The organism is Amycolatopsis orientalis DSM 40040 = KCTC 9412 (assembly GCF_000478275.1).
Taxonomy (GTDB): Bacteria; Actinomycetota; Actinomycetes; order Mycobacteriales; family Pseudonocardiaceae; genus Amycolatopsis; species Amycolatopsis orientalis.
The window spans coordinates 1-55,148 of record NZ_ASJB01000085.1; the positions used below are offsets into that span (position 1 = coordinate 1).

The 55,148-nt window shown below is 66.6% G+C and carries 62 protein-coding genes and 1 tRNA gene (1 of these 63 running past the window's edge); 22 read left to right on the forward strand and 41 right to left on the reverse strand.

Translation table 11 applies throughout. From position 1 onward, the window contains the following. Positions 1 to 105 precede the first annotated feature (105 nt). Positions 106 to 954 (reverse strand): SAM-dependent methyltransferase, encoded by an 849-nt coding sequence (locus L324_RS34830; protein ID WP_173426437.1) that lies wholly within the window; start codon positions 952 to 954, stop codon positions 106 to 108. Positions 955 to 981: 27 nt separating this feature from the next. Next, complete coding sequence (locus L324_RS34835) at positions 982 to 1,449, reverse strand: MarR family winged helix-turn-helix transcriptional regulator (RefSeq protein WP_037319029.1); 468 nt, start codon at positions 1,447 to 1,449, stop codon at positions 982 to 984. Between the two features lie 143 nt (positions 1,450 to 1,592). Between L324_RS34835 and L324_RS34840 the strand changes: the two genes are divergently transcribed. Beyond that, positions 1,593 to 2,540 (forward strand): alpha/beta hydrolase, encoded by a 948-nt coding sequence (locus tag L324_RS34840; protein WP_037319031.1) that lies wholly within the window; start codon positions 1,593 to 1,595, stop codon positions 2,538 to 2,540. Between the two features lie 137 nt (positions 2,541 to 2,677). Continuing rightward, positions 2,678 to 3,895, forward strand: coding sequence for an alpha/beta hydrolase (locus L324_RS34845; RefSeq protein WP_037319034.1), 1,218 nt, complete (start codon positions 2,678 to 2,680; stop codon positions 3,893 to 3,895). Here the strand turns inward: L324_RS34845 and L324_RS34850 are convergent, their stop codons facing one another. Together L324_RS34850 and L324_RS34855 are read right to left on the reverse strand one after the other, a co-directional pair. Next, on the reverse strand, positions 3,896 to 4,735 hold the full coding sequence (locus tag L324_RS34850; RefSeq protein ID WP_037319036.1) for an oxygenase MpaB family protein: 840 nt from the start codon (positions 4,733 to 4,735) through the stop codon (positions 3,896 to 3,898). It abuts the gene before it with no gap. Between the two features lie 67 nt (positions 4,736 to 4,802). Next, entirely contained in the window at positions 4,803 to 5,729 is a 927-nt protein-coding gene (locus L324_RS34855; protein ID WP_037319039.1) for a serine hydrolase, read from the reverse strand. Positions 5,730 to 5,873: 144 nt separating this feature from the next. On the opposite strand from L324_RS34855, the gene L324_RS34860 reads away from it, so the two are divergent. Then, positions 5,874 to 6,473 carry a DUF4383 domain-containing protein gene (locus tag L324_RS34860; protein WP_037319042.1) on the forward strand — a complete coding sequence of 200 codons (600 nt, stop codon included), beginning with the start codon at positions 5,874 to 5,876 and terminating at the stop codon, positions 6,471 to 6,473. 14 nt (positions 6,474 to 6,487) lie between these two features. Here L324_RS34860 and L324_RS34865 read toward each other — a convergent pair whose 3' ends face one another. The 3 genes from L324_RS34865 to L324_RS34875 all read right to left on the reverse strand — a co-directional run bounded on the left by L324_RS34865 (position 6,488) and on the right by L324_RS34875 (position 9,504). Then, entirely contained in the window at positions 6,488 to 7,483 is a 996-nt protein-coding gene (locus L324_RS34865) for an SCO0930 family lipoprotein (protein WP_037319045.1), read from the reverse strand. Between the two features lie 82 nt (positions 7,484 to 7,565). Then, positions 7,566 to 8,939, reverse strand: a complete 1,374-nt coding sequence (locus tag L324_RS34870) for a nitrosuccinate lyase (protein ID WP_037319048.1) — start codon at positions 8,937 to 8,939, stop codon at positions 7,566 to 7,568. 25 nt (positions 8,940 to 8,964) lie between these two features. Beyond that, positions 8,965 to 9,504, reverse strand: a complete 540-nt coding sequence (locus tag L324_RS34875; RefSeq protein WP_037319345.1) for a DinB family protein — start codon at positions 9,502 to 9,504, stop codon at positions 8,965 to 8,967. Positions 9,505 to 9,603: 99 nt separating this feature from the next. On the opposite strand from L324_RS34875, the gene L324_RS34880 reads away from it, so the two are divergent. Then, positions 9,604 to 9,676 (forward strand) — tRNA-Lys (locus L324_RS34880). Positions 9,677 to 9,827: 151 nt separating this feature from the next. Here the strand turns inward: L324_RS34880 and L324_RS42590 are convergent. The 22 genes from L324_RS42590 to L324_RS34985 all read right to left on the reverse strand — a co-directional run bounded on the left by L324_RS42590 (position 9,828) and on the right by L324_RS34985 (position 27,565). After that, entirely contained in the window at positions 9,828 to 10,388 is a 561-nt protein-coding gene (locus L324_RS42590; RefSeq protein WP_152547093.1) for a hypothetical protein, read from the reverse strand. Between the two features lie 50 nt (positions 10,389 to 10,438). Continuing rightward, the gene (locus L324_RS34890; protein WP_037319053.1) at positions 10,439 to 11,605 is read right to left on the reverse strand and encodes a tyrosine-type recombinase/integrase; all 1,167 of its coding nucleotides are present in this window, start codon (positions 11,603 to 11,605) and stop codon (positions 10,439 to 10,441) included. Next, positions 11,605 to 11,802 carry a helix-turn-helix transcriptional regulator gene (locus L324_RS34895; protein WP_034319955.1) on the reverse strand — a complete coding sequence of 66 codons (198 nt, stop codon included), beginning with the start codon at positions 11,800 to 11,802 and terminating at the stop codon, positions 11,605 to 11,607. Before L324_RS34895 ends, L324_RS34890 begins: the two co-directional genes overlap by 1 nt. A 10-nt stretch (positions 11,803 to 11,812) precedes the next feature. Continuing rightward, positions 11,813 to 13,432 carry a replication initiator gene (locus L324_RS34900; RefSeq protein ID WP_051174267.1) on the reverse strand — a complete coding sequence of 540 codons (1,620 nt, stop codon included), beginning with the start codon at positions 13,430 to 13,432 and terminating at the stop codon, positions 11,813 to 11,815. After that, entirely contained in the window at positions 13,432 to 13,818 is a 387-nt protein-coding gene (locus tag L324_RS34905) for a hypothetical protein (RefSeq protein ID WP_037319059.1), read from the reverse strand. The genes L324_RS34900 and L324_RS34905 overlap by 1 nt, the downstream gene beginning before the upstream one ends. Beyond that, positions 13,815 to 15,371 carry an FtsK/SpoIIIE domain-containing protein gene (locus L324_RS34910; RefSeq protein ID WP_037319061.1) on the reverse strand — a complete coding sequence of 519 codons (1,557 nt, stop codon included), beginning with the start codon at positions 15,369 to 15,371 and terminating at the stop codon, positions 13,815 to 13,817. The genes L324_RS34905 and L324_RS34910 overlap by 4 nt, the downstream gene beginning before the upstream one ends. Before the next feature lie 307 nt (positions 15,372 to 15,678). Beyond that, a complete protein-coding gene (locus tag L324_RS34915; protein ID WP_020633605.1) occupies positions 15,679 to 15,900 on the reverse strand; it encodes an AMED_5909 family protein in 222 nt (73 codons plus the stop codon). Between the two features lie 10 nt (positions 15,901 to 15,910). Further along, positions 15,911 to 16,159, reverse strand: coding sequence for a hypothetical protein (locus L324_RS34920; protein ID WP_037319063.1), 249 nt, complete (start codon positions 16,157 to 16,159; stop codon positions 15,911 to 15,913). A 303-nt stretch (positions 16,160 to 16,462) separates the two neighbouring features. After that, a complete protein-coding gene (locus L324_RS34925) occupies positions 16,463 to 16,924 on the reverse strand; it encodes a hypothetical protein (protein ID WP_037319065.1) in 462 nt (153 codons plus the stop codon). 23 nt (positions 16,925 to 16,947) lie between these two features. Further along, complete coding sequence (locus L324_RS43015) at positions 16,948 to 17,244, reverse strand: hypothetical protein (protein ID WP_016331156.1); 297 nt, start codon at positions 17,242 to 17,244, stop codon at positions 16,948 to 16,950. 105 nt (positions 17,245 to 17,349) lie between these two features. After that, a complete protein-coding gene (locus tag L324_RS34935; protein WP_037319355.1) occupies positions 17,350 to 17,907 on the reverse strand; it encodes a flavoprotein in 558 nt (185 codons plus the stop codon). 8 nt (positions 17,908 to 17,915) lie between these two features. Further along, the gene (locus L324_RS34940; RefSeq protein ID WP_037319070.1) at positions 17,916 to 19,154 is read right to left on the reverse strand and encodes a helix-turn-helix domain-containing protein; all 1,239 of its coding nucleotides are present in this window, start codon (positions 19,152 to 19,154) and stop codon (positions 17,916 to 17,918) included. A 61-nt stretch (positions 19,155 to 19,215) separates the two neighbouring features. Continuing rightward, positions 19,216 to 20,547: a hypothetical protein gene (locus tag L324_RS42595; protein WP_152547094.1), complete on the reverse strand. Its 1,332-nt coding sequence runs from the start codon at positions 20,545 to 20,547 to the stop codon at positions 19,216 to 19,218. Between the two features lie 745 nt (positions 20,548 to 21,292). Further along, entirely contained in the window at positions 21,293 to 22,489 is a 1,197-nt protein-coding gene (locus L324_RS41190; RefSeq protein ID WP_037319075.1) for a site-specific integrase, read from the reverse strand. A gap of 11 nt (positions 22,490 to 22,500) precedes the next feature. Further along, positions 22,501 to 22,680, reverse strand: coding sequence for a helix-turn-helix transcriptional regulator (locus L324_RS34955; RefSeq protein WP_037319078.1), 180 nt, complete (start codon positions 22,678 to 22,680; stop codon positions 22,501 to 22,503). Positions 22,681 to 22,696: 16 nt separating this feature from the next. Then, positions 22,697 to 24,223, reverse strand: a complete 1,527-nt coding sequence (locus L324_RS34960) for a replication initiator (RefSeq protein ID WP_235783735.1) — start codon at positions 24,221 to 24,223, stop codon at positions 22,697 to 22,699. An 18-nt stretch (positions 24,224 to 24,241) separates the two neighbouring features. Beyond that, on the reverse strand, positions 24,242 to 24,514 hold the full coding sequence (locus L324_RS34965) for a hypothetical protein (protein WP_037319083.1): 273 nt from the start codon (positions 24,512 to 24,514) through the stop codon (positions 24,242 to 24,244). Between the two features lie 17 nt (positions 24,515 to 24,531). After that, the gene (locus L324_RS42925) at positions 24,532 to 24,696 is read right to left on the reverse strand and encodes a hypothetical protein (RefSeq protein ID WP_161780903.1); all 165 of its coding nucleotides are present in this window, start codon (positions 24,694 to 24,696) and stop codon (positions 24,532 to 24,534) included. Between the two features lie 270 nt (positions 24,697 to 24,966). After that, a complete protein-coding gene (locus L324_RS34970; protein ID WP_037319086.1) occupies positions 24,967 to 25,185 on the reverse strand; it encodes a hypothetical protein in 219 nt (72 codons plus the stop codon). Between the two features lie 41 nt (positions 25,186 to 25,226). Beyond that, positions 25,227 to 26,045 carry an FtsK/SpoIIIE domain-containing protein gene (locus L324_RS34975; RefSeq protein WP_037319088.1) on the reverse strand — a complete coding sequence of 273 codons (819 nt, stop codon included), beginning with the start codon at positions 26,043 to 26,045 and terminating at the stop codon, positions 25,227 to 25,229. A 19-nt stretch (positions 26,046 to 26,064) separates the two neighbouring features. Beyond that, positions 26,065 to 26,751: a hypothetical protein gene (locus L324_RS34980; RefSeq protein WP_235783736.1), complete on the reverse strand. Its 687-nt coding sequence runs from the start codon at positions 26,749 to 26,751 to the stop codon at positions 26,065 to 26,067. Positions 26,752 to 27,229: 478 nt separating this feature from the next. Next, a complete protein-coding gene (locus L324_RS34985; RefSeq protein ID WP_037319358.1) occupies positions 27,230 to 27,565 on the reverse strand; it encodes a hypothetical protein in 336 nt (111 codons plus the stop codon). A 198-nt stretch (positions 27,566 to 27,763) separates the two neighbouring features. Here L324_RS34985 and L324_RS34990 point away from each other — a divergent pair, with 198 nt between their 5' ends. The 5 genes from L324_RS34990 to L324_RS35000 all read left to right on the forward strand — a co-directional run bounded on the left by L324_RS34990 (position 27,764) and on the right by L324_RS35000 (position 32,802). Beyond that, positions 27,764 to 29,095, forward strand: a complete 1,332-nt coding sequence (locus tag L324_RS34990; protein ID WP_152547095.1) for a helix-turn-helix domain-containing protein — start codon at positions 27,764 to 27,766, stop codon at positions 29,093 to 29,095. Positions 29,096 to 29,101: 6 nt separating this feature from the next. Next, positions 29,102 to 29,659, forward strand: a complete 558-nt coding sequence (locus L324_RS41895; protein WP_235783737.1) for an NUDIX domain-containing protein — start codon at positions 29,102 to 29,104, stop codon at positions 29,657 to 29,659. A 50-nt stretch (positions 29,660 to 29,709) separates the two neighbouring features. After that, positions 29,710 to 30,468, forward strand: coding sequence for a hypothetical protein (locus tag L324_RS42600; protein WP_152547096.1), 759 nt, complete (start codon positions 29,710 to 29,712; stop codon positions 30,466 to 30,468). Between the two features lie 830 nt (positions 30,469 to 31,298). Continuing rightward, entirely contained in the window at positions 31,299 to 32,120 is an 822-nt protein-coding gene (locus tag L324_RS34995) for a S1 family peptidase (RefSeq protein WP_037319360.1), read from the forward strand. A 106-nt stretch (positions 32,121 to 32,226) separates the two neighbouring features. After that, complete coding sequence (locus tag L324_RS35000) at positions 32,227 to 32,802, forward strand: dihydrofolate reductase family protein (protein WP_037319093.1); 576 nt, start codon at positions 32,227 to 32,229, stop codon at positions 32,800 to 32,802. Here L324_RS35000 and L324_RS35005 read toward each other — a convergent pair. Together L324_RS35005 and L324_RS35010 are read right to left on the reverse strand one after the other, a co-directional pair. Next, a complete protein-coding gene (locus tag L324_RS35005) occupies positions 32,753 to 33,493 on the reverse strand; it encodes a MerR family transcriptional regulator (protein WP_037319096.1) in 741 nt (246 codons plus the stop codon). The two genes, L324_RS35000 and L324_RS35005, sit on opposite strands and share 50 nt — an antisense overlap. A 32-nt stretch (positions 33,494 to 33,525) precedes the next feature. Continuing rightward, complete coding sequence (locus L324_RS35010) at positions 33,526 to 34,398, reverse strand: alpha/beta fold hydrolase (protein ID WP_037319099.1); 873 nt, start codon at positions 34,396 to 34,398, stop codon at positions 33,526 to 33,528. Positions 34,399 to 34,651: 253 nt separating this feature from the next. On the opposite strand from L324_RS35010, the gene L324_RS35015 reads away from it, so the two are divergent. Further along, on the forward strand, positions 34,652 to 34,855 hold the full coding sequence (locus L324_RS35015; RefSeq protein ID WP_037319102.1) for a cold-shock protein: 204 nt from the start codon (positions 34,652 to 34,654) through the stop codon (positions 34,853 to 34,855). A gap of 71 nt (positions 34,856 to 34,926) precedes the next feature. Here the strand turns inward: L324_RS35015 and L324_RS35020 are convergent, their stop codons facing one another. Next, positions 34,927 to 35,376: a MarR family winged helix-turn-helix transcriptional regulator gene (locus tag L324_RS35020; protein WP_037319104.1), complete on the reverse strand. Its 450-nt coding sequence runs from the start codon at positions 35,374 to 35,376 to the stop codon at positions 34,927 to 34,929. 77 nt (positions 35,377 to 35,453) lie between these two features. Here L324_RS35020 and L324_RS35025 point away from each other — a divergent pair, with 77 nt between their 5' ends. After that, entirely contained in the window at positions 35,454 to 35,936 is a 483-nt protein-coding gene (locus L324_RS35025) for a cupin domain-containing protein (protein WP_037319107.1), read from the forward strand. A 114-nt stretch (positions 35,937 to 36,050) separates the two neighbouring features. Here L324_RS35025 and L324_RS35030 read toward each other — a convergent pair whose 3' ends face one another. Further along, complete coding sequence (locus L324_RS35030) at positions 36,051 to 36,686, reverse strand: polysaccharide deacetylase family protein (RefSeq protein ID WP_037319110.1); 636 nt, start codon at positions 36,684 to 36,686, stop codon at positions 36,051 to 36,053. Between the two features lie 4 nt (positions 36,687 to 36,690). Further along, a complete protein-coding gene (xynA, locus tag L324_RS35035) occupies positions 36,691 to 37,362 on the reverse strand; it encodes an endo-1,4-beta-xylanase XynA (protein ID WP_037319113.1) in 672 nt (223 codons plus the stop codon). Between the two features lie 201 nt (positions 37,363 to 37,563). On the opposite strand from xynA, the gene L324_RS35040 reads away from it, so the two are divergent. After that, positions 37,564 to 38,208, forward strand: coding sequence for a GNAT family N-acetyltransferase (locus L324_RS35040; protein WP_037319115.1), 645 nt, complete (start codon positions 37,564 to 37,566; stop codon positions 38,206 to 38,208). Here the strand turns inward: L324_RS35040 and L324_RS35045 are convergent. Together L324_RS35045 and L324_RS35050 are read right to left on the reverse strand one after the other, a co-directional pair. Further along, positions 38,198 to 38,842 carry a response regulator gene (locus L324_RS35045; protein WP_037319117.1) on the reverse strand — a complete coding sequence of 215 codons (645 nt, stop codon included), beginning with the start codon at positions 38,840 to 38,842 and terminating at the stop codon, positions 38,198 to 38,200. The genes L324_RS35040 and L324_RS35045 overlap by 11 nt on opposite strands. After that, complete coding sequence (locus L324_RS35050) at positions 38,839 to 40,041, reverse strand: sensor histidine kinase (protein WP_037319120.1); 1,203 nt, start codon at positions 40,039 to 40,041, stop codon at positions 38,839 to 38,841. The genes L324_RS35045 and L324_RS35050 overlap by 4 nt, the downstream gene beginning before the upstream one ends. A 169-nt stretch (positions 40,042 to 40,210) precedes the next feature. On the opposite strand from L324_RS35050, the gene L324_RS35055 reads away from it, so the two are divergent. The 3 genes from L324_RS35055 (at position 40,211) to L324_RS35065 (ending at position 42,879) form a co-directional block, all read left to right on the forward strand. Then, on the forward strand, positions 40,211 to 41,311 hold the full coding sequence (locus tag L324_RS35055) for an alpha/beta hydrolase family protein (RefSeq protein ID WP_037319123.1): 1,101 nt from the start codon (positions 40,211 to 40,213) through the stop codon (positions 41,309 to 41,311). Positions 41,312 to 41,349: 38 nt separating this feature from the next. Next, a complete protein-coding gene (locus tag L324_RS35060; protein WP_037319127.1) occupies positions 41,350 to 41,730 on the forward strand; it encodes a PPOX class F420-dependent oxidoreductase in 381 nt (126 codons plus the stop codon). A 162-nt stretch (positions 41,731 to 41,892) separates the two neighbouring features. Next, complete coding sequence (locus L324_RS35065) at positions 41,893 to 42,879, forward strand: MCE family protein (RefSeq protein WP_037319131.1); 987 nt, start codon at positions 41,893 to 41,895, stop codon at positions 42,877 to 42,879. Between the two features lie 3 nt (positions 42,880 to 42,882). On the opposite strand, the gene L324_RS35070 is transcribed toward L324_RS35065, so the two are convergent. Further along, positions 42,883 to 43,347 (reverse strand): hypothetical protein, encoded by a 465-nt coding sequence (locus tag L324_RS35070; protein ID WP_438938475.1) that lies wholly within the window; start codon positions 43,345 to 43,347, stop codon positions 42,883 to 42,885. Further along, positions 43,340 to 43,705 carry a hypothetical protein gene (locus L324_RS35075; protein ID WP_037319365.1) on the reverse strand — a complete coding sequence of 122 codons (366 nt, stop codon included), beginning with the start codon at positions 43,703 to 43,705 and terminating at the stop codon, positions 43,340 to 43,342. Before L324_RS35075 ends, L324_RS35070 begins: the two co-directional genes overlap by 8 nt. A 423-nt stretch (positions 43,706 to 44,128) precedes the next feature. Between L324_RS35075 and lanKC the strand changes: the two genes are divergently transcribed. The 4 genes from lanKC (at position 44,129) to L324_RS35090 (ending at position 50,558) form a co-directional block, all read left to right on the forward strand. Continuing rightward, complete coding sequence (gene lanKC, locus L324_RS35080) at positions 44,129 to 46,672, forward strand: class III lanthionine synthetase LanKC (RefSeq protein ID WP_037319135.1); 2,544 nt, start codon at positions 44,129 to 44,131, stop codon at positions 46,670 to 46,672. Between the two features lie 40 nt (positions 46,673 to 46,712). Further along, positions 46,713 to 46,856, forward strand: coding sequence for a SapB/AmfS family lanthipeptide (locus L324_RS42605; RefSeq protein ID WP_152547097.1), 144 nt, complete (start codon positions 46,713 to 46,715; stop codon positions 46,854 to 46,856). A 215-nt stretch (positions 46,857 to 47,071) separates the two neighbouring features. Continuing rightward, a complete protein-coding gene (locus L324_RS35085; RefSeq protein ID WP_037319138.1) occupies positions 47,072 to 48,751 on the forward strand; it encodes an ABC transporter ATP-binding protein in 1,680 nt (559 codons plus the stop codon). Between the two features lie 70 nt (positions 48,752 to 48,821). Next, positions 48,822 to 50,558: an ABC transporter ATP-binding protein gene (locus tag L324_RS35090; RefSeq protein WP_037319141.1), complete on the forward strand. Its 1,737-nt coding sequence runs from the start codon at positions 48,822 to 48,824 to the stop codon at positions 50,556 to 50,558. On the opposite strand, the gene L324_RS35095 is transcribed toward L324_RS35090, so the two are convergent. After that, positions 50,520 to 50,933, reverse strand: a complete 414-nt coding sequence (locus L324_RS35095; protein ID WP_037319145.1) for an acyl-CoA thioesterase — start codon at positions 50,931 to 50,933, stop codon at positions 50,520 to 50,522. The two genes, L324_RS35090 and L324_RS35095, sit on opposite strands and share 39 nt — an antisense overlap. Further along, positions 50,927 to 52,159 carry a hydroxyacid-oxoacid transhydrogenase gene (locus L324_RS35100; protein WP_037319148.1) on the reverse strand — a complete coding sequence of 411 codons (1,233 nt, stop codon included), beginning with the start codon at positions 52,157 to 52,159 and terminating at the stop codon, positions 50,927 to 50,929. Before L324_RS35100 ends, L324_RS35095 begins: the two co-directional genes overlap by 7 nt. A 182-nt stretch (positions 52,160 to 52,341) precedes the next feature. Between L324_RS35100 and L324_RS35105 the strand changes: the two genes are divergently transcribed. The 3 genes from L324_RS35105 (at position 52,342) to L324_RS35110 (ending at position 54,881) form a co-directional block, all read left to right on the forward strand. Further along, positions 52,342 to 53,991 carry a thiamine pyrophosphate-binding protein gene (locus L324_RS35105; protein ID WP_268871968.1) on the forward strand — a complete coding sequence of 550 codons (1,650 nt, stop codon included), beginning with the start codon at positions 52,342 to 52,344 and terminating at the stop codon, positions 53,989 to 53,991. A 272-nt stretch (positions 53,992 to 54,263) separates the two neighbouring features. After that, positions 54,264 to 54,440, forward strand: coding sequence for a hypothetical protein (locus L324_RS43165; RefSeq protein WP_162835891.1), 177 nt, complete (start codon positions 54,264 to 54,266; stop codon positions 54,438 to 54,440). 237 nt (positions 54,441 to 54,677) lie between these two features. After that, entirely contained in the window at positions 54,678 to 54,881 is a 204-nt protein-coding gene (locus L324_RS35110) for a cold-shock protein (protein WP_037319152.1), read from the forward strand. A 61-nt stretch (positions 54,882 to 54,942) separates the two neighbouring features. On the opposite strand, the gene L324_RS35115 is transcribed toward L324_RS35110, so the two are convergent. Then, positions 54,943 to 55,148, reverse strand: partial view of a response regulator gene (locus tag L324_RS35115; protein WP_152547098.1) — the 3' portion only. It continues 454 nt past the right edge of the window; 206 of the gene's 660 nt are visible here — the last part of the coding sequence; the start codon falls outside the window, past its right edge; its stop codon occupies positions 54,943 to 54,945.

Below are 55,148 nucleotides of genomic sequence, written 5' to 3' on the forward strand. Positions count from 1 at the left end.
TCGCTAAACTCCTCACCGAAACCAGTTGATCACCCGTGTTGCAACGACCCCTGGAATCCACCCCCTCGGCTGAGCCGAGTGAAGGGGGCCTTCACGCGAGAAATGTCAGGGTTTGCGGGCGACCCCGCCGATCACGCGCGACTCCGACGGCGTCGCGGCGAAGACCGTGTTCTCGTCCGGATGCCACGCCGGCGCGTAGACCAGACCCGGCTCCAGCAGCGGCCAGCCGCCGAAGAACCGCCGGAACTCGTCCATCGTGCGCAGGAAACCGGGGTTCGTGGTGGTCTCGTAGTAGTCGAGGATGTCGAGCAGCGCCTGCCGTTCTTCCTCGTTGGCGGGGTTCTCGTTGGTCATCTGCGAGAGCACCAGCAGTGATCCCGGCGCGAGCCGGTCGCGGTAGAAGTCGAGCAGCCCGTCCGGGTCCTGCTCGTCCTTGATGAAGTGCATGACCGCGTTGATCACCAGCGCGATGGGCTGCCGGACATCGATGATGCCGGAGTCCATCACCCGGGCCCAGAGGTCCTCGGGGTCGAACAGGTCCGCGGCGATCGCGTGGTGCCGGTCCGGATCGGCGGTGTCGGCGAGCAGCAGCGTCGAATGCGCGAGCGCGATCGGCTCGTTGTCGATGTAGAGGACGTGCGTGTCCTCCTCGGGCCGCGCCTCGTCGGCGACCTCGTGGACGTTGCCAGCGGTCGGCAGGCCGGAACCGATGTCGACGAACTGCCGCAGGCCCAGTTCCGCGCAGTGCCGCACGGCGCGGCCGAGGAACTGCCTGCTGGTCTTGCAGTAGTCGCCCATGAGCGGCAGGCGTTCACGCACCTTCTCGGCGAAGTCGCGGTCGATGGCGTAGTGCGTGTCCCCGCCGATGAAGTAGTCGTAGACCCGCGCCGCGGACGGCCGGTCCAAGCTGTTCTCGACGGCCTTGAGCGCCGCGTCGTGATCGATCATCGTCATCCCTTTGTCCGCGCCGGAAATCCCATGCTAACCGGCCGGAACGTAGGCCTGGCGGTAGGCGTTCACGGATTCGGTCAAGCGATCGAGCTCCGCGCGGGTGCGGGCCAGCCCGGCCGCGTCGAGCCCCATCGCCTCGCCGATGATCTTCGGGATCCCGCTCGCGCGGTCCCTGAGCCGGACGCCGTCCTCGGTCAGGCTGATGCGAACGGACCGTTCGTCGTCGGCCTGCCGGTCACGCCGGACCAGTCCGGACTTCTCCAGCCGCTTGAGCAGGGGCGACAGCGTGCCGGAGTCGAGGTTCAGCAGGGTGCCGAGTTCCTTGACCAGCCGCTCGTCCTCCTCCCAGAGCGCGAGCATCACCAGGTACTGCGGATAGGTCAGGCCCAGATCGTCGAGCACCACGCGGTAAAGCGCGGTCACGGCCCGCGAAGCCGCGTAGAGCCCGAAGCACAGTTGATCGTCCAGGCGCAGCGATTCGGTCTTGTTCGTCGGCATCGGCCCTCCTGCTCACATGGTGCGTCGATGATGCCTCAGTCCGCTACTCGAGTGGGGTAAATCTCCTCGTGGCCATTTTAGTTGTGCACAACTGAGTTGCGAGCTACCTTCATGACGTCGACTTCGCACCCCAGGAGGCAGAAATGACCGCCAACCCGCACAACCTGGCCCTCGAACCGGCCGCGCAGGCCTTCGTCGAGGCCACCGCCAACCCGCCGTTCCTTTTCGAGCTGCCGCCCGAGGAAGGACGCAAGGCCGTCGACGAGGTCCAGGGCGGCGACGTCGAACTGCCCGCCGCGGACGTCGAGACCACCGACGTCGACGGCGTCGAGGTCCGCATCGTCCGGCCGCGGGGCGCGACGGGCACGCTGCCCGTGATCGTCTACATCCACGGCGCGGGCTGGGTCTTCGGGAACTTCCACACCCACGAACGCCTGGTCCGGGAACTCGCCGTCGGCACCGGCGCGGCCGTCGTCTTCCCCGAGTACAGCCGATCACCCGAGGTGCGCTACCCGGTGGCGATCGAGCAGAACTACGCCGTGGCGAAGTGGGTCGCCGAGCACGGCGCCGGGCACGGGCTCGACGGTACGAAGATCGCGATCGCCGGTGACTCCGTCGGCGGGAACATGACCGCCGCGCTCACCCTGCTCGCGAAGCGGCGTGGCGACGTCACCTTCCGCCAGCAGGTGCTCTTCTACCCGGTGACCGACGCGAACTTCGAAACCGAGTCGTACCGGCAGTTCGCCGAGGGCTACTTCCTCGCCCTCGAAGGCATGAAGTGGTTCTGGGACCAGTACACGACCGATCCGGCGCAGCGCGCGGAGAGCACCGCGTCGCCGCTGCGGGCGAGCCTCGACGAGCTGTCCGGCCTGCCGCCCGCGCTGGTCATCACCGGCGAGGCCGACGTCCTGCGCGACGAAGGCGAGGCGTACGCCGCGAAGCTGCGTCAGGCCGGTGTCCCGGTGACGGCCGTGCGGTATCAGGGCATCGTCCACGACTTCGTCATGCTCAACACGCTGCGCGGAACCCAGGCCGCGGAAGCGGCGATCAAGCAGGCGATCGGGGTGCTGCGCACCGCCCTCGAAGACTGAGTAGCCGCATTGTTGGATTGTCCAGGGTGACACGCGTCACCCTGGACAACACTTACCGGTGGTCGCACGTCTCTTGATCCAGATAAGGGGAAGCCGCGCGGACTCGCGCGCTCCGGCCGGGGAGGGACACGATCACCATGGGACTGGGACTGAGTGCCATCCGGCTGGATTCGACACTGAACCTCGTCATCGTCATCGTGCTGACGTTGCTCGCGATCATCGCGGTGCCGTTCTTCTGGGAGCGCTGGCGTCGCAAGGTGCTCGGGCGCAGCACCACGATCCTCGCCGCGGTGGTGCTGATCGTGGTCAGCACCGGGATGGGCGGGAACATGATCGGCGGGTTCTTCCCGACGGTCGGCGCCCTGTTCGGCACCGGCGTGTACTCCGGGGAGAACGTCGACGCCGTCGCGGGCCAGAACGGCGCCGACCTCGACAAGCTGCGTGACGCCGGGGCCATGCGCGCCAAAGAGGGCAAGGGCTCCGTCGTGCACATGACGGTGACCGGCAAGCGCACCGGCCTCACCCGTGACGTCTCGGTCTACTTCCCGCCCCAGTACTACGATCCCGCGTACCGGTCGCTCAAGTTCCCGGTCATCGAATGGATCCCGAACTACCCGTCCGGTCCGGAAGTGGTCACCGGTCCCTACGAACTGCCCGCCAAACTCGACGCGGCCATCGCGAAGCACGTGCTTCCGCCGACCCTGGTGGTGATCCCGGATCCCACCGGGAAACCGAAGGTCGGTCATGACACCGAATGCATCGACGAGGTCAACGGCACCGCCAACGACACCTACCTGACCGCCGACATCCGCGACTGGGCGATCGACAAGCTCGGCGCCAACCCGCAGCGGAAGGCGTGGACGATGGCGGGCTGGTCCTCGGGCGGGTACTGCGCGATGAACCTGGTGACCCGGCATCCGCAGTGGTACGGCCAGGCGGCGAGCGTCAGCGGCTACTACAAGGCTTCGGTGGACGCGGAGACGGAGAACCTGTTCAAGGGCAGGCAGGACATCGTCGACGCGAACACGGTCACGGTGAACCTGCAGAAGCATCCGTCGCCTGTCGACATCCTCGCGATCGCGGGGGACAAGGAAAGCTTCGAGAGCTTCTCGATCGACCAGCTCCAGGCGGCCGTCCGCGCGCCCGCGACGCTTTCGTCGTGGCGGATCCCGGACGCCGGGCACAACATGAACACCTTCAAGGCGCAGGTGCCCGACGTGCTCGCGTGGATCGGCGCGCGGACCGTGCCGCCGTGCGCGCCGCAGGACAAGAAGATCGTCAGCAACGGCGGGGTCACTCCGTGGCCACTGCCCAACACCGGCGCGAAGGGCGCACTGGTCGACGTCGTCGAGTAGCTAACCGCGCTTGGCGCGATAAGCCTTGGGATACAAGCGAAGCCGTTCGGGGACGGGCTTCGCGGCGATCCTGGTGACGGTGGCCAGCAGCCGAAGCCGACGTTCGTCCTGGTCTGTCCATTCGAGACTCAACCGGTCACGGAGAACCTGAGGCAGCAGGCCGATCGCGCACAACGACAGCACGTTCCCACCCGCTGGGCGGACCCCGCGCCACAAGGCCTCCGGCAAGAACCACCACGGCGGCGGCGGGGTGTCGCGCATGCTGAGCGAGCCGAGGAGTTCTCGTACCGTGTGATTGTCTTCGAGCCGGTTCTCGACGACATCGGCGAAGTAGGCCTCGAACCCTTCGAAATCCTCCGGCATGTGGTGTTCGCGCAAGCCGAGGATCAGGCCGAGGTGTCGCCATTCCGCGTAGAAGCGGCACTTCTCCTTGTAGGGCAGGGGATACAGGAAGACGTCATGCAGGCGGAGCGCCGTCCAGAACGTCGAGCCGTGCACCCACCAGTAAGCCTCGGGATTCAGCGCGTGATAGCGCTCGCCGTGGTGGTCGACGCCCTTGATCGCCTTGTGCATCTCACGGAGCCGCTCGGCCTCCGCGATCGCCGCCCGGCCGCCGAAGACCTGGGACAGCAGCGAATCGACGGTCCGGTCGAGACGGCCCCAGGGGTCTTCGACGTAGTTCGAATGGTCGTGGACCCCGGCGCCGATCACCGGATGGGCCACCTGCAGCAGTAGCGCGGTTCCCGCGCCGAGCAGCAGTCTCCGGTCGCCGACCACTTGCCACGCGACGGAATCCGGGCCGAGCGGGGTCAAGGCGGGCAGGCGGGCTTCGGTGCTCATGACGACCTCCCGGAGAGAGTGGCGTGAGGCCACTGTCCCACCTTGTTTACAGGTCGTCAATAGTGGGTCAGCCCGCGGCCAGTGCCGGGACCAGCGCTTTCACCACTTCGGTCACGCGCCTGCCGGCGCCCGGGTAGGTGGTCGACGTCGGTTGCGACGTCAGCACGACGACGATGTGGCGATCGTGCTCGCCGACGACACCGGAGCTGTGCATGATCCGGGCGCCACGGCAGCACGCCCAGCCCTGCTTGATCGACCAGGGAAGGTCGCCCACGGCGTCCGGGACGCCGAAGTACTGCCGGATCCCGTCGGAACCGTTCTCCGTCGCGCCGCTCAGCCCCCGCATGATCGTCGTCCGGGTGCCCGCGCCGACCTGCTCCAGCAGATAGCGGTAGACCTTCGCGATGTCCGCGGCGGTGATCCGGGTGTCGCCCCAGCGCCCGGGATCCTCGGGCGGGCGGGTGCCGGCGAGCCCGATCTTGGCCGCCCACCGGGTGACGATGGCGGGGCCGCCGTGGGCGGTCCACAGTTCGCTGGCGATCCCGTCGTCGCTGACCGAGAGCATCCGTTGCACCGTGCCCGGCGAAGCGCCTCCCTTGAGCGCTTCGAGCGCGATGAGGATCTTCACCAGGGACGCCGAGGTGTAGGAACGGTCCGCTTGCAGGGAAACGGTGGTCTTCTTGGCCATGCGGTCGAAGACGACCACGCTGACCTGTCCGTCGGGGACGAGCCCCGAGAGGGTCTTCGGATCGACGCCGGTCACCGGCTTGCCGGGGTCCGGCTGGGGCGACGATTTCGGTGGCACCGACGGCGGCGGCTCTTCGGACGGCGGGGGTTCGGCCGCCGCCTCCGATTCGACGGTCAGCGCCGCGGCCCCACTCGCCGGCGCGGCGACCACCGCCGTATCGGACCGCGACGGCGGAACCAGCAGCATCGCCATGACGGCCCCCAGACAGATCCCCACCAGCAGGAAGACCCCGCTCACCTTGCCCACACGACTTATTGGCCGATTCACCCATTCGTGTTCACGGCCGTGGTGATTCGTGTGGTGGGAAGCGCCTCTCCGGTTTGTCCGGGAAGCCCTCGGGGTATCTGACCCGCAGCGTGACCTCAGTGGCCAACTCTGGAAGGCGGAGCAATGGCACGTACACAACGCGCTCGTATCCGGACGGCCGGGCTCCAGCCCGCGCAGGTCCTAGCCGGGCTGGCGAGCCTGGCCTTCCTGGTGTTCGGGATCGTGGGCTTCACCAGGACCGGGCTCGCCGATTTCGCCGGTCACAGCGACGCGACCGTCCTCGGGTTCTCGGTGAACCCGCTCTACAACCTCGGATTCGTCGTGCTGGGCGCGATCGGTCTGCTGCTGACCTTCGGTTCCGGCCGGTCCCGGGTCTTCGGACTCCTGACGTTCGCCGCCTTCGGGGCGCTGTTCGTCTGGGGTCTCATGATCACCGGGACCGTTTCGACGAATCCGGTCTCGCAGGCGGGTAACCCGTTCGACCTCAACGGGCCGGACAACTGGCTGCACCTCGGCCTCGCCGCGCTCGGGCTGGTGATCGCCGTCCTGCCCGCGCGGCACAAGGTGCTGCTGCCGGAGGACGAAGAGGAGACCGTGGTGGCGGACCGGGCCGACAGCGCCACGGTCGTCGAGCCTCTTCCGAACGACGGTTCGCGGCGGCCGAAGCATGAGAAAAGCCCGACCGTCGCTCGTGAAGAGCGACCGCCGGGCCTCGCCCACTAGGTCGTCGGGGCGGCTCAGTAGCCGTACTCCGAACCTCCGGCCTCGGCGGGAGCGCCTTCCTCCTTCTTGGGGGCGGCGTTCCCGCTCTGGGCCGCTTTGTCCTTCACCGGCGCGGTGCTCTTGCAGCCGGCGGGCTCGATGACGAACCAGGTGCCGCCGACGCCGTGCCCGTTCGCCTCGCCCGCCTTGGTGTCCTTGGCGTAGCGGTAGACGGCCCAGCCGCCGACGGTGACCTGCGTGGTGCCGTCCGCGCGCTTCACCTTGCCGAGCAGCTTCGCGTCGATGCCTTCGAGCTGGACGTCGCCCTCGGCGAGCACCGGCGGCCAGTTCTTGGCGCAGTCACCGTTGCAGGTCGGCTGCTTGTTCTTCTTGTCCTTGGTGAACATGTAGAGGGTGAAGCCGTCCTGGTCCACAATGGCCGGTCCGATGCCGTCGACGTTGCTCGCGACCAGCTTTGTGGCGCCTTCCGCATTCTGCTCGGCCGGAGCCTCCTTGGCCGCCTGCCCGGCCTTGCCGCCCTTGGCGTTCGCGGCGTACCAGGTGCTGCCGACGCCCTGTCCCTTCGCCTCGCCCGCCTTGGCGTCCTTGGCGTAGCGGTAGAGCGCCCAGCCGCCGACGGTGACCTGCTTGCGGCCGTCGGCGCGGGTCAGCTCGCCGACCAGTGCCTGGTCCACACCTTCGATCTGCACTTGGCCGTCGGCGAGCACCGGGGGCCAGGCCTTCGCGCAGTCACCGTCGCAATTGGACTTCGGCGGCTTCGCGCTGTCCTTGTCGAAGCGGTACAAGGTGAACCCGTCCTTGTCGACGAGCACCTGGCCGAGATCCCCGGCTTCGGCCACGGCCACCTTGGTCTCACCCTTGGCCGCGGGGGCGTTCCCGCCCGCCCCGGCCACTGCGGCGGCCGGCGCTACGGCGGGCGAGGTGGCCTCGGTGCCACCCGAACAGGCCGACAGCAGCGCCAGGCCCGCGGCCGCAGACGCCGTTGCGACGACGAAACGCTTGCGAAGCATGGGATTTCTCCTTGTTCGTAGGGGTTCCGCGGCTTGGCGCGGTGAGCTTGTACCCCCTACACGGGCCCCTCCCGGGACCGGTTCAAGAAGTTCCCGGATTTTCTTCGCGGACTTCCAGCGCGGCGTCCGTCAGCGCCCCGGCCGAACCGGTGTAGCGCGCGGGATCCAGCAGGTCGGCGAGCGATTCCGCGGGGAGGACTCCGGTTATCTCCGGTAGGTCGGAAAGAACCTCGCCGAGGGCCCGATCCTGCTCCAGCGCGAGTGCGGCCGCGCGTCCGAGGACCTCCTTGGCCCGCGCCTTGCCCAGTAGCGGGGCGAGCACGGTCGAGAGCCGCTCGGAGACGATCTGGCCGTGCGTGAGGCCGAGGTTGCCGCGCATTCGGCCGTCGTTGACGACCAGGCCGCGGGCGAGTTCGGCCGCGGTGTGCGCGGCGCCGCCGGTCAGACGCAGGCACTCGCGCAGCAGCTGCCACTCGGCGTGCCACGCGCCCGCGGACCGTTCGTCCTCGGAGATCAGGGCCTGGGTGACGCCGGTGGCCAGCACCGGCACCTGGAGCGCGGCCGACCGGATGAGCGTCGCCAGCACCGGATTGCGTTTGTGCGGCATCGCCGAGGAACCGCCACGGCCCTCGCCCGCGGGTTCGGTGACCTCGCCAACCTCGGTGCGCGTCAGGAACTGGACGTCGACCGCGAACTTCCCGAGCGCGGCGGCGGTGAACGAGAGCGCGGCCGCGAGGTCGGCCGTCGGCGTGCGGAGGGTATGCCAGGGCAGCGTGGTCTCGGCGAGACCGGTCTCTTCGGCGAAGGCCGTCTGCAGCCGCTGCGGATAGCCGTCGGGCAACTCGGCGAGACGCGCGTACTCGGCGTACGCGGCGCGCGTGCCGCCCGCGCCCCCGAGCGAGACCGGCAGGACGACACGGTTCAGCCTGCCGAGCGCGTCGAGCGTCAGCTGACGCCACCCCACCGCCTTGAGCCCGAACGTGGTCGGGACCGCGTGGGCGGTGAGGGTGCGCCCGGCCATGACCGTGTCGCGGTGCGCGCGGGCGAGATCCGCCAGCGCGTTCGCCGTCGTCTCGAGGTCGGCGACGAGCAGTTCCCGTGTCCGGGCGGCGACCAGCATCATCGCGGTGTCGAAGATGTCCTGGCTGGTGGAGCCGCGATGGACGTACTCCGTACCGGCGGCCTCGGTCAACTCCTTGATCAGCCCCACGACCGGATTCGCCGTCTCCCGCGCAGCCCTCGCCAACGCGACCACGTCGATCTCGGCCGCCGCGGCCGCGTCCGTGATCGCGTCGGCGGCGGCCATCGGGATCAGCCCGGTGCGCGCCTGCGCCCTGGCGAGCGCCGCCTCGGTGTCGAGCAGCGCCCGCACCCAGGCGAGGTCACCCGTCGCCGCCTCGGCGGGAGTGCCCGCGCGGACCGGGGAGAGGAGGCCGGAATCGGGATCGGCGTTCATCGCCCCAGCATCGCATTTCAAGGTTTCAGTGGCCTGTCCTCCCGTCGATGCGCTCGCGCAGCAGGTCGGCGTGGCCGTTGTGGCGCGCGTACTCGGCGATGTGATGGGTCAGCAGCCACCGCAGCGAGAACGGCTCGCCGTCGCGACGGCTCGTGCCCGTGTTGTCGAGCGAGGCGGCCGCCACGATCTCCCTGGACCGCGCGCACTCCTCCCGCCAAGCCGCCCACGCGACCTCGACGTCGCCGCCGAGGTCCTCGAAGTCCTGCTCGGGCCACTCGTCGGAGTAATAGAGGAGGGGGACGTCCTCGCCCGCGAACTGGATGCGGAACCACCAGCGCTCGGTGCCGGTGAGGTGCCTGAGCAGTCCGTGCAGCGACATGGTCGACGGCTCCGTCGACCGCAGCGCCATCTGCTCCGGCGTCAGACCCTGGCACTTCAGCTCGAAGGTACGCCGATGCCAGTCGAGGGTGGACGTCAAGATCTCGCGCTCGCTCGCCACGCGCGGCGGCTCCGGCCGGTCGCCGGACCACTTGGCGGCGAAGTTCTCCTCAGGGATCGTGTCCATGCCCTCGACCATGGCAGAGACCCCCGACAATTCCGTGGCGCGCGAGCGGCGGCCCCGGCATCCTGGTGGTCGGCGGCGGTCTACTAGACTCGGCCGCACGGGCCGTTAGCTCAATTGGTAGAGCTGCGGACTTTTAATCCGTAGGTTCTGGGTTCGAGCCCCAGGCGGCCCACTCTTTCGCCTGGTCCACGCGTTGTGGCCAGCCAGGACCAAGATCATCTCCCTGGTTTATCCCCGGTTTTGGGGTCGGACTGGTTATCCGGCGTCATGGTGTCGTTGGCCTCCGCGAGACCGCAAAGCCTGTTCGAGGCAGAGCGCGCCTCTCACTCGGTTCGGTGACCCAGCTCACGAGCGACTTGGCTAGCCAGCTCCTCGCGAGCCGAACGCTCTGCGGGGCGGAGGTCGCGCAGCTTTAGATATGGCTGTCCGAAGTCCACGGACGCACTACCGCCCTTCAACGCGTCCGCTCGCTCCAAGTCGATCAGCCCGACAGCTGCAATGATGTCCTTGACGACATTGCGCCAGGAATCCAGTCGGTCGCGAGCCTCCTTGGAGCCGAACGCGCTCACGATTGCTTCCACTTCTGTCTGTGCGTCAATTTCTGGCAGTGGTGGAACAGGCTGTGGAGGATCTGTATCAAGCATCGGTTTCACCGATTGCGCCCACGCGCCGCAACGTTCAACCATTACAAGTAGGCGAACGTAGGCGTCTCCGAGTCTTTCCTGCTCAAGGGCTTCCTGGGCTAGCTTTCGCTCGTGCTCGAACCGGTCTTTAGCGAGCCGTTCTGCGTGGTCGCGACCCTGTTTCGAGCTGAGCCATGTGAAGAACATTCCGGCTAGACCCACTGTGCCTGCAATCGACGCTCCAAGCCATTCGTGTGCCATGTCATAATGGTGGTCTTCCTTTCCGGTTTGCGCCATTAAGCCTTTGGTGGTTATTTTTTGAGAGGTGCAGTTTTAGGTGGAGTCCCGTTATCTAGTAGCCCTTCCAGCGCCTTCGCCGTGGCCGGGTCGACCGTCTTCCGTTCCAGGTAGTTGTCCTGCGTCATCGACACCCGCGAGTGGCCGAGCTGGTCCGCGATCAGCCTCGTCGGCACCCCCGCGTCGTCCAGCGCGGTCGCGGTCGTCTTCCGGAAGGTGTGCGAGGTGACCCAGAGGAAGTGGTCACCACCGCGGATTTCCCGGATGACCCGCAGGACGTTGTTCGGGTCGCGCATCCCGCCGGTCGAGCTGGGGAAGATGGGGCCAGACGCCGCCGCCCGCTTCGTCAGCAGCTCCACCGCCCACGAGGGGAGCGGGAGCGCGCGCTTGCTCGACTCGCTCTTCGGACGCGGCTTACGGAGCAGCCCTTGCCCCTTGATCCGGACCACGGTGTGCGTGATGTCGACCGTGCCCGCGACCAGGTCGACGTCCTCCCAGTACGTCGCGAGCGCTTCGCCGACCCGGACACCGGTCGCCATCATGAACCGGGACAAGTCGGGCAGGTCCCAGCGCACTGCCTTCTCATTCGCCTCCAGTCGTGCCAGCCACCCAGCACGCTCGTCCGCGTCCAGTGCGCGAGGCTTCTTCTTCGCCGTCGGGATGCGCCGGGTGTCCCGAGTCGGGTTGCCGTCGATCGCGTCGTACCGGGCCGCCAGGCCGAGCATTCCCGAAAGGACGGTCCGCGCCGTCTTCGCCGTCGACGCCCCGACGTTGCGCTGAAGAGCCCCAAGGAAGCGATCCAGCCGCATCACGGTGGCTTCCCGCACGCGCAGCTCCCCGAGGCCGGGCACGACGTGAGCGTTCAGGACCGATTCGTAGGCGGTCTCGGTGGTCGGCGACTTCTTGCCGTCCTCGACGTCCTGCCGCACCTGTTCCAGCCAGACTTCAGCCAGGACCTTCAGGTGCGTCTCCCGCGTGATCTCGCCAGTCGTCGACCCGGTCCACTCGCGGAAGACGTCCTTGAGCCGCTGCGCAGCCTTGCCCTTCGTCTTCCCGGTCCGCTCGACCTCCCGCGTGTTGCCGTCGAAGTCGCGGAACAGCGCACGAGCCCGGTACCCGCCCGCGACAGGCGAATACCGGATCTCCCCGTACGTTCCGATCTCCAGTTGAGGCCGAGGCATCAGGCCACCTCAACGGCCAGCTGATCCACCCACGCCCGAACGTCCTCCGGGCGGTACCGCACGTACCGGCCCATCCGACGGCCAGCAGGCCCGTAACCCTTGCTGCGCCACTGGTACAGCGTCCCGACAGGAACGCCGAGGTAGGCCGAGACGTCTTCCACTGTCCAGAGTGGATCGATGTCGTGCACGTTGTTCATGTGATCCCCCTTAGGCCGCGAGTGGAGTTGCCGAAAGATCCGGCGGACTCTGAGCGGCTAGTAGTGCTTTGTCGTACTCGGCTTTCCAGGTGATGCGTTCGGAGATGGCGTGCATGACCAGGTGGTCGCGAGGTGGCACGGACGGGTCGCCGGAGTCGACCTTGCGCCAGACCAGGCGAGCCGGGTCGGGTGTCGGTTTCTCGATCCCGACCGCCGCCAGCGCCTCCAGGACGAAGGCTTTGCGGTCCGCCTTGTGGTCGACGAGCGTCTTGCCTGACCACTTGCGGGACACCAGCACGCGGCGACCGGGCAGGCCGAGCGTGGTCCGCCGATGCGCCCTTCCCTTGCAGTGCCCCGGAGTCGTTTTCCCGTTGGCCCCCTTGGGATTGATCCCGTACAGCAGCCACACCGCGCACCGAGGCGAGCAGGGGGTCACCGACAGCTCAGCGTGCAACCGGTCGTGATGGTCCTTCTGCCGCGCGGTGTCGGCTTCGACGACCTCACCGGTGGATTTGGTGAGGTACTTGGTCAGGTAGCCGATGTGCCGTCCGGCCTCTTCCGTCCCGCCGAGGATGCCTTTGGAGTGCACTTGCCGTCCGAAGGTGACCACGTGCGCCGGGTTTTCCACGGCCTCTACTGCGTCGTCCCAGTCGGTCAGTTGTTCGTGGGTGTCCGGGTCGACGAACACCCGGCGGTCGCCGTCCCAGAGCGGCATCCGGTCGACGTAGACCACTTCGTCGTGCTCTGGCCACCAGACCTGGTGGTAGGTGGCTTCGGTGACTTGGCGGATCACGTCGTGCGGGACCGAGCCCCGGATGGCCGCGTGGAGGTGGGGTGCGGCGCGTCGTTGGGGTTCGACGGTGGCGAAGTACTGCGCGTCCCAACCGACCACCCGCCGGAGGTTCTGCCACCACCTGTCCACGAGCGCGGAGAAGTGGACCGCGTCCCGAGCCGCCCGCCGGTAGTCATACGTCGACGGATCAATCGGAGCGCCGTCCGATCGGACTGGGCCGTAGGTGTCGCAGGTGAGGGTGACGAACATCGACGGCCGGAATCTCCCTGCATACTCACGGCCGACCGTGGTCTTGGCGACCTTCCGTCGAGGGAGGTTCGGCGCGTCCTGCCGCCGCTTGGTCGAGCGCTTCACCGCCTTCTTCGTGGGCAGGTCGACCGAAGGGAGGCGGCCACGCATCCCGAGTTGCCGAAGTTCGTCGTCGACGCCCTGGATCTCCTCCCGCAGCTCGTCGGCCTCCGCCTGGTTCGTCTCTTGCCGATAGGCGGCGACGAGGTCAGCCCGGAACGCCAGCAGCTCTGTTTGGGTCTCGGAGGGTGGTTCCGGGGTGAAGTCCGGTTCGGTGTCGATGTGCCAGCCTTCGCGGCACTGGACCTGTCGGAGCGCCTTGGCCTTGCGTGCACACGGCAGGCACACCGATTCGACCGTCGAGCCACACGGGACGGGGACGTAGCGGAGTTCTCCGGTGTCGGTGTCGCCAACCTCCATCGTGAACGGCCGTACACAGACCCCGTGCTTCTCTGCCGTCGCTTTCACCACGTCCGAGGCCAGCGGTTCACGCATCCGAGCGGCCCGGGTTTCGGCCGGCATGGTCACCGCGGATTCATCGGTGCTCATCAGGCGGCCACCTCCCCAGGGGTGTTCAACTGCCGCAGGACGAACACCGGCATGTCCTGCCGCATCCCCGCCGGGAGGTCCGGGAAGGTCACTTCGTCGAACCAGACGCCGCCGTAAACCACCACAGGGATGCCGCAAGGAGTCCGGCCGCTGAGTTCCAGGTGCACCGACCCACCGCCAGCAGGACGCCACAGCGAAGCCGTCACGTCGTCGAGCGAGGCAGCCCACGTGAGCAGGCCACGGGCAACGTCCTCCAGGCGGTCGGAGTCGAGTTGCACCGTGATCGGATCAGGACCCACCCCGACCCGGACCGAGGCGGCCGGAGGGAGCGCGAACGAATCCAAGTGGTCGCGGATCGCGTCGAGGAAGACCATCAGCCGGTTCATGCCGTCCTCCTCTCGGGGACGACGTGAGCGCCGCCGTTGGTCACGTAGGTCTCCAGGGCCTTGATCTCCTCGTCGGCGACCCACCCGGCCCGGACGCGCAGGGGTTCGCGGACGCCTTCGCCCCAGACGTAGCCGACCCCGGCTTCGGAATCGCCGATGCGGTTCGCCCAGGCACCGCGTTCGTACGCGCCGTCGCCGAGGACCATCCCGACGTGGGTCTTGGAGGTCACCCGCAGGCACACGCGGCGGGGGAACAGCTCACGAACCGGGACGGTGTCCTTCGTGGGTTCCTGCACGTAGCCGCGCACCGTGATCCCCAAAGCCCTGCCCTGCGTGGTGAGGAGCGCGACCTTCTCCACGATCGCGTCGCGGGTCTTGCGGTCGGTGTACTTGGTCAGCGCGCCGATCTCGTCGAACTCCAGAACCTCTAGCGGATGCTCGACGCTGATCGGGATCATGCGCACGCGTCCGGCGAACTCGTGCTTGCGGGCTTCCATCTCCTCAAGCAGGCCGTCGAGGAGTTCGAGCGCCTGCTTGCCTGTCACCGCGTACCGGGCGAAGATCCCGCGCCCATAGGCGAGTTCCATCCCCTTCGGGTCGATGCCGGACACCCGGACCACACCGGACCGAATCGCGGGTGCGGCCGACACCAGCGGGCACCACATGACCGAGTTCTTGCCCGATCCGGTCGCGCCAGCGGTCAGGCAGTGCGCCCCCGAGCCGACCAGCGGCACCCGCCAGTCCGAGCCGTACTCCGTGGTCCCGGACCACACATGCCGCAGATCCACGCCGAGCCCATCGAGAGACACTAGGTCGGGAACCGGCAGGGAGGTCACCGCGGATTTAAGTAGGTCACGGCGCTGGAAGTCGATGGAGACCACGTTGGGCTCCAGTTCCCGCACCTGGCAGCGCTTGACCTTGCGCGCTACCGCCAGCGCCCGTGCGGCCTCGTCGAAGTCCTCGGGCTTCTGCCCCGGAACGAGCTGTACCTGCACCTCATCCCACGACGGCCCCGAGCGGACCTTGAGGACCTTCGGCACCTGCACAGCCCGAGATGCCGAAGCGGCCTTGCGGGAGAGCAAACGTCGACGGCCGACCAGGTTCACCGTCACTTCCACCGGCAGCGTCTCGTCCCGGATGCTCAGCCCGCAGGCGTGCAGCCAGGCCGGGAGCTTGCGCGCGTAGACCACCCAGCGCATCCACCACGAGCGCAGGAACCGGCCGCAGTGCTGGTCATAGGACACGACGTCGATCAGCCGCCAGGACATCAACACGGCGAGGACCGAGCCTGTCACGATCGCCAGGGACATCCACCCGAGGTGCTGCCACCACGCCACGAGCGTCACCACGGCGAGGCTGGTCCGCCAGCGCGTCATGACTTGCTTTCCCAGCCACAGCAACGATTTGAGTAGCCACCAGAGGGCGATGAAGACCAGTGCGGCCGCCGCCAGGACTTCCAAGATCGTGGCGAGCGCACGCCCGATCTTGTGCAGCAGCCACACCGCCACACCGAGCACTCCACCGCCGATGAGAAGGACACCGATCCCGTTCATCGGCGACCACCGCCGGTCAGGTCCAGCGGAAGCATTCCCCGGCAGGGAGCGCATTCCGTCTCACCGGGGAGCAGCTTGGCGAACCGCTTACAGACTGTGCAGCGCGTTCGGGTGACCCCGTCTAGCGGTCGCTTGTTGCCATCGTTTAGCGTTGTCATTGTTCACTTCCAGAGGTTGTGGACAGCGCAGGAGCGGCAAGGTTGGTAGCCGGATTCCGCTTCTGCGCCTTACAGGACAAGAAAAGCGTTTGAGGACGTGTTTGTACGCCGCACGTCCCCGCGTGCGTTTTCGCTCTGTCATTCAGCTTTCAGCTGGCTTGCGACTTCCCCTCTTGGATCTTCGCGGCCACCTCCTCCGCCTTGCGTTCCTCGTAGCCCACCCAGTAACGGAGTTCGTGGTGATGCGCGCGGTCCACATCGGACACGGCCCGGTACATGCGCGCGTTGGCCTGATGGAACTTCAGCCAGGTCGTCAGATTCGCCCCTGGCTTCGGACGATGAGCCGAGGCGACCAGGTGCGCGTCCGCCAATGTCTGTGGCTCATTCCGGCCCGGTGTCGTCATCACACACCGCCTTGTGCTTGTCGAGGAACACGGCTAGTTCGTCCGCGCTGTCGCGGATTTGGCGAAGGAGCCGGATGAACTCCGGCCACGCGGCCGGGTCGGACGGCGGCAGGATCGCCAGGCTGTCCGGATCCAGGTAGATCACCAGAGCGGGGTTCGCCGAACCATTGCCCTGCATTCCCGCGACCGCTTGCGGCCCCGGCTTCCACATCGCGTTGAACGCCACGGACCTGCCCTTCCTCGCCGTACGCGCGCATCTCCCACGACCGCGCGTTCTCCTCAAAACCTTCTGCCGCAGCCGTCACAGCCGCGAGAACCCACCACGGCAACTGGCCATGAGCGGCCAGGTCCCGCCAGGACGCCGCCACCGCCACCGAGGCGACAGCCAGGTCATGAGCCGCCAACGCATCAGCGCCGGATGCTGTCCTGGCCGTTAGCGCGCTGTAGTGGTGGTAGGCCATCTCCCACGCCTGGACCAGGTGCGGAGGAACCACGGCCACACGGTGGCTCCCCGGCACCCCGCCCGGCATCACGCAGCCTTGGGCGTTGACTCAGCAGCGCCCGAGGCCCGGCCCGACTTCGACGTCCCACCCGAGGCAGCAGCCTTGAAGCCGGTCGCGCGGAACATGTAGGACTGGTACTTGAACTCGCCCTGACCAGCCACCTTCGGCTCCGCCGTCAGGCCCTCCAGCTCGATCGGCCGCATCCCCGGCAGCACCTCGGACGTCGTCGGCACCGGCTGTACATCGGCCAGCAGCGTGATTTCGAACGACGCCCGCTTGGCCTTGACCTCGTCCGGGTCGGTCACGGTGACCTTCCACTGGCGCTTGCCCGTCACCTCGTCGACCCGTTGACGCGCCGGGCGACCCGCAGCGCGGTCCTCTCGCGACTGGTACTCGTTGTCCGGCGAGACCTCACCGACCATGACCAAGCCCTGGCCGAAAGCCTCGTCGAAATCGATGGGGAACCGGAAACCCTTGTAGATAGCCATTTTGCGCTCCTAAGTACGTGTGATCAGTCGTTCTTGCGCGTGACGGCGTCATCGGCAGCGTCAGACCATTGGTCATGGAAGGAGGAGGAATGCGAGCGCGTGCGGTGCTGGGTTTCGCACCACTCGCTGAACTCGCTGGCAGCGGCCGCGAGACTCTGCGCGAACCGTGCGGTGTCCATCAGGCCGCCGATACGGGCGGGCACCTGGACGATGAAGGAGGTCTCTTCGCTTCCGGCGACGAGCTGACGAACGCCAGGAGAGGGTGAAACCACCGCCGCGCCGTAGCCGACGAGGGGCTGAATCACCACGTGAATGCCCATGTGTGCTCTCCCGATGTCTCGGTCTCGGCGAGCCCGGTCGGGCGCGCTGGACACAGGAGACACCCAGTGAGGAGCCTCACCCCGGACAAACTGTCCGGGTAGGTACTAGCGGGGGAGAGGAACGGCCTCGTTCACCGCGGAAAGCACTGCTGACCAGGGCAGCTCACGGCCCGGGGCGCTCCGCGGTTCATGCAGCGGCCACACGTCGTCCCCGTACACGAGACGCACGCCAGCACGCCGCAACGCATCGATGTGGGTTTCCCAGGACGGGTGACGAGCGTGCGCGGCGTTCACGCGCGGGAAGACGACGACCGGCAGATTCAGGGTCCCGATGGCCTCGTTGACCTGCGTCAGAGCTTGATTGTCGGCGATGCCCATCGCGAGCTTGGCGACCATGTTCGCCGAGGCGGGCGCGACCAGGTAGCAGTCCGGGGCCGGATGCGGGCTGGATTCGGCCGGCGAGCGCGGCTCGACCCGGACCGGGAACCTGGTCGCTTCCTCGATCTCGGCGCGGCCGCCGTTCTCGTCCAGCCAGCGCCCCGCCGTCGGCGTCAAGGTCACCGCGACCGTCCAGCCATCCGCTTGAAGGGGCCGGATCACGCGCGGAAGAAGGTCCTCAACACCACCAGCACCCGAGCCCACCAGGCCCAGAACACGCGACACCACCCGACCTACCTCACCGCGCCGCAGCGCTCAGCCAACGCCAACAAGGGCGAGGACTTCTTACCAGCCGTCGCCGGGGCACGGCGATACATCGACCGCACAACCTCCCGCACCGCCGTACTGTGCCGAACGATCCCCGGCGCCTTCTGCTCAGCCGTCAGCAGCGCCGACAACGCCTCGTCATCCTTCGCGACCAGGCTCAACGCCCGCGCGAAGTCGATCAGGTGCGTGACCTGCCGCTCCACCGGCAGGTGGTCGACGCTGATTCTGGGAGCGGACTCGATCACCTGCGAAATGTCGCCCAGGTCCAGCGCGGCCGACAACCGGTGTAGCTCGACGTTGGCCGGGCCGAACCCGGTCTGCCAGTGGTTGGCGTCCACGCCGAGCTGATCAGCCGCACGTCCGGCGTGAGATAGCAGCTCGTTGGCCGTTGACCGGTCCTGTTGCCGCGCAGCGGCGACGGCCGTCCGGAGGTAGAGCATTCCGTAGAGACTCAGCGCCGCCGGATCACCATCGCGCATCCTCGGAACCAACCACTTCGCGGCCACGTCACCCAGCTCAAGCGCGTCATCGAACCGGCCAACCGCCAGCAGCGCGTGAGTTCCGGAACGGGCAGCCGAGGCCAAGACCAGCGGGTCGTCTGCCTCGTCGGCCGCCTGCATGGCACGTTCCGCCGCGATCCACGCAAGGTCGGCTTCACCGATCTTGCTCAGCGTCGTCGCGGCCAGGTGATGAACGCGCGCGGACACCGCGGCGCAAGCCCGCCGGTAGGCCGCGTCATCAGCCGAGGCGGACTCCATACCCTGACTGGTCTTGATCAGACCCGGCAGCGCGGCGACGACACGGCCGAGGTCGCCCTTTTGATAGCTGGACCAGGCACCTTCCACCAGCTGAGCCACCGGAGCGGGGTCGATGTACTCCGGCGACATGGCCGAGGAGAACAGGGTGCGGGACAGGCGCCTTGGTGCCATCAGGGCGTCACGGATGGCCGGGACGTCGTCGTTCTTGTCCTCGTCCTCCATCAGAACCGGTTCGCCGAGGAGATCTCCCAGCGTCACCCGCAGACCCCGCGCCACGTCGGCCAGCACGTCCAGGCGCCGGATCTCGCGTTCACCGCGCTCGATCTTGCTCAACCAGTCCTCAGTACGACCCACCAAGTCAGCAAGAACCGCCTGCGACAGACCACGCCGCCGCCGGTAGAAGGCAATACGCTCCCCAATGCTGAGCTGATCACCCGCACCACGCATACCCCCAGATTAACAGCAAACGGATTGTTCGCGGGCTAACATCTCGCTCGACTTGACCGATCTACTCCTCGTCCGCTGACTGATCGCCAGTCATATTCATAATGACTGGCATAGCGCGAAAGGCGACAGTGTCAAGAATATTTTGAAGTAGGCGACGTGCGTCCCGAGCAACTAGGCGGTTCATCAGCTTCTCAAGATCTGCCCGCAATTCCTCCATTCCTTCCATTAATATAGGTGTTGTATTGTCGGTTCTAACGCGTCCCCGACGACTTGACTCGAGGGCTTTTCGGGTTCGCTCGAAGTGCTCTTTCGCATCATTTCCCACACGGTTCGTTGTTATGACGACCGATACATCCGGATTCAAGAGGCCATTCTTCGCGTTAAATGAATACGCGTGTCCAAGATTGAACTCTCCGTCTTTTAGCTCGAATAGAACTAGGTCTCCGGAGATTATGGCAAGACAGTCGACCTCGTCCCCTCCAAATTGTTGCTCAATGAAAATTTCCGCAATGGGAATGCCGAGTAGGAGCAATTCATTCACCAGGACGACGTTCATCCATTGACTCTTGTCGAGCAACTTGTAGCCTAGTGGCGATACTCGGAGTGCCTCTTCTATGTCCTCATTGTCCATCGACTCGCCACATGAGCACCTAACTTGAAGCTTTGTCAGCTTGTCGAGGACATCGGAATCCGGAATTCTATTTACGAGCGACCCAGTCTTTCGGCACATTACTACCATTTCAGATTGGAGTACTCCGGACTCCAGGAGTGCTTCTCGGGCTGCTTGAACGTCAATCTTCTCTTGTTTGGAGAGCAGTCCTGGCAAGGCGTTGGAGAGCACGTCCCCAGTGGACTTTACGGCGCGAGCCAAAAGCTTTGCTTCGGGTTGCGCAAGGACGTACGAGGCGGCTACTTCCTCGGCACTTGGAACTTCTGCTGCGATGAGATCATCGAGATCATTTGCCAAGCGGGGCGGGTTGGTCCTAATTCTAATTTCAGAAAAATTTCCGGGGAATATTTCTTGGCAATCCTTGAGGAGCTGCTTGACCTCATCTGAGTTCTGGGATGCATCGTAGAGAATAAATAGTCTCGCGCTAGCCGGGGCCTCTGGAATTCCGGCAGATTCGGCTGTAATCGACACGCCCAGAAGCGCGCTGCCTTTCGTATATACCTCAGATCGGAGAGTGCTTGCAGACGAAGTCATGGCAAGGCTGGTGGAGTACATTGAAGCGTCAATAATATTCTCTGGGAGAAGAAGCAGGTTTGCCTGAAATCTCCGTGTTGGTGCCACAATTGGCTTAAAGTCAGAATTGACATGAGTTGCTATCTTGTCGAAGCTCTCCGTGAGTGATCGCGCACTTCCAGGACATCTGTACACTTCAAGTGTAAGCAATTTGTTATCAACGCCAATCTTTGTCTCAGGCGGCTGAAAGCTCTGGATCTGCTGTTCGGTGGCTATCTGCCGAACTTGGCTCTATAGGATCAAGGGCGCGCCGCCGCCGGGCGGCGCGCCGGGCGCGTGGGTAGCCCCTCGCCTTGGCGGCAGCGCCGGTTCCCGACACGGCGGGCTGCCGCTCCGCTCCGCCCACCGGCCGGGCGACGCGGCCGCCAGCGGGTCACCTTGCGCAGCGCCACCCAGCGGCGGCACGCCTATCCCCATAGCCAACGTCGGCCCTCCTCAACGAACGTCGTGACATACCGGTCGTCGGTGTATCGCCACCTGTTACGATCAGGCGTCGATCTCCTCCACCCCGACGCCTGATCGTGACAACGGCCGGTAACGCCGCGTCAAGGCTGGAAAGCGTGCCTTGACCCGACGCCACCGGCCGCGTGCTGGCTTCGTATCGGGATGAAGGGGGAGGTGTGGGCAGTAGAATGGCGTCACGCGAACGTGCGCGGGACCAGGTCGAGAAGCATGATCATCTCCCCGGTTTATCCCCGGGAAATGACCGCAGACGACGCCAAACGATCACAGACCATGATCGTTCGCGGTCAGAGTTCATGCAGGTGAGAGCGGTTGTCGGCAGCTAACGGCAGACGTCCGCAGACCCCGCCCAAGATTCCGTAGGTTCTGGGTTCGAGCCCCAGGCGGCCCACCAAAAGCCCAGGTCAGAGGCACTTATTGATCACCTGTCTGATCATGATGCCCCTTTACTGCCCTCTTTGAGGTCACCGCCGAGGACTTCCAGAACCTCGGCGGCACGACGTGACGGTGCCTTCCGGCCGACGTAGGTGTCGGTGGTCTGGGAGACCCGGGAGTGCCCGAGCAGGTCACTCGCGTACCGGGCCGGTAGGGCGTCGGTGAGCACGGTGGCGACGGTACGGCGGAAGGTGCGCGGGGTGAACCAGTCGCCCAGCCCATGCCGTACCCGGAAGGCTCGCCAGTCGCGACGAAGGTTGCTTGCCTCCCGAAGGCCACCCTTGGAGTTGGGGAAGATCCAGCCAGTCAGAGCCTCCGGAGCCACACCACGTTCAGCAGCGATCCGGGTGCGACGTTTCAACAGCAGGGTGACCAGCCAGTCGGCTAGCACGACGTCACGTTGCGCGTTCTCACTCTTACCATCGTTAATCTTGGCTCCGTCGGCCTTGGTTCGGACGAAGTTGCCCTCCATGCGCGCGACCTTGGCGTCGAAGTCAATGTGCTCCCAGCGCACGGCGATGCCTTCACCAGTACGTTCCCCTGTGCCCGCGTAGAACCGCATGATGTCCGGAAGGTCCTGTCGTACGGCGATCTCGTCACCGTCGGCAAGCTCGAAGATCGCTAGTGCTTCGCGGACTTCTAGGGCTCGTGGAGCCTTGCGACGCTTACGGTTCTCCACAGGACGAGCGTCACGAACAGGGTTGACCTTCAACGGTCCATTACGGACAGCGTAACCCCAGAGTCCTGAAAGGACAGTACGTGCGGTCTTCGCAGAACTTGCCGACAATGCGCGGTTGATGTCTTGCAAGATCGTGTCAACACGTCCCGCGTCCAAGTCTCCCATGCTCAACCCGAGCACGCGAGGCTTCACGTGGGCGTTCCAGCGGTGCTCGTAGGTGTCCAACGAGGACCCACTTCGGTTGCCGAGATCGACCTGTTCACGAAACTCAGACAACCATTTTTCGCCCACCACAACGACTTTGGTATCCATGTTGACTCGTCCTTGGACTGCCTGCCGGTCGCGGATGCGTTCACGAAGCTTGTTCTCTGCTTTGGTCTTCGTGCTATCCCAGACGCGAATCTTGCGCACGATGCCGTCAAGATCACGGTACTTACAGAACGCGATCCAGTTAGGACCATCGCGCCGACTTGTGATCTTGCCAGCCGTGCCAACCGGCAGGGGTGGGCGTGCCATGTTCTGTCCTTTTAGGCTGCTTCGGGGTCGAGGGATTCGAACCATGCGATGACTTCTTCGGCCTTGTATCGCAGGTACTTGCCGACGCGTTTGCCCTTTGGTCCGTAGTCGCGCGTGCGCCAGTCGTACAAGGTCTTCACGGGGACTTTGAGGTACGCTGCCACGTCGTCGACCGTCCACAAGGGGTTCATGGGTCACTCCTTTCTGTTATTTGCCAATGATTTCTTCGACCTCCTCTCGTGCTGTCTGCTTTCGTTCGCGTGCTTTGGCGGCTGCTGTGTTGGCGAGCATGGCGTCGCCGAGGGTGAGCCAGCCGACGCCGTCGAAGATCCAGTTCAGGGTGACGATGGAGTCATCGCCGTCTGGGTCTGCGTCGTGGGGTAGTTCGGGCTGGGCGGGTTCGATGGGGTCGCCGCGTTTGAAGGCCTTACGGACAGCCCGGAGCGCTCCGAGGGTGGTGGAGTAGCGGCGGCTCTTGGTGGAGAAGTGCCCGCCGTAGCCGAGCATGTGTGCCCACTTCTGGAGCTTTCCCCAGCCTTGTGCCCAGGCTTCGCGCTGGGCTTTGGTGCGGCAGTTGAGGGGGCGGGAGCCGAGTTCCCAGCAGGCGAGTAGTTGCCGGGCTTGGTGGGTGTCGTGCTCGGTGTGGAGGTCGATGCCGAGGGAGTCGAGGCGGCGGGAGATGTGCCCGGTTTCCTCGGTGGCCTTGGTGGCGTATTTGGCCAGGTAGGCGGCGACGGCCGTAGTGGTCAAGGTGCCGTGGTCGTCTGCATCCGCTGGGCTGAGTTTAACGGTGCGGATGTCGACCTGGGCTCCCCAGTGGATCGGCCAGCCGGACGGGTTCACCGGGTGGGGTTCGGTGGTGAACGAGGTCGAGGCGGCCGCGTGGTCGACGTAGCTGCGCAGGTGGTCGATCGTGATCGACGGATCGGGTGCGAGGATCGCGTCCGGGTTGTCCAGGTCGCGGCCGTCGAGCCGGATGAGCGCGTGGAAGTGGATGACGCCGCGTCGCTGGTATTCGGCGACCTTGGCGAAGGAGAGCCGAACGCGGGTGTCCCGGATTCGGCCGGCATGGGCCAAGGCCCGGTTGAGGGCGATGGTGGTGCGTCGCCAGAGTTCGCCAGCGTGGAAGTTCCAGGCGGCTTGGTGGCGGTAGTCGTAGCAGTCCCGGCAGATCGGCTCACCGACGCGGGGATCGTGCTCGTGGTGGCGTTCCAGACACGTCTGGGGGCGTCCGTGGGGGCATGGCTCGGTGTTCCGGCGAGCCCGGCAGGGGCGGACTTGGCCGTTGTGGCCGATCACGCGGGTGTGGACCAGGCCGAAGGAGGGGGCGGTGAGGGTGACGAACAGGCAGGGGTGTTCGGAGACGGTCTCCGGGACTCCCTTGCCGCCCACGAGCCCGGCTTTGACGAGCTGGTAAGTGTCGGCACGGTAGGTCTGGGCGCATGCCGGGCAGACGGAGGTTCGGCGGTTCTTGCAGGCGACGTAGAGGGCTCCGTCGGGCATCCCCGCGGTGACCTGATCGATCTCCGTTCCGGCACTGCCGTGCCAGTGGGCTTCGAGCTTGAGCCGGACCGGTCGGGAGCACGCGGCGGCGGACATGACGTGCGTGAGCCACCACTGATATCCGGGCTGGGATACGCGCCGGATGAGGTCGTGGTGGGCGGGGTGGTGCTCGGCAACGGCTCCCGCCCCCAGAACCCTGGGCTTTCCCGGGGTGCTGGGGGTGAGAGTCACTGTCGAGACGGTCATGTGTCAGGCAGTCCAGTCCGCTTTCGGGAAGCGGCACGGGTGGTCTGCCAGATCGGCGACGGTTGCCCAGCGAAGGCTGTGCATGGGCTCGCCGGTCAGTTTCGAGATCGGGACGATCGTGTTGGTGGCGGTGAATTCCTCAGGGAAGGCCACGACTTCGGGCACTTCGAGATAGGTGGCCAGTCGGGCGCAGGAGATGACGGTGTCGCCGCACTGAACGAAGATCCACACCTGATCGGGTGTGAGTGCTATCGGCATGCTGAAGGTCAACATCATAGGTCTCCTTCCGTGGACTACTTCGTGCTCGTGGTGATCGACAACAGTTGCGGGGTGGTCAGTTCAATGACTGCCGAGCAGTCGCTACGGGGGTCAAGAACGACGATTTCCCAGACGTCGGATTCCGCTGCAGGGCGGATGCTGATTTCGGCCGAAGGGTCGAGCTGAATACGCGTGTGCATGAGTTCTTCTCCTTTAGAAAAGGGTTTCCTGGTTCTGGCAGGATTTGCAGGTCAAGGTTCCTTCGGTGTCGCAGTCGAAAAGGGTTCGGCAGGTGCGGCAGCGAACGGAGTGGTTGACGCGGCAGTCGCGGCAGTACGGGACCTGTGCGTCGTCGGGAATGAAGGGGTTTTTGCAGTCCGGGCAATGCCGGATGCCGGGCATACTCGAACGACGGCCGCTCTTGACCTGGTGCAGTGCGTGTTCGAGGTAGCTAGTGGTGTGTGTGGGCGTCATCGGTCTGCCCCTTCGGGCGGTACCGGTGCGGGCTTGACGTCCTTGGGGGTGTTGAGCCGGGTCAGGTGGACCGTGGTGATCACAGCGCCGATCACGAACGCGGCGATGACGATGATGGTCATGATGAGGTTGACCACGGGGTAGAGCCCGGAGAGAAACGCCAGTGCGCAGAGCACGAACAGGGCGAGTGTGACGATGAGGCGTTGGGTGTTCATGGGCAGACTCCTAGCGTGAAAGGAATTGCGGAATGGGATTGCTACGCGGCCTTTTTGGTGCGTAGTTGACGGGCGTATTCCACGAGGGAATAGATGTGCGCGTCGGTGAGGTAGGCGGACTTCATGCGCCGGGGCTGAAGCCCTTCGGAGATGAGATAGCCGATACCCCGGGCTTCCGGGGCGATAGTCGCGGCGTTGAAGCCCTGGATAGCCCAGCCGCGACCAAGGATGATGTCCGAGGAACTGTCAGTGGTGCACCGGAACGCAAGCCGATAGCCGAACAGATCCCGCAGTGACGTCGGGATGATGTCCGCCGATGGGCGTTGCGTAGCTGCCACCACGATGATCCCAGCGGCACGGCCCCGGGCAACCAGATCACGAAGCAGGCGAACGAACGCCTCTTGCTGGTCTTTGGTACCCATGGTGGCCGAGTACATCGCCAGTTCGTCGATGACCAGTGCGATCACATCGATCGGATCGGTCTTGGCGATCTTGCGGCGACGAACCCGCTTGAGCTCCGTGTAACGGCGGTCCATTTCGGACTGAAGCTGTTCCAGACGCACGAGCGCCATGTCGATATCGGGACCGACGAACACGTCGGCGATGTCCCGCCACAGGCCAAGCTCGACCTGTTTGCCGTCGAACAACCACAGCGACACATCCGGGCAGAGCGCGCAGTGCGCCACGATGTTGTTGAGAGCAACGGACTTACCCGCTCCGGGTTCGCCACCCAACAGGATGTTGCGGTAGATCAGCTCGATTTCAGCGAGCACGCCGTCTTCGAAGATGCCCAGGTGAACCAGGTCGTAGATCGACAGGCCGGACACGGGCACAGTGTCGGCGCGGTGAGTGGTCTTCACGGTTGTCACCTCCTGGTGATCAGTCGATGTAGTCGGAGAGGTCTTCCCCATTGACCACCACGGACGAGCGCGGAGACTCGACCGGCTTCACGGTGGTCTTGCGGGACTTCGTCGAGCCGGATTCGGCCGGCATCGTTCCCGGGACGGGAAGCGGGGTGATCGTGGCTCCAGTGATGGGCTCGGTGCCTTCGGTCTTGCCACTCATCAGCGAGGTGAGCTTGGCCAACGGCGAATCGATCGGTGTCGTCTTGTCCAACGGGTCCCGTCGGATCACATCCACAGCCAGCAGCGTGGACAGCTTCCGCACCCTGTGCAGACGTGCGTCCCGGGCGAAACAGGCCGGGGCGATGTACTCCAACGCGGCTTCGAGATCGCCACCGGACGAACCAGCGCGAACCCACATCCAGATTCGTTCGCCGGTCTTCGTTGGGCGTCCCCACAGCATCAAGGGCAACGCGCCATCGAGATTCATCGTGCGGATACGCGTCTGCTTCAAGCAAGTACGCAGTCGATGCCGGTCGATCACGCACCACATGCGCGCGAAGAAGAACCAGCGAGTGAACGGCACTAAGACCAGCACGAGCAGCACGCCCGCGAAGATCAGCCATGATGTCAGCGAACTGACCTGGGTGTTCAGCCACACCATGCCCGTTCCCCAGGCAGCAAGGACGATGATCTCCACGCGCCAGCGAATCAGCGCACCCATGATCACAAAGGGCATCCACTGCTTCGGCGCGTGCCAGAACTCCAGAACGTCGGTACGCCGTCCCCGGGCACCACGAGTAGGCTTAGCCATGACTCTCAGCCCTCCAAGGCAGAGTTGATAAGAAAAACGAGCAGCACGGGGCCGGACAGGAACCGCCAAGAACCAGAACGGTCCCGTGCTACTCGAATTGATGAACTAGGCCGCAAACAAGTCGGCCATTGTGAAACCGCCGTGAGCGAGGTCAGCCCTCGCTGATGCGTAGTGATACTGCGACCACAACAAGGTGTGCGCTTGATCCATGTCGTCATACAGATCCCAGCGACGAATGTCCGTCATTGGCATCCTTCGGCGAATGTCTCGCCGAACCTCACGTACAACGTTCAACCATCCAAGCGCGTCCCGCGCTTCCGACTCCCAATACCGGGTGTCTTCGTTATCCAGAAACATGCGTCAATCCCGAGTCACAGGAACACAGGGATCAGGACGAAGAAGCCGAACCCGCCTTCGAACCAGCGACGGCCTTGATGTCGGACGCACGGAAAGCCGTCCCGTTCTTGCCGTTCTGTGCCCACGGAATCGCCTGCAACTCCACGGGGTTGACGAGCTGACCGACTGCGACCTTGGGGGGCTGGTGGCCCGTAACGGTCACAGTGATCACCTCCGCCCCGCCGTCGTCCATGGCAACGAGCTGCACAGCCCACATCGGAACGTTGGTGTTGCGCTCGAACCGCTGCTGGCCGTTCTGGTCGGTCTTCGGCTGAACCTCACGACCCACGGTGAACGTGACCTTCGAAGTGTCGATCAAGAGACGCATCATGCCCTCCAAGGCAATCAATTTGCTAGCAATACGCTCCGCTTCTTTCGGTGCGTATCTACAGCAAACCGCGTCGCAACCATGACTCAACAGTGACGGAAAATGACGGGGGTGACGAGGCATGACGCGCCTATTGAAAAAGCTATTCTGATGCGAGACAATGGGGACGGCAGTACCCAACGCAAAGCAGGGGGGCGGATGACTCCGCTACGGCAAGCTAGGGACGACCGAGGGTGGACGAAAGCCAAGCTCGTTCACCTGATCGAGGTATGCGCGAAGACTAAGGGAGTCAAGCTCAACAAAACGACTTCCAGCCTGGGCCGTGAAGTCTCGTACTGGGAGAGCGGACAGCGGAGCCCTCAGGAGCCTGTGGCCTCCCTCTTGTGCGACGTCTACGGAAAGAGCGCACTTGAGCTGGGGCTGAACCCGACTCCTGACCAAGCTCGTTCGGACGTCGGCTTGATCTACTCGCCGTCACTGCTGGCAGCCGTTGAAAGCCTGACCAAGCTCGCTGTCTTCGACGAGACACGACACACGAGCGTGCTGAACGGCTCGTATTCAGTCGATGCCCTGAACGCTGCCTGCATGGACTGGCTGTTCAGGGAGTCGCGCTACGAGTCGACCGATGGGCGGATCACTGAGGCAGACGTACTCGAAGTGCGAAGTGCTGCCCAGATGTTCGACAGTCTGGATCGAACGATCGGCGGAGAGACTCAACGCCTACTTGCAGTGCGGTTCGTGCGCGAACGACTGGCCCCACGTCTCAGCGTGGCTGGAACCGATCCAGCAAGTCGGGCCCTGTTCACGGCGGCCGCCATCTTGTGCGAAGTGATCGGCTGGATGGCGTACGACGCAGAACGGCACAGCGTTGCTCAGCGTTACTTCGTGCAAGCCCTACGACTCGCGAAGGACGCAGACGAACCCGCCTACGGTGCCTACGTTCTGGCCACGATGGCGCACCAGGCGCTCTACCTCAACAGGCCAGATCAGGCCCTCAGGTTCGCACTCGCCGCACGCTCGAACGTGCATGTCTCCACGGTGCCCATCGTCGCCACAGAAGCCACTCTCATGGCAGCCCAGGCGTATGCACGACTGGGCAACGAGACAGACTGTCGCGCAATGATCCTGGATGCAGAGCGACTGTTTGCCCAGGTAGGGGCAGTCAGCACTCCCGAGTGGGCGTCCCACTGGACTGACGCGGTGTTCGCAACCTACGTCGGTGTGAGCTGGGTCGACATGGGCAAGCCTCACGAGGCATATACACCGCTCAAGCTCGCTTGGAACGCTGCCCAAGGACACCCGCGACGGCAGGTCTACAGCACTGGCCAGCTTGCTAAGGTCGCAGTGCTCAACGGCGATATCGAGCAGGCGGCCGGCTTGGGGCTAGCCGCGGTTGAGTCCAGCAACAAACAGGCATCACAACGTTCACTCCAAGTGATCCGAGAGGTAGATGTTCAGCTCAAGCGATACGCCAAGCAACCTCAGGTTCGAGACTTCCGGGAACGTGCCCGGTTGCTGCTGGCCGGGTGAGCGCTAGTGACTGAGCAGGCACACCACCTTAGCCCCGAGCAGGCTGCCCAGTTCTTCAAGGACATGGAGGCCGAGGGTGAACCCGAGGTCGAGTTCAACCCCGGTATCGCTAGTCGTATCGCCAGCAAGACAGTCGCGGCGGGCGTGCTGATCCATGACGAACAAGGCCGGATCTTCTTCGTCACCCCAATCTATAAGCCATATCCGGAAATTCCGGGTGGTGTTGTAGATGCGAACGAATCTCCCTACCTAGCATGTCAACGTGAAATTCGCGAAGAATTAAGCATCGATATTAAAGTCGGCCCCTTGCTGGTCGTTGACTGGATGCCTCAGCATGGCGTATGGCGAGACTCACTCCAGTTCATTTTCGATGGTGGCGTTTTAACTGAGAGCGAAATCAAAAAGATCGAACTGCCCCATGATGAGCTAAAAGACTTCCGGTTTATGCACCTCGAAGACGTTGCAAGCTTGATCAAGCCGTCATTTTATAGACGACTAAGCAAGGCAAATCAGGCCAAGGGAACGGGAACTTCCTGCTATGCAGATTTTGGTCGTGAGGTCTAAGGAATTCTCGCATGGCCGCTAGCTCCGATAGGGAAACCTCGACTCCGACCGTGGCATGGATTGAAGTCATTTGGCGCAATTGGTACCGTGATGGGGGGTCAAGCAATCCCGACGATGAAACGCTTGCCGCCCGAGCTTACCAGCATTGGCGCCATGCAGAGATTCTGCTTGATGGAGTAAGTTCAGAATTTCATCGAACAGATATCATCACAACGCTTAAGCGTGCAATTGATCATCGCCTGAGGACCCTCAGAAGTACTTATAAGTTCAACCGCATGATCCAGACTTCCGGAGAGCGCAAGTTAAAGGAGTTTGAATTACTTGAGCGACTAAACGTGGTACGTCCGTTCATGTTGCATCGCCTAATTCGGATACGCAACGCGGTTGAGCATCAAGACGTTGCACCCCCTGAAGTTAGCGAGTGTCGCGAACTCGTAGAGTTGGTGTGGTACTTCTTGAGGTCTACAGACATTCTTGTGTGCGCACCAATGAATGATATAGATCTGGTGCTACCTGATGAGACTCATGTAAATGATCCAATTAGTTATGGCACGTATGGAATTTCCATTGCATACCAGTTCGAAGACTGGCTTCCGCGAGTAAGTGGAAATTTTCCCAAGTCATCAGTCTCTCTTACAGAGAAAGATGGCTGGGCGGAGATCGCTGTGAATCGTTATGTAGAACGCGAAGATTTGGTGTTCTTTACGGGTGTCATACGCGGCCCAGTGGATCCACTATGGGCAATGTGGCGTGACTATTTTGCCTGGACCACCTATGGGCCAAGCGCTGCTATGCACGAGCAAGGATAAGCGCTCAATGCTGTGAGAACTTTCTTTACGTCTTCAAGCCGCCCTACCGGGCGGGCGCGCGGTCCGAACAGGCGCGCGGCCGCCCTGGTCGCCTCCGTCTTGGGCGGCCGCGCCGGACGCCGTCGGACACGCGCGCAGGGCACGGCAGGACGGTTGGTAGAACGCGAAAGGTTGTCACATGACTGCGCGTTCGGGGATGCCACCCAACCCGATCGCCGGATGGTCGAAGCCAGGCCGGACACGGTCAACCCCGCTTCGCGCCGATCTCGCGCGTGGTCACCTTCCGTAACATCGGTCACCTTGCGTAGGTCGTTCCGGGCGCGAGATCGGTTACAGGGTTGACCGTGTCCGGCCTGGCCTCAGGCGGCTTAGGATCGGGAAGGGAGGCGCGTGGATTGGCCGGCATTGGCGGCTTCCCGAACGCGACTCGCCTCCAGAGGTGGCGACTGCCCCTTTAGTGCCCCCAAACAGCCAGCATTGACCAGGGTGACCCCGAACTGACCAGCGTTTGCACCTGTGAAATGCCCAGGTGAACGGGGACATTCGGGGTCGTCCGGAACCATCCAGAGTAGTTGATCTTGCATCCGTAGGTTCTGGGTTCGAGCCCCAGGCGGCCCACCACATCAACTCCAGTCGATCAACTGTGCCGAATTTCTGGCCCCGCACCGCTTGTGCGCGTCAACCGATCAGCCAGTCACAAAGGGTTCCGCTCCGAGCCGGTGGTAGCGCGGGCGCTACCGGGATTCGGCGGGCTGGCCTGATGGTTCACGCCGCGGCGGACAACGATGCTGGACTCGATCGATCTGACGTCGTTGAACGAAGGAAAGTGCATGTCGAGAATGGAATCGTTGCGTCGCAACCTGGTCCGTGCCGCCGGTGTCGCGCTGGCGGGGATGTTCTGTGCGATCGCGGTGCCTGGGAGTGCCGACGCGGTGGTGAACGGGAAGGACTCCACCGAACGCTACGAGTTCATGGCCTCGATCCCGGAGATCGTGCCCGAGATGAACAACGCCAAGGGGGTCTGCGGGGCGGTGCTGATCCACCCGCAGTGGGTGGTGACCGCGGCGCACTGCGTCGACCCGGAACGCAACCCGGCCGTGCCGGAAGGGACCGTGCGCATCGGCAGCAAGTGGAGGACCAGCGGTGGCACCGTGCGCAAGATCGACCGCTGGGTGCGCCACCCGGGTTATGAGCCGGGCGCGCCGAACAAGAACGACATCGCGCTGGTACGGCTGGATCGCCCGGTCCGCGATCAGCCGATCCGGATCGCCGGCCGCCCGGGGCTTCCCGGCACGCCGACCCGTTTGATGGGCTTCGGCACCACGGTCGACACCGCCGACATCACCAAGGCGGTGTTCCCCGAACGGCTCCAGCAGCTCGACACCCGGCGCGGCGCGGAGTCGGAATGCTCGCCCGGTTACGCGGATCCGACTCGGTTGTGCACGGTCAGCCGCAAGCGTGACGCGATGGCGTGCATGGGTGATTCCGGCGGGCCGCAGGTCCAACGCGGCAAGGGCGGCCGATGGGAGCTGATCGGTGTCACCTCCGGTCCAGGCGACGACGACGTGCCCTGCGCCAACGGGCCTGGCCTCTACACCAGCGTGCCTGCCTACACCGACTGGATCCACCGCACGATCCACGGCCGCGGCTGACCCGGTTCGTTCGAGGGCGGTCCGCGATGTCGAGGCGCCCCGATCGGCTCCGACCTTCGCGGAGGGCGCCGGACGGCGGCGCCCCTTGACCGGAGGAGGCCTTGCGATGAGCAGGGTGGTGCTGGATGTGTCGATGTCGCTGGACGGATTCACCGCCGGACCGAACGTCCGGGACGAGGAGCCGATGGGTGACGGCGGCGAGCGGCTGCACGAGTGGATGGCCGGGGACGGAGCCGACGCCCGCGCCTTCGAAGAGGTGAACGCGATCGTCGGGGCGACCGTCATCGGGCGGCGCACCTTCGACCTCGGCCTCGGTCCGTGGGGCGGGACGCCGTGGCCCGGCGTGCCGGGTTTCGTGGTCACCCGCCGGACCAGGGGCGACCTCCTCGGCGACAACGGCGGGACGTTCGCCTTCGACGGCCTGGAGGCCTCGGTCCGGCGCGCCAAGGAGGCTGCGGGTGACAAGGACGTCCTGGTGATGGGCGCGGACGTCGCCGGGCAGTTGCTCGAAGCCCGCCTCCTCGACGAGGTTCACCTTCACCTCGCTCCCGTGGTGCTGGGGCAGGGGACCGGCCTGTTCGCCGGACGTCTTGGCGAGCTGATCCCGGTGGGTGAACCCGTCGCGGGGGTCGCTACTCACCTGCGCTATCGCGTCCGGCGCGCAGCCGGGCGCGATGCGTGAGAGTCTCGACGACACGCTGCCATGCCGGTGACGCCTCGGAGATCCGGGAGACGACCAGCTTCAGGTACCCCGGCTGCCCGCCGTCCCGTTCGTGTTCGCTCTCCCAGGCGTCCAGCTCGTCGATGAGCCGGTCCAGCCGCGGATCGCGCGGATCCCAGTCGACCGACCGGTCGCAGGCGAGATAGAGGCGCAGCGTCTCGGGGTCGTCGAAGGCGGCGTTCTTCTCCCGTAGCCGCTGCGGCACGAGGTGCGGATCCAGCGCTCGCATCAGGATCCACGCGTCGCGTTCCAGGCGTATCCGTTGTTCGCTGACGCCGAGATCGCGCATCCGGTCCAGGAGCGCGACCACGCCGGGAGGCAGCACCAGCCTTTCGCCGCCTGCCAGTTCGGCGATGCGGAGGCGGTTTTCGGTGAGCTGGTCGATCTTGTGCCGCAGGTCGGCGTCGATCTCGGTGATGGCGGCGGCGAATTCGGCCGGTCGGGCGTGCAGCAGCGCGTCGATGCGGGCCAGCGGGACCCCGGCGTCGGCCAGGGTCCTGATCCGGATGAGGTCCACCGCCGCCTGCGCGCTGTAGCGGCGGTAACCGGAGGCGTCGCGGTCGGGTTCGGGCAGCAGGCCGACGTGGTGGTAGTGGCGAACGGTGCGCACGGTCACGCCGGCGGTCGCCGCGAGCTGGCCGATCGTGAGCACCGTTCTCCTGTCTTCGGGAAACGTGACTGAGTTTAGAAGCGCCCGGCCAGGTCGACGACGTCGCGGATCGCCTGGACGACGGCATCGGGGCGGTCGAAGCAGAGCCTGTGGTGGAGGGTGTCGGTGAGGACACGTTGTTCGCCGTGGGAGACCGTGTCCACCAGGGCGGCGTCCATTTTGGACTTGCCTTCGTTCGACTTCGGCTGGGTGGCGTCGCCCACGACGGTGAGCGCGATCAGCGGGACGTCGGGGAGGCCGGGACCGGCCCGTAGCTCGGTGGCGAGGTCGACCAGGCCGCCGCGTTCGGCGATGCCCGAGCGGAGCCATTCGTCGCTCACCTTGGCTTCGATCAGCGACTCCCGCAGCTGTTCCGGGTAGTCCGTCCGCAGCTCGGCGTACGTTTCGCGCAGGGATGGGCGCAGCTGTTCGAGCTGGTCCAGGGCGGGCGCCGATCGTTCGGCCGCGGCCAGGCTCGCTTCGGGCGGCATGAAGTCGTCCCAGTCGCGGTGGAGGCCGTCCAGCCAGACCAGTCCCGCCACGTCCTCCGGGTACAGCTGCGCGAACCGGTGCGCGTAGAGCCCGCCGAGGGAATGCGGCGCGAGCACGAAGGGGCCGGGGATGTCCTGGGCGCGCAGCAGCTCGCGCAGTTCCGTCGCGACCGCGGTGGCGGTGCGCGGCAGGGGGAGGGGATCGCTGTAGCCCGTGCCGCCCCGGTCGTACACGACGGCGGTGGTGAACCTTGAGACCTCTCGCTGGACGCCGAAATAGTCGAGGCCGACGGCGCCGGCCCCCGGCAGGAACACGACGGCCGGGCCGCCGTCACCCGATCGGTGCGAGAAGATCCGGCGGCCGTCGACGTCCTGGAAGCCGCCGACGGGAGGAGCGGAAGTGGTGTCGTTCGTCATGCGGCAAGGCTCCGACCCTGACGCAGGGTCAAGGTCAAGCCCGCCCGGCGCGGCCAGAAATCGGACACGTGTCCATATTTGTCTGGGAAGTGTCGCTGACCTGCCGATTGTTCACCCGTGCGGCCTGTGTGGGTGACCTCTCGTCGCTCTTTTTCGGGACACGGCGTGTGCTGCCGGACGACACCTGCAAGAATGGCTCCTGAGATCAGGGCATCGAATGGGCTCAGACTCGCTATGAAGAGCAGGTAAAAGTATGGCTCAGGGCAGCGTTAAGTGGTTCAACGGCGAAAAGGGCTTCGGCTTCATCGCTCAGGACGACGGCGGACCGGACGTGTTCGTGCACTACTCGGAAATCCAGGGTAACGGCTTCAAGTCCCTGGACGAAGGGCAGCGCGTGGAGTTCGAAATCGGCCAGGGTCAGAAGGGCCCGCAGGCCCAGCGCGTCGTCGCCATCTGACGTTTTTCCACGTCGAAGGCCCTCGCCCCATCCGGGCGGGGGCCTTCGATCGTTGAAGGGGCCGTAGCCGGTCAGTCTTCGAGCCGCCGCGTGACGGCCGTCATCGCCCGGCCGACCGCCCGGAGGTCTTCCGGCTCGATCACGTCCACGAAATGCTCCCGGACGGTGCGCAGATTGTCCGGTGCCGCGCGGCGGAGGGTCTCGTTTCCCGCCTCGGTGAGCCGTGCGCTGACCCCACGGCCGTCCTCGGCGGCCGACTCCCGCCGGACCAGGCCACGGGACTCCAGCCCGTTGACGCGATGGGACAGGCGGCTGCGCGAGTAGTACGCCGACTTCGCGAGGTCGGCCATCCGCATCGACCGGCCCTCCGCTTCGGACAGCCGTACGAGCAGTTCGTACTCGGCGAGGGAGAGTCCGTGCCGCTCCCGCAACCTACGGTCGAGCAGGTCGACGAAACGCACCGATCCTTCGATGAACGCCCGCCAGTCGCGTTGCTGGTCCGCGTCGAGCCAGTTGGTCACGCCGCCAAGGTAGCAGTTGACACCTTCAACTACTTCGCCCTAGTTTTGGTTGAAGACTTCAACTAGATGGGGACGTGATGGCGAACGACGCTTGGGTGGTGCAGGAGAGGGACGCGGAGACGATCGAAAGTCCCGCGTTGTGGTTGCTGGCCGACAGCGGCCACACGGGCGGGCTCCTCGGCGCGAACCGCCTCTACCTGCGGGCCGGGGAGCCAGGAACGAAGCCGCATTTCCACGAGAAATCCGCGGAAGCGTTCTATGTGCTCGACGGGACGCTCCGCATGCTGGTGGGCACCGAGCTGATCACCGTCGACAAGGGCGGCCACGTCGTGGTGCCGCCGGGCGTCCGGCACGCGTTCGCCGCGCCGCCGGAGCTCGCCGCGGACGTGCTCATCACCCTCACGCCCGGTATCGAGCGATTCGGCTACTTCCGGGCCCTGCCGGAGATCCTGCGCGGAGACCTGCCGCTGGACGAGGTCGACCGGATCCACGAACGCTACGACGTCCATTTCGTCGACGCGCCGGAATGGGACGAGTGTTTCGACGTCGGGCGAGAATAACCGGACCGCGCGCTCTCTCCTTCTCCCCACAAAGCGCTTTGGACGCCGGTTTCCCTGGTCACCCGGATCACCTCGCGCGGTCGCGCGAGGTGATCCGGGTGACCGAAGTGGTTGTCAGGGCGCCACCGCCCGCCCGGTCTGCGGTGAGATCGCCCCCGCGCACAGCCCGCGGGCGGCCAGGCCCTGTGCGATCCGCGGGATGGCGGCGATCGTGTTGGCCGGCCAGTCGTGCATGAGGATGACCTGGCCGTTGGTGAGCCGGGCGTTCGCCGCGACGATCGCGTCGGTGCTCGCGTTGTTCCAGTCCTGCGAGTCGACGTCCCAGATGATCTGGGTCAGCCCGTACCGCGCCGCCACCGACCGCACGGTCGAGTTCGTCTCGCCGTAGGGCGGCCGGAACAGCTTCGGCGTACCGCCACCGGCGTTGGTGATGGCCTGCTGCGTCCGCGAGATCTCCGCATCGATCTGCGACGGGCTCAGCTGCGTCAGGTGCGGATGCGTGTAGCTGTGGTTCGCGACCCACATCCCCGCGCTGACCTGGGCCCGCACCAGCGCCGGATTCGCGGCGGCGTTCTGGCCCACGTTGAACATCGTGGCCCGCAGCCCGTTCTGCCGGAGCGCGTCCAGCAGCCGGGAGGTGGTGCTGGACGGGCCGTCGTCGAAGGTGAGTCCGACGTAACCGGAGCACGCGGCGGGAGTGGCACCCGGGGCGAAGGTGAGGGCGGCGACCAGCGCCGCGACGGCGAACACCGGATCACCCGCTCACGGTGATGCTGGAGTTCCCGCTGCTCTGGTATCCCTCGGTCGCCATGATCATGTAGTAGTTGAAGGATCCCAGCCGCATCCCGGCGCGCGCCCAGGCGTCGAAGTGGTTGCCGGTGGTGATGGTGCCGCCGGTCCGCCTCGACTGCCGGACGCTCCAGTACTGGTTGAAGGTCTTGGTGCCTTCGACGGACGGGGCGTTGTACCTGGTCGTCTGGTAGATGTCGTACGTCCCGCCGTCGCTGGTGACCGTGCCCTTGTAGGTCCCGGTCGGCCGGTAGCTCCCCCAGTTGTCGACGATGTAGTACTCCACCAGCGGATTCGACGTCCAGCCGTACAGGGTCAGGTAGCCGTTGCCGGACGGGGAGAAGCTGCCGTAGTAGCTGACGTTGCGCCGCCCGCCGTTGCTCCAGCCCTTGCCGGCCACGAAATTGCCGGTGTTGCTCCACGAGGTGCGGTAGCTGCCGCCGGAGCTCAGGGTCATCGAGACCGAGCCGGGCCGATCGGTCCAGAACGAGTAGTAATAGCCGTTGTTCGTGCCGGTCTGGTTGGTCGTGATCACCGTGTCGGCCGAGGCCGTGCCGGGGACGAACGCCGTGAGCAGCGCGGCCGCGCAGGCGCCGCTCAGAAACCGCCGGAACCGGGATTTCCCGAGAGATCTCATCCGTGTGCTCCCTCTTCGTCGAGGTGTGCCGAGAGAAAAAGTGTCTGTGGCGCCCAGGAATCCGGTCAAAGACTTTCGAAGAAGTTTCGGAGCCCGCGAGAGTGTGGCCAGGTTCATCCGCGGGACCGACGATGGGCTCTGGAGCTCCTCTCGCGGCACCCGATATCGTCAAGGGATGCTTGTGATCGTTCGTGAGCACCCGTGCGGCCTGGCGCGGTGAACCGCTCCGTTCCGGAGCCCGGGCAGGTGGGGCGGAAGGTGCGGCTGCGCGAGGTCGGCCTCCGGGATCGCCGGGTCCTGATGGGTTTCGACCGTGACATGGCCCGCGAGGCGACGCCGCTGATCGGCGGTGGGCACCGGCATTGGGCCTCGCATCGCTCGGGGTCCGCCGGTGACGACATCCACTTCGGCATCGAGACGGTACGCGGCCGGATGCTGGTCGGCTCGGTCTGCACCATCGGCGCCGATCCGGCGACCGGCCTGTTCGGCTACGGCATCGGGATCGCCCCGCGCCATCAGCGCTGCGGGTACGCCACGGACGCCATCACCGTCCTCCTGTCGCATATGTTCGAGCAGCGCGGTTTCCGCAAATGCGAGGTCAGCGTGTACGGCGGCAACCTGGCGTCGCTCTCGCTGCACGGCGGGCTCGGCTTCCGCGAGGAAGGCAGGCTGCGCGACACCGAGGTGGTGCGCGGCGAGATCAAGTACCTGGTGCGGATGGGGATCACGGCCGAGGAGTTCGCCACGCGCCGTCCGGACGACCTCGGCGACCCAGGCGGCCGCGGTCTGCACCGGCGGCCCCGCCGCGGGAAGCACTGGCGTGCGCCCGCCGCGGTCAGCGGGTGATCCCGGCCTCGTAGGCGAAGACGACGGCCTGGACGCGGTCGCGGAGCCCGAGTTTCGTGAGGATGCGGCCGACATGCGTCTTCACCGTCCCCGGCGAGAGATACAGCAGTTCGGCGATCTCGGCGTTGGACAGGCCGCGGGCCAGCTGCTGCAGCACCTCGCGCTCCCGGCCGGTGAGCAGGTCGAGCCTTTCGTCCGAGGTCGGCGCGGGAAGGCCGGTGACGACGCGGTCGAGCAGCCGCCGGGTGACGGTGGGGGCGAGGGTGGCTTCACCGGCGGCGACCACGCGGACGGCGGAAAGCAGGTCCGGCGCCAGCGCGTCCTTGAGCAGGAAGCCGCTGGCTCCGGCCCGGAGCGCGGCGTAGACGTACTCGTCGAGGTCGAACGTGGTCAGCACGAGGACTCGGGTGCGGTGTGCCGCGGCGATCGCCGCGGTGGCTTCGACGCCGTCCATTTCGGGCATCCGGACGTCCATGAGCACGACGTCGGGATCGAGGTCCGCCACCAGCTTGATGGCTTCCGCGCCGTCACCGGCCTCGCCGACGACGTCGATGTCGTCGGCGTTGTCGAGGATCATCCGCAGGCCGGTGCGCACCAGCGCCTGGTCGTCGGCGATGACCACCCTGATCGTCATGAGGGCAGGGTCGCGCGGACGGCGAAGCCGCGTTCCGGCCGCGGTCCCGCGTCGAAGGTGCCGCCCAGCAGGTTCACCCGTTCTCGCATCCCTTCCAGGCCATGCCCGGAGCCTGGCGGCGCTTCCGCCGCGATGCCGTCGTCGGTCACTTCGATCTCCAGAGTGTCCGGCCCATAGCGCATCACGATAGTCACCGAGGCGTCCGGACCGGCGTGTTTCAGCACGTTCGTCAGGGCTTCCTGCACGATCCGGTAGACCGAGAGGTCCACTGTGGACGGAAGCGGGCGCGGCTCCCCTTCGACGAGGAAGTCGACCGGGGTGCCCGCCGCGCGGATGTCGGCGGCCAGCCGCGGCAGGCGTTCCACCCCCGGCCGCGGTTCCCAGTCCGGCGTGTCCTGGCCGAGCGCGCCGAGCAGCCGCCGGATCTCGCCCAGCGCGGTCCGTCCGGTGCCGACGATGGCGTCCAGTGCCTCCCGCGCCCGGTCCGGCCGCCGCTCCAGTTCCGCTTGGGCGCCCTGGGCCTGCAGGACCACCACCGAAAGCGCGTGCGCGACGACGTCGTGCAGTTCACGGCTGATCCGTCCGCGTTCGGCCGCCACGGCCAGCGCGGCCTGGGTGTCCCGTTCGCGTTCGAGATCGGCGGCGCGTTGTTCGAGCACCGACAGCCGGATCCGGCGCTGGCGCGTGTTCAGCCCGGCCAGCCACGCCACCGTGAGCGACAACCCGATACCCGCGAATCCGCCCCAGTCCTGGACCTGGGTGTTGTCTTCGGCGTCGGCGGGCGGCGACAGCGGGTCGATGATGATGATCCGCGGCGGCGTCGGCGGGTGCGTCCGCGAGTTCGCTTCCGAGGCATAGAAAGACCACAGCCCGGCGACGAGCAGTCCCGCGGCCAGCAGGGCGAGGGATCGCCGTCGCGACCCCCAGGCCGCGACGGAGAAGAGACCGACCAACGCCACGAGGTCGACCGGGCGGAGGTCGTTGCCCATGGCCAGATGCAGTAAAGAGGCCACCGCCCCCGCCGCGAAGGTGATCGCGGGATTGCGGTGCCGTACGAGCAAGGAAGCCAAGGCCACCAAGGAAGCCAGCCACCACTCGAGGCCTTCCGAACCCTCGGTCGTGACCACAGTGGACAGTCCGATGAATACGGTCAGCCCGCGGTCGACGGCCTTTGGATGACTTCTGAGTACGGGCAGCACCGGCCGAGCGTAACCCGGGATCGGACGGGGCGGATCCACCTCGCGGCAGACCTTCGGGTACGACCTGCGACAGAGGAACCGGCTCCGGAAACGTGCTCTCGGGCCGATGCGCGAATACGAAGCCAGGGCACAGGCTGGGAGCGGAAATCCTCGACAGAACGGAAACCTCATGAGAAGGCTTCTCGTCACGCTGGCCGCCGTCGCCGCCGTGGTGTCCCTGGCGAGCCCGGCCTCGGCGGAGGCGACGCCACTGACGTTGCCGCCGCCGACCGGTTCGCGTCCCGTCGGTGCCACCGACCTGCACCTGATCGACGACTCGCGACGCGACCCCTGGGTACCGACCGGGCCGCGGGAGCTGATGGTGTCGATGTTCTACCCGGCGCTGCTGCCGACAGGCCCGAGGCGGCCGTATCTGACCCTGGCCGAAGCCACGGCCTTCCTGACCGAATCCGGCGTCCCCGGCATCGACCCCGCGCGGGTAGCCGGCACCCGGACCAGCGCCCGGGTCGACGCCCCGCCCCTGCCGGGGAAGCGTGCGCTGGTCGTGCTGTCACCCGGGTTCGGCAAGCCGCGGGCCACGCTCACCGGCCTGGCGGAGGAGCTGGCGAGCAAGGGCTTCGTCGTGGCGGTGATCGGCCACAACCACGAATCCCACGGCACCGCCTTCCCCGACGGGCACGTCACCGGATGCGCCGCCTGCGGGTCCGATTCCACCCTGCTCCCGCCGGTCCGTGCCGCGGACGTCTCGTTCGTCCTCGACACGCTGACCGGGCCTTCGTCGCGGTGGTCCTGGCTGATCGACCGGACGCGGATCGGCATGGCCGGGCATTCCATCGGCGGCTACAGCACGCCGACGGCGATGGTGACCGACCAGCGGATCCGTGCCGGGGCGGACCTCGACGGCAGGCTGTGGTCGCCGATCCCCGCGTCCGGCATCGACCGGCCGTTCCTGCTGCTCGGCCGCGAAAGCGAGTACACCCCGGCCGGTCCGGACACGACCTGGGCGGCCAACTGGCCGCACCTCACCGGATGGAAGCGCTGGATCAGCGTCGCCACGGCCGGGCACGCGTCCTTCACCGACGTCGGCGTACTCGGTGAGCAACTCGGGCTGAGCGAGCCCGGGCTGCTGGGTGGCCTGCGCGGGATGGAGCTGACCAGGGCATATGTGTCCGCGTTCTTCGACGCGCACCTGCGCGGTGGACATCAACCGCTGCTGGACGGACCGGTGACGGGCAATCCCGAGATCAGGTTCTGGAACCACGCGGACTAGGCCTGTCACGTTTCCGGCGGCCGTCCCGTCCAGGGGATATGACTACACAACTCGCCCGGTTCACCGGCCAGAAGACGATTCTCCTGAAGACCTTCAAACGAGACGGGACGGCGGTCGGGACGCCGGTCAACATCGCCGTCGAAGGAGACCACGCGTTCCTCCGCACCTACGACGCGGCGTGGAAGGCCAAGCGGATGCGGAACAACCCGCAGGTCGAGATCGCTCCTTCGACGTTCCGTGGCGTCCCGACCGGGGAGGCGGTACGCGGGCACGTGCGTCTGCTCGACGGGGCCGAAGCGAAGCACGCCGCCGCGTGCCTCGCCAAGAAACACCGGCTGCTGCACGGCTTCCTCGTTCCGATGCTGCACCGGCGGAAGAAGTACACGACCCTCCACTACGAGCTGAAGCTGGATCATTAGCGTCCTCGTGCCGAAGTCGGCACCGTACACAGAGGCATCGATCGAGCGCTGTCGTCTGTCCTTTGTGGACAATCGACACCACTCGATCGGTGCAACGTTTCGCCTGGCGATCGACCGGAGCGGCCCCTAGGCTTTTCCGACTGTGACCTGCGAGGTGAGACGATGAGGTCCTTCGGCTCGGCGGATCCGGTCAAGGTGGCGCTCGCCGGGCTCACCACGATGGCCCTCGGCATGGCGGCGGCGCTCAACGCCGACGCCCTGCCGGTGATCGGCGGCGGCACCGCCTATTCGGCCGAATTCTCCGACGCGGGCGGGCTGCGCGCGGACAACGACGTCCGGATCGCCGGGGTGAAGGTCGGGAAGGTGTCCGAAATCGACCTCACGGGCGATCGGGTGCTCGTCTCGTTCCGGGTGAAGGACGCCTGGCTCGGCGACGCCACCGGCGCGTCCATCCAGATCAAGAACGTCCTGGGGCAGAAGTACCTGGCACTCGACCCGCGCGGTGAAACGATCCTCGACCCGGGCGAGCCGATCCCGCTGCGGCGGACCACCGCACCCTACGACGTCCTCGAAGCGTTTCGAGATCTGTCGAAGACCGTGGACGACATCGACGTCGACCAGCTCGCGAAGAGCTTCGACACGATTTCAGCCACTTTCGCCGATACGCCGGCCGATGTCCGCGCCGCGCTCGACGGGATTTCGAAGCTCTCCGGCACCATCGCCTCGCGCGACCGGCAACTCCGGACCCTGGTGGCGAACACGCGACAGGTCTCGCAGACCCTCGTCGACCGCGACGCCGAGGTCCAGCGGCTGATCCAGGACGGTGACACGCTGCTGCGCGCGATCTCCGCCCGGCAGCAGGCGATCAAGGATCTGCTCGACGGCTCGAAACGGCTGGCGACCGCCCTCGACGGCATCATCGCCGACAACGACGGACAGCTCGGGCCGGTGCTCGAACAACTCGACAGGCTGACGTCGATGCTTCAGCGCAACCAGGACTCGCTGGCCAAGGGCATCGCCGTGTTCGCACCGGCGATCCGGTTGCTCACCAACGTCGGGGGCAACGGACGCTGGATCGACGGCTACCTGTGCGGGCTCGTCCTGCCGTCGTTCGGCCCGCTCAACGAAAAAGGCTGCTTCGAGAAGTGAGGGTCACGGCTTCGTCCGCCGGAGCCAGAACAGTCCGATGACCGGCAGCACCAGCGGGATGAAGAGATAGCCCTGCCCGTAGACCGACCACACGGTGGCGTGCGGGAAGGCCTCGCGGTCGAAAAGACTGAACGTGCCCACGGTCAGCACGCCGATCAGCTCGATCCCGCAGGCGAGCAGCGCGATCCGCCACCAGCCCGCGCCGCGGCGGGCGAGGGCCACGGTGGCCAGGAGATAGACGACGGCCGCGAACGCGGACAGGACGTAGGCCAGCGGGGCCTCGTGGAACTTGGTGCTTATCTGCACGGCCGCGCGTGACGTCGCCGCCAGCGCGAAGATCGCGTACACGGCGACCAGGATCCGGCCAGGGCCCGACGCCTTGTCCTGGGACGCCTTGTCCTGAGCGGTGTTCTCACTGACGTCCTGGGTGGCTTCGCCCACCGTGTTCTCCTCGGTTCCTTCAGGCACTGGCACCCGCCCACACCTCGTTCAGCCGGAGCACCATCACCGGGATGGCGAGGCAGGCGATCCCGAGGATCGCGGTGCTCGACCGCGTGCGCTCCGCCAGCGCCCAGAACGTCCCGAGCGGGAGCACGACCAGGCAGCCGATCAGATAGGCGAGGTAGGTGGCCATGCTGCCGGGGCGGCCACCGCCGATCAGCAGCACGACGCCGATGACGAGCTGGGCCACCAGGAGGAGTTCGACCACGCCGAGGGCGATGAGCAACGGGTTGTCCGGCAGTTTTTTTCGCACGGACTGCACGAAACTCCACGCCGCGACCAGCGTCGCGCAGATCGCGACGGTCACCGCGAAGCCTGTGATCACGTCCGCCTCCTTACCTACTCCGCCGGTCGACAACGTACCTTCGGGCGCCTTGTCGCCGTCGGCCGACCGGCGGGCCGCGTGGCGGGCGCCACGAGGCTCAGTGGTCCAGACCTCGGGTGAATAGATCACGAAGCATGTTCGGTTGGCGTTCTGCCAATTTGTCCGGACATTATCGTTTTAGCGCTTCGACCAGGTATTACGACGCAGATGCGATCCTGTTACACACCGACCGGGTGGTTGGAAACCGAGTTGATCTCACCCTGGGTACGCCTACTATTCGGTAGGTTTCGAATTCACGTCCCTGAACAGCCCATCCGAACCCCCGATATGGCGGATTGGCCGTTCGCAATCCTGCGGGTGGAATATTCCCCATCGCGATGGTGCACTTGGCCCATCCGATTGGTGCCAAGGAGGGGGCGCTCGATGGACATCCGGTACGAAGCGTATTGCTTCGCGGATCCGCTGTTCTTCGATGAGCAACGGGAAACCGGAGACGCCGCCGACGATTACGCCGCCCTGTTGCCCGCCCCCGAGATCGGATGGCGCGCCGGAGCGCGCGGAGTGTGGCGGATGCTGCAGCCACTTGCTCGAAACCTTCCCTTGCAGGGCTGGAAAATCCATGTGTCTGCAGGTTTGAGCAATGCCGAGCGGGTGCTCGTGAAGGTGCACGAGCATTGTATCGAGCACAATGTGTCGTACAAGCATCTGCGCTCCAGGGGAACCCTGCTGGCCCGGAATTCCAAATACGCGCCGCGTGACGGAAGCGGTAAGTTACTGACTCTTTATCCAGCTGACAACAACGAGCTGGAGCGTGTTCTCGCCGACCTGTCGGTGAAGCTCGATGGCGAACCGGGTGCGTATATTCTCAGTGATCTACGCTATGGTGCCGGCCCGCTCTACGTCCGTTACGGCGGATTCGCCGAGCAATGGGTCGAACTGGACGGCAAGCGCGTCCTCGCGGTGCGCAAGCCTGACGGCACGCTGGTCCCGGACAAACGCGAGCCGACCTTCTCGGTCCCCGACTGGGTGACGATTCCGGAGTTCCTCGCCCCGCACCTCGCGGCCCGCAAGGGCGGCGACCCGGCGCAGTTCCCCTATCGAGTGAAGAAGTCCCTGCACTTCTCCAACGGCGGCGGCGTGTACCTCGCCGACCGGAACGCCGACGACGAGCAGGTGGTCCTCAAGGAGGCCAGGCCGTACGCAGGCCTCGACCGCGACCTGATCGACGCCGTCGAGCGGCTCCGCCGGGAGCACGAGGTGCTGGAGCGGCTCAAGGGCATCGAGGGCATCCCTACCGCCCATGACCGCTTCACCGTCTGGGAGCACCACTTCCTGTCGATGGAGTACATGCCCGGTGTCCCGCTCGGCAGCTGGCTCGCCCGCAACTACCCGCTCACCCGCCGGGACTGCACCGAAGCCGACATCGTCGCCTACACGAAACGCGCGTTGGCGCTGGTCGAGCGCGTCGAGAAGATGATCGAGGCGGTGCACGACCGCCGGATCGTCTTCGGCGACCTGCACTCGATGAACATCCTGGTCGACGGCGACGACGACGCGGTGTCCCTGATCGACTTCGAGATGGCGGCCGACGTCGACGGCGGTGCCCGGCCCGCACTCGGCGCCCCCGGTTTCCGCGCCCCGCGGGACCGGCACGGATTCGAGGTCGACGAGTACGCGCTGGCCGTCTTGAAGTTGTGGATCTTCCTGCCGCTCACCACCCTTCTCGAACTCGCCCCGGCGAAGCTGCGCGGGCTCGCGGATTTCGTCCAGCGGCGCTTCGACGTCCCGGAGGGCTACGCCGACGCGATCGTCGCCGAGCTGGCGCCCCGGAACGCCCCGCCGCGGTCGAGCGAGACCGAACTCGACCAGGACGAACCGGACTGGGCGCTGGTCCGCAAGCAGATCACCGAAGCGATCCTCGCCAGCTCGACCCCCGAACGCACCGACCGGCTCTTCCCCGGCGACATCGAGCAGTTCCGCGTCGGTGGGGCGTGCTTCGGGTATGGCGCGGCCGGCGTCCTCTACGCGCTGAACGCCGTCAACGGCGAACGGTATCCCGATCACGAGAAGTGGCTGCTGGAGTCGGTCCGGCGCGACCCGCCGGGACGGCCGGGGTTCTACGACGGCTCGTACGGGATCGCCTACGTGCTCGAAGAACTCGGGTACCGCGACGAAGCGACCAAGATGTTGTCGGCGTCGGCGACGCTGGTGGAACAGACCACCGACCACGGCCTCGAAGGCGGCCTGTCCGGGATAGGCCTGACCCAGCTGCACTTCGCGGTGAAGCGCAAGGACAACGAGTTCGGCAGGCAGGCGCTCGCCACCGCCGTCCGGCTCGCCGAAGCGCTGGAGACCGCCGACCCGCCCGGCGACTTCGCCAGGGCCGGGCTGCTCAACGGCTGGTCCGGGCCGGCGCTGCTGTTCATCCGGCTGTTCGAGCGCACCCGCGAAGAGGGCTGGCTCTCCTTCGCCGACCAGGCGCTGGAGCGTGACCTGGAGGAATGCGTCGAGTCCGACGACGGCTCGCTGCAGGTCCGTGACGGCGAGACCAGGACCTTGCCCTACGCGGGTGTCGGCAGCGCCGGGATCCTCATGGTCGCCGAGGAGCTGGCGAAGCACCGTCCGGACGCGAAGGCGTTGAAGAGCCTTCCCGGTCTGCGCGAAGCCTGCCGCGGCGAGTTCGTCATCCACCCCGGCCTGCTGTTCGGCCGGTCCGGGCTGATGACCGCGCTCGCGATGGGCGCGGAGCCGGACCAGCGGGTCCGCGACACGATCGACCTGCATCTTTCCCGGCTGGCCTGGTACGCGGTGCCGTACAAGGGCGGCCTGGCGTTCCCCGGCAACCAGCTGCTGCGGCTGTCGATGGACGTCGTCACCGGCGGCGCGGGCATCCTGCTCGCCCTCGCCGCGACCCTGGACGGGAAGGCCGTGCTGCCGTTCCTGTCCTCCAGAACTGCCGGTCGCTGACGACCGGCGGACCAGGAAAACAACGAAAGGGAACACGATCATGGAAATGGTTCTCGACCTGCAGGCCCTGGAAACCCCCGAGGTTCTCGAGGGCGGCGGCGGCGGCAGCCACGGCGGCGCGAGCAACCTCAGCCTGCTGGCCTCCTGCGCGAACAGCACGGTCAGCCTGCTGACCTGCCACTGATCGCTGACTGATCACTGAGGGCGCGGGAGCGGCACAGGCCAAGTGCGCCGCTCCCGCGCCTTCATTTTGCCGTTCGGTTCATCTCGTTGGGATCACGTTGTAAGGAGTGGGATGCGAGCCGAAAGGGCCCTTCGCCGCATGCGATGCGACTAAAGGGCCCTTCGCCGCGTGAGAAGAGGGGAAAGTCCCCTTCACCTCGGACACTAAGGAGTGGGATGGCGGGTTCCGCCGATCGCCTGCTGGTCTCCGTGACCATGCTGGATCGCCCCCGCCTGATCGCGCTGATCCTGAGCGCCCTCGCGGGGACCGCCGCGGGGCTGCTCCTGCCCGGCGCGCTCGCCGCCGCGGTCGACGCCGTGGTCGCGGGACGCCCCAGCTTCCCCGAGGTGTCGTGGCTGCTCCTGCTGGGCTTCACCGAAATCGCCGTCGGCCTGATCGGCGGGATCCTCACCGCGCGGATGACCGCCTCCGCGACCGCGTGGCTGCGCCGCAAGCTCGCCGACCGCTATCTCGCGCTCGGCACCCGATCCACCTTCGCCGACGGCGACGCGATCAGCAGGCTCACCGGTGACTGCACCGGCGCCGGTCTGGTCGCCTCGGTCGTCGTCCAGCTCGGCTCGTCGACGCTGATCTCCGGCGGCGCTGTCGTCCTGCTCGCGCTGATGGACTGGCGGCTCGCGCTCGTCTTCCTCGGCAGCATCCCGTTCGCGCTGATGCTCGCGCGCACCCACTTGAAGAACACCGCCGACGACGTCCTCACCTACCAAGAGGTCTCCGGGGAACTGGCGGCGAGGATGGTCGACGCCGTCGCCGGGCTGCGCACGATCGCCGCGTCGGGTACCGCCGACCGTGAAGCCGAACGAGTGCTGCGGCCGCTGCCGAAACTGAGTCTCGCGGGGCGGGGAATGTGGCGCACGCAGGCCAGGATGGTGTGGCGATCCGGACTGCTGCTGCCCGCGGTGGAACTCGCCGTGCTGGCCGCGGCCGGATTCGGCGTGCTGGAGGGGAGGCTGAGTGTCGGCCAGGTCCTCGCCGCACTCGGTTACGTCGCGCTCGGCATGGCCATGGTCACCCAGATCCCGTTGCTCACCACGCTTTCCCGCGCACGGTCGTGTGCGCGGCGGATCACCGAGGTACTGCGGTCGCCCGCCCCTGAACCGGGCAAGCTGGGGGTCGTCCCCGGCCGGGGCACACTCGAACTGCGCGGCGTCACGGTCGAAGGCGCGTTGCGGGAGGTCGACCTCGTCGTCCGCGGCGGCCGGTTCACCGCCGTCGTCGGGCAGTCGGGCTCGGGGAAGTCCGCGCTGGTCAACGTCCTCGGCGGCCTGCTCATCCCGGACGAGGGGACGGCGGTGCTCGACGGCCGCCCGCTGGAGGACCTGCGCCCGCACGAACTCCGCGCGGTCGTCGGATTCGCCTTCGAACGGCCCGCGCTGCTCGGCGCGACCATCGGCGACGCGGTCGGGTACGGCTCGTGGGCCGGTGAGGCCGCCGTCCGCGCCGCCTGCCAGTCCGCGCAGGTCGACGACCTGATCGTCCGGCTGCCGAACGGGTACCGGACGCCGCTTTCGGAGACGCCGCTCTCCGGCGGGGAGGCGCAGCGGATCGGGCTGGCGCGCGCGATCGCGCACGCGCCGAGGGTGCTCATCCTCGACGACGCCACCGCCAGCCTCGACACGGTCACCGAAGCCGCCGTCGAGGAAGCCATCGAACGCACCCTGCCCGGCCGGACCCGGGTGGTGGTGACGCATCGCGCGGCCACCGCGGCGCGGGCGGACGCGGTGGTGTGGCTGGAAGGCGGCCGGATCCGCGCGGTCGGCACCCACGAGGAGCTGTGGCGGAAGCCCGCTTACCGGGCCGTCTTCACCGGGAGCTTGGGGGCGGAGCAGAGGTGAACAGCGAAAAGCGCACTGAGCACGACGCGATCGCGGTCGCGGGTTCGCCAACGAGCACCGAGGGGGCGCAGTGAGCGTCTGGGACCTCTATCGCTCGGCGCTGGCCGGGCAGTGGAGGGGCGGGCTGGTGCTCCTGGCCTGTTCCGTGCTGGAGAGCGCGCCCGCCTTCTTGTCCGGTCGCCTGGTCGAACTCGCGGTTGACGAGGGGTTTGCCGCGGATCGGCCAGGCACCGGACTGCGTTGGCTCGCGGTGTTCGGTCTGGTCGCGGTGATCGGGGCGCTCGGCTCGCGACTGGTGTGGCATCAGCTCGGCAAGGTCGTCGAGCCGCTGCGCGACGCGCTGGTGACCGCCGTGGTGCGCGGAGTCCTGCACGATCCTTCGCCACCGCGGAACCAGCCGGACGCCAGCGGCGTCGCCCGGATCACCCAGCACGTCGAGGTGGTCCGCGACGCCACGGCCGGGTTGCTGGTGCAGGCGCGCGGGATGATCGTGACGACGGTGGCGGCGCTGGCCGGGTTGTTCACCGTCGCCGGTTCGCTCGCGCTGATCGTCGCGATCCCGGTGGTGGTCGCGGTGCTGGTCTTCGCCTGCCTGCTGCCGTCGCTGGCCCGCCGTCAGCGCGCGCTCGCACTGGCCGACGAACGGACCGCCGAGATCGCGGGCGCGTCGTTGTCCGGGATGCGCGACATCGTCGCCTGCGGTGCGGAACCCCTTGCCGCGCTTGAGCTTTACGACGCCATCGACATACAGGCCAAGGCGGCCGTGCGGGTGGCGCGGTCGGGGGCGGCGCGGACGGTGGTGATCGCGACCGGCGGGTTCGTGCCCTTGCTCCTGGCGCTGCTGGTGGCTCCGGGCATGGTCAAGGACGGCGTGCTCACCGCCGGTGCCGCGCTCGGCGCCCTGGTCTACCTCGCGACGACGATGCAACCGGCGTTGCGGGGACTGGCGTCGACCGCGAGCACCGTGGTGCTGCGGCTGATCGTCGCGCTGCGGCGGCTGGCGGAGACCGCGGAAGCCGAACCGGAACCGGACGGGACGGCCGAACCCACCGGGACCGCGATCTACGTGCGGGACCTGACCTTCAGCTGGGGCGCGGCGGCGGAGCCGGTGGTGCGCGGGCTGAACCTGCATCTGCGCCCCGGCGAACGGCTCGCGGTGGTGGGGCCGAGCGGGATCGGCAAGTCGACCCTGGCCGGGCTGCTGACCGGGATGCTCGAACCGCAGGGGGGCCGGGTGCTGCTCGGCGGGGTCCCGGTCCGGGAGATCCCGGCGGCGGTGCGGCATCGGATGGTCGCGCTGATCCCCCAGGAGGCGTACGTCTTCGCGGGCTCGGTGCGGGACAACATCGGCCTGTTCGCGCAGACGGCGATGGACGCCGAACTGTGGGCGGCCGCGACCGCCGTCGGGGCGGAACCGCTGGTCACGCGGCTGGGCGGACTGGACAGCGAGATCGGGCACGGGACGCTGTCCGCCGGCGAAGCGCAGCTGATCGCGCTCGCGCGGGTGTACGCGAGCGACGCGGGCGTCGTCATCCTCGACGAAGCGACCTCGCACCTCGACCCGCCCGCCGAAGCCCGCGCGGAGCGGGCGTTCGCCGAGCGGGGCGGGGTGCTGGTGGTGATCGCGCACCGGCTGTCGTCGGCGTTGCGCGCGGACCGGGTCCTGGTGATGGACGGCAAGGAGACCGCCCTCGGCACCCACCTCGAACTCATGGACCGGTCCACGCGCTACGCCCAGCTCATGCACGCGTGGGCGCCGCGGTTGCCGCTACCCGGTGAGCAGTTCTTCGAGCGCGCTCCTGAGTAGACCTTCGACGGGCACCGGACGCCGTGACTCGCGATCGACGAAGACGTGCACGAAGTGACCTTCGGCGATCACCGTCTCCTTCGAGTACATCCCGACCTCGTAGCGGACACTCGACCGCCCGAGATGCCCGACCCGCAGGCCGACCTCGAGTTCCCCGGGGAACGACACCGAAGCGTGGTACTTGCACTGCGATTCGACGCACAACCCGATCACGCCACCGGTTTCGATGTCGAGTCCGCCGCGTTCGATCAGCCACGTGTTGATCACGGTGTCCATCACCGAGTAGTGGACGACGTTGTTGACATGCCCGTAGACGTCGTTGTCCTTCCACCGCAACGGAACCGTCTGCCAGTGCGGGTACTCGGCGTTCACCACAGCGTCACCGAATCCCGCAGGATCCCGGCGAGGTCCGCTTCGGACGCCTCACGCGGCGCCGTCGCCAGCAGCCGTTGCTGTTTCACCGTGCCGGACAGCAGCGAGTCCACATCGGACTCCGTGTAGCCGACGGCGCCGATCCCGTTGGGGATCCCGATCTCGCGCATGAGCCGTCGCAGCACCTCGGGCAGATGGTCCTGCAGATCGCCCGGCCATTCGAAGTCAGGCGCGAGCAGCCTGGCCACCCGGAGGTGCCTGTCCGGGCAGGCGTCGTAGGTGAAGCGGAACGCCGCGGGCGCGGTCAGCGAGACCGCCATCCCGTGCGGCACCATCGGCTCTTCGCCTGGATAGCCGTCCGGGTGGAATTCCCGCACCTGCCCGGCGATCGGATACGCGTTGGCGTGCGGGATGTGCACCCCCGCGTTGCCGAAGCCGAGTCCGGCGAACGTCGCCGCGAGCGCCATCGCCTCGCGTGCCTTCATGTCCGACCCGTCCCGCACCGCGGCGGGCAGCGCCCACGACAGCAGCCGCAGCGACTGCTCGGCGAACATGTCGGCCAGCGGATTCGCGCCACAGTAAGGAACCCGGTCCTCCGGGCGTTTCCGGTCGAAGTCGGTGTACGGCTTGGCCGTGTAGCTTTCCGCGGCGTGGCAAAGGATGTCCATCCCGCTCGCGGCGGTGACCTCCGGCGGCTGCGAGACCGTCAGCTCCGGGTCCACCACGGCCAGGCTCGGCCGAAGCCGGAGATGGCTGATGCCGCTCTTCACCCGCAGTGACAACACGTCCAGCACGCACACCGTCGTGCTCTCCGAACCGGTGCCGGTGGTGGTCGGCACCGCGACCAGCGGTTTCAGCGGTGCCGTCGGCGCGCGGCCGCCGCCGACCGGCGCGTTGACGTAGTCCATCAGGTCGCCGTCGTTGCTGGTCAACAGGTTCACCGCCTTCGCGGTGTCGATGACCGACCCGCCGCCGACGGCGACGAAGGCGTCCCACTCGCCTTGCCCCTTGGCGAAGTCGACGGCCTTCCGCATGCTGACGTCGGTCGGCTCGACATGCACTCCGTCGAAGACGACCGCTTCGATGCCGTAGCTCCGGATGCCTTCGGCGATCCGTTGGGGCCGGCCCGTCGCGGCGACCACCGCGTCGGTCAGCACGAGCACCCGCCGGGCGCCGTACTGCGTGAGGTCGTACCCGATCTCGTCGCTCGACCCGGTGCCGTATTTCAAGGCCGGTGCGCCGTATGTGAAAACTGTTTCACGTCCAGCGGTGGCTGAGGTCACGTTTCCGCGCTCCCTTGCTCGAACACGTCCCGATTTCGGACATTCTGCCGCCCCGGGGTTGCCGGAATCGAAAGATCGCTTGACGGCACCGATCACCGCCCGCCTAAGCTCTTCTCATTAGATACCAACTGGGAGCGTCCGTCGCCCACACGGCCGTGCGGATCCTGACCGAGGCACGAGTCCACCGCGTGTACGCGGTGGCGGGTGACTCTTTCCTGGATCTGCTCGACGCACTGCAACGCGAGCGGTCGATCACCTTCGTCTCGGCGAGGCACGACACCGGCGCGGCCTTCATGGCCGAGGCCGAAGGCAAGCTCACCGAACACCCGGCGGTCCTGCTGGCGGGCCGGGGGCCGAGCGCGGCCGGGCTCGCGATCGGCGTCTCCACGGCGTACCAGGACGAGAGCCCGATGGTCGTCCTCCTGGAGAACCCGCCGTCGAGTCCCGGCCCGACCAGCGAACTGCCCACCGCCGACCTGACCGCGATGTTCGAACCCATCGCCAAGTGGACGGGCCGCGCGGAGACGCCGGAGGAGGTCCCCGGGCTGCTGGTCGAGGCGCTGACCCGCTGCCGCGAAGGGCGTCCCGGCCCCACCGTCGTCGCCGTCCCCGCCGACTTCTGGGGTGTCCCGTTCGACTCGGCCAAACCGGTCGCGTCCGTGCGGCCGCCCGCCACCGGCGCGCTCGGCCGGACCGCCGAGGCGGTCGCGCAGCTGGTCGACGAGGCCCGCTACCCGGTGGTGATCGTCGGCGGCCGGGCCCGCGCGGCGCGGGACGAGCTGATCGCCGTCGCCGACGAGCTCGCGCTGCCGGTGTACAACGCCTTCCGCCGTCAGGACGCCTTCCCCGAGAACCACGCGCGCTACGCCGGCCACCTCGGCATCGGCATCCCCGCGCGGCAGCTCGACGCGCTGGAACGCGCTGACCTCGTCCTCGCGCTGGGCACGCAGCTCGACGAGGTCACCACCCAGTCCTATCGCTACCCGACGCCGTCGCAGACGCTGGTGCTGGTCGGCACCGGGATCGAGCCCGCCCGGCGCGGCGGCCTGACCTTCCGGGTCGACTCGGAGGTCGAGCCCTTCCTGCGTGAACTGCGCACCGTCGCCTCGCCGCGGACCCGCCGCGCGTCGGCCGCGAACGCCGCCGTGCACACCTTCATGACACCGCCCGACACCAGTGGCGCCACCCGCGTCCATCCGGCCGATGTCATCCGCGCCGTGCGCAAACTCGCGCCCGAGGACGCGATCGTGACCAGCGACGCGGGCAACTTCGCCCAGTTCATGCACCGCTACTGGTGTTTCACCGCGCCGCGCAGCCAGCTCGGGCCGAGCAACGCCGCCATGGGGTACGCCGTCCCCGCGGCGATCGCGGCGAAACTCGCCGAGCCACGCCGGACGGTGATCGCGATGGTCGGCGACGGCGGGGCGCTGATGACCGGGCAGGAGATCGAGACCGCCGTCCGCTACCGGGTGCCGGTGACCGTCCTGGTGTTCCAGAACGGCCTGCACGGTCCGCTCGCCGTGCACCAGGCGCGCAAGCACGGACGGCTGTCGGGCGTGACCGTCCCCACCACCGACTTCGCGTCGTGGGCACGCGGGCTCGGCGCCGCCGGGTACACCGTGGACGACCGCGAGGAGCTGGAGCCGATCATCGCCAGCGCGCTGGTCCGGCAACGGCCGTGCGTGATCGACATCAGGACGGATCCGGACGTGGTGACGCCGGACATCCGGCTGACGAGCCTGCTGGGTGCCGCGAGGCCACAGCAAGGCGGCCAGTAGGGATTACCGGGCGGTACTTTTTCTCAGGGGATACACAGAAACCCTTGTGGTGCCGCCTTCACCTGCCCCAAGGGGTGGGAAAGTGGTGACGACTCGGCCGAGTTTCGGTCGCGGAGACCGGATTTTGTCGGCGGGCCGTGGCACAATCGCCGCAACACCGAGAGTCCGATGAGGACTGGGTGGGCAGGAGCGGCCAGCGGGGCCGCGGCCGTCCGCCGGTGAGTTGTTGGCACGCAGTAGGTACAGCGTTGTGTTGACACAGGGGAGAAAACATGGCTGACGAGACGAAGCCACAGGACAAGTCCAAGTCCGTTTCCGGCGTGGTGCCGGTGCAGTTCAGCGCGGACGCGGAGACCCACGACGTCGCGGTCGTGGCCACCAACCGCGAAGCGTTGCGCCGTTCGCCGTTCGGCGCGGACGTACCGCTGCGCGCGGCGAGCGGCGAATAGAGCCGAGTGGTAAAGAGCACCGCGCGGGGCGCCGCACACCCGGGTGAAGACGCTTGTCGGCCTGCGTGCGGTGTGCTTTACTGATTAAGGTCTCGATTTTTGTGTTCGTGTTGGTTCACGCTCGCAGAACTCAGCGGGCGTAGTGTCTCCTCGCACATCTGAGGAAGCAAACCGTCTGGTCATGACCCGGGCTGCCGACGTGGCTTCCTGTTTGTTTGTGTTGCATATGGAGATTTTATGACTCAGGGCACTGTGAAGTGGTTCAACTCCGAGAAGGGGTTCGGCTTCATCACTCCCGACAACGGCGGCGGCGACGTCTTCGTGCACTACAGCGAGATCAAGGGCAACGGCTTCCGTACCCTCGAGGAGAACGCCCGCGTGGAGTTCGAAATCGGGCAGGGCGCGAAGGGTCCGCAGGCCACCTCGGTCAACGTGATCTGATCCAGGCTTTCAAGCAGGGCCGTCTCCTCCGGGAGGCGGCCCTGCTGCTTTTTCCGGGTCCTCACGGGGAGACGAGCCCGGTTTCGTAGGCCAGCACGATGGCCTGTGCCCGGTCCCGGAGCGAGAGCTTCGCGAGGATCCGGCCCACGTACGTCTTCACCGTCTGCGCCGAAAGCACCAGATCCGCCGCGATCTCCGGATTGGACCGTCCTTTCGCGATCAACCGCAGCACCTCGCGCTCGCGTTCGGTCAGGACGTCGAACCGGG

Bases quoted from the DNA above. Each gene is read 5' to 3' on its own strand.
- L324_RS34830 (WP_173426437.1), bottom strand. From the start codon at position 954: ATGACGATGATCGATCACGACGCGGCGCTCAAGGCCGTCGAGAACAGC.
- L324_RS34835 (WP_037319029.1), bottom strand. From the start codon at position 1,449: ATGCCGACGAACAAGACCGAATCGCTGCGCCTGGACGATCAACTGTGC.
- L324_RS34840 (WP_037319031.1), top strand. From the start codon at position 1,593: ATGACCGCCAACCCGCACAACCTGGCCCTCGAACCGGCCGCGCAGGCC.
- L324_RS34845 (WP_037319034.1), top strand. From the start codon at position 2,678: ATGGGACTGGGACTGAGTGCCATCCGGCTGGATTCGACACTGAACCTC.
- L324_RS34850 (WP_037319036.1), bottom strand. From the start codon at position 4,735: ATGAGCACCGAAGCCCGCCTGCCCGCCTTGACCCCGCTCGGCCCGGAT.
- L324_RS34860 (WP_037319042.1), top strand. From the start codon at position 5,874: ATGGCACGTACACAACGCGCTCGTATCCGGACGGCCGGGCTCCAGCCC.
- L324_RS34865 (WP_037319045.1), bottom strand. From the start codon at position 7,483: ATGCTTCGCAAGCGTTTCGTCGTCGCAACGGCGTCTGCGGCCGCGGGC.
- L324_RS34870 (WP_037319048.1), bottom strand. From the start codon at position 8,939: ATGAACGCCGATCCCGATTCCGGCCTCCTCTCCCCGGTCCGCGCGGGC.
- L324_RS34875 (WP_037319345.1), bottom strand. From the start codon at position 9,504: ATGGACACGATCCCTGAGGAGAACTTCGCCGCCAAGTGGTCCGGCGAC.
- L324_RS42590 (WP_152547093.1), bottom strand. From the start codon at position 10,388: ATGGCACACGAATGGCTTGGAGCGTCGATTGCAGGCACAGTGGGTCTA.
- L324_RS34890 (WP_037319053.1), bottom strand. From the start codon at position 11,605: ATGCCTCGGCCTCAACTGGAGATCGGAACGTACGGGGAGATCCGGTAT.
- L324_RS34895 (WP_034319955.1), bottom strand. From the start codon at position 11,802: ATGAACAACGTGCACGACATCGATCCACTCTGGACAGTGGAAGACGTC.
- L324_RS34900 (WP_051174267.1), bottom strand. From the start codon at position 13,432: ATGAGCACCGATGAATCCGCGGTGACCATGCCGGCCGAAACCCGGGCC.
- L324_RS34905 (WP_037319059.1), bottom strand. From the start codon at position 13,818: ATGAACCGGCTGATGGTCTTCCTCGACGCGATCCGCGACCACTTGGAT.
- L324_RS34910 (WP_037319061.1), bottom strand. From the start codon at position 15,371: ATGAACGGGATCGGTGTCCTTCTCATCGGCGGTGGAGTGCTCGGTGTG.
- L324_RS34925 (WP_037319065.1), bottom strand. From the start codon at position 16,924: ATGGCTATCTACAAGGGTTTCCGGTTCCCCATCGATTTCGACGAGGCT.
- L324_RS43015 (WP_016331156.1), bottom strand. From the start codon at position 17,244: ATGGGCATTCACGTGGTGATTCAGCCCCTCGTCGGCTACGGCGCGGCG.
- L324_RS34940 (WP_037319070.1), bottom strand. From the start codon at position 19,154: ATGCGTGGTGCGGGTGATCAGCTCAGCATTGGGGAGCGTATTGCCTTC.
- L324_RS41190 (WP_037319075.1), bottom strand. From the start codon at position 22,489: ATGGCACGCCCACCCCTGCCGGTTGGCACGGCTGGCAAGATCACAAGT.
- L324_RS34955 (WP_037319078.1), bottom strand. From the start codon at position 22,680: ATGAACCCCTTGTGGACGGTCGACGACGTGGCAGCGTACCTCAAAGTC.
- L324_RS34965 (WP_037319083.1), bottom strand. From the start codon at position 24,514: ATGATGTTGACCTTCAGCATGCCGATAGCACTCACACCCGATCAGGTG.
- L324_RS42925 (WP_161780903.1), bottom strand. From the start codon at position 24,696: ATGCACACGCGTATTCAGCTCGACCCTTCGGCCGAAATCAGCATCCGC.
- L324_RS34970 (WP_037319086.1), bottom strand. From the start codon at position 25,185: ATGAACACCCAACGCCTCATCGTCACACTCGCCCTGTTCGTGCTCTGC.
- L324_RS34980 (WP_235783736.1), bottom strand. From the start codon at position 26,751: ATGGGTGCGCTGATTCGCTGGCGCGTGGAGATCATCGTCCTTGCTGCC.
- L324_RS34985 (WP_037319358.1), bottom strand. From the start codon at position 27,565: ATGCGTCTCTTGATCGACACTTCGAAGGTCACGTTCACCGTGGGTCGT.
- L324_RS34990 (WP_152547095.1), top strand. From the start codon at position 27,764: ATGACTCCGCTACGGCAAGCTAGGGACGACCGAGGGTGGACGAAAGCC.
- L324_RS34995 (WP_037319360.1), top strand. From the start codon at position 31,299: ATGTCGAGAATGGAATCGTTGCGTCGCAACCTGGTCCGTGCCGCCGGT.
- L324_RS35000 (WP_037319093.1), top strand. From the start codon at position 32,227: ATGAGCAGGGTGGTGCTGGATGTGTCGATGTCGCTGGACGGATTCACC.
- L324_RS35010 (WP_037319099.1), bottom strand. From the start codon at position 34,398: ATGACGAACGACACCACTTCCGCTCCTCCCGTCGGCGGCTTCCAGGAC.
- L324_RS35015 (WP_037319102.1), top strand. From the start codon at position 34,652: ATGGCTCAGGGCAGCGTTAAGTGGTTCAACGGCGAAAAGGGCTTCGGC.
- L324_RS35025 (WP_037319107.1), top strand. From the start codon at position 35,454: ATGGCGAACGACGCTTGGGTGGTGCAGGAGAGGGACGCGGAGACGATC.
- xynA (WP_037319113.1), bottom strand. From the start codon at position 37,362: ATGAGATCTCTCGGGAAATCCCGGTTCCGGCGGTTTCTGAGCGGCGCC.
- L324_RS35045 (WP_037319117.1), bottom strand. From the start codon at position 38,842: ATGACGATCAGGGTGGTCATCGCCGACGACCAGGCGCTGGTGCGCACC.
- L324_RS35055 (WP_037319123.1), top strand. From the start codon at position 40,211: ATGAGAAGGCTTCTCGTCACGCTGGCCGCCGTCGCCGCCGTGGTGTCC.
- L324_RS35060 (WP_037319127.1), top strand. From the start codon at position 41,350: ATGACTACACAACTCGCCCGGTTCACCGGCCAGAAGACGATTCTCCTG.
- L324_RS35065 (WP_037319131.1), top strand. From the start codon at position 41,893: ATGAGGTCCTTCGGCTCGGCGGATCCGGTCAAGGTGGCGCTCGCCGGG.
- lanKC (WP_037319135.1), top strand. From the start codon at position 44,129: ATGGACATCCGGTACGAAGCGTATTGCTTCGCGGATCCGCTGTTCTTC.
- L324_RS42605 (WP_152547097.1), top strand. From the start codon at position 46,713: ATGGAAATGGTTCTCGACCTGCAGGCCCTGGAAACCCCCGAGGTTCTC.
- L324_RS35085 (WP_037319138.1), top strand. From the start codon at position 47,072: ATGGCGGGTTCCGCCGATCGCCTGCTGGTCTCCGTGACCATGCTGGAT.
- L324_RS43165 (WP_162835891.1), top strand. From the start codon at position 54,264: ATGGCTGACGAGACGAAGCCACAGGACAAGTCCAAGTCCGTTTCCGGC.
- L324_RS35110 (WP_037319152.1), top strand. From the start codon at position 54,678: ATGACTCAGGGCACTGTGAAGTGGTTCAACTCCGAGAAGGGGTTCGGC.